At 74.9% G+C, this 57,000-nt stretch carries 53 protein-coding genes, 1 tRNA gene and 1 pseudogene (1 of these 55 only partly in view); 27 read left to right on the forward strand and 28 right to left on the reverse strand.

Annotated features, from left to right (window positions below; translation table 11 throughout):
- Positions 1-358: 358 nt before the first annotated feature.
- The gene (locus FN207_RS24385; protein WP_142461043.1) at positions 359-1,153 is read right to left on the reverse strand and encodes a PIG-L deacetylase family protein; all 795 of its coding nucleotides are present in this window, start codon (positions 1,151-1,153) and stop codon (positions 359-361) included.
- A gap of 683 nt (positions 1,154-1,836) precedes the next feature.
- On the opposite strand from FN207_RS24385, the gene FN207_RS24390 reads away from it, so the two are divergent.
- The 5 genes and pseudogenes from FN207_RS24390 to FN207_RS24410 all read left to right on the forward strand — a co-directional run bounded on the left by FN207_RS24390 (position 1,837) and on the right by FN207_RS24410 (position 6,329).
- Positions 1,837-3,519: a PP2C family protein-serine/threonine phosphatase gene (locus FN207_RS24390; RefSeq protein ID WP_246066345.1), complete on the forward strand. Its 1,683-nt coding sequence runs from the start codon at positions 1,837-1,839 to the stop codon at positions 3,517-3,519.
- A 23-nt stretch (positions 3,520-3,542) separates the two neighbouring features.
- Positions 3,543-3,830: pseudogene (locus FN207_RS27475) on the forward strand (PAS domain-containing protein); the annotation flags it as partial.
- A gap of 227 nt (positions 3,831-4,057) precedes the next feature.
- The gene (locus tag FN207_RS24400) at positions 4,058-5,074 is read left to right on the forward strand and encodes a GAF domain-containing protein (RefSeq protein ID WP_342778793.1); all 1,017 of its coding nucleotides are present in this window, start codon (positions 4,058-4,060) and stop codon (positions 5,072-5,074) included.
- Entirely contained in the window at positions 5,044-5,757 is a 714-nt protein-coding gene (locus FN207_RS24405; RefSeq protein WP_185938559.1) for a PP2C family protein-serine/threonine phosphatase, read from the forward strand. The genes FN207_RS24400 and FN207_RS24405 overlap by 31 nt, the downstream gene beginning before the upstream one ends.
- Positions 5,685-6,329 (forward strand): ATP-binding protein, encoded by a 645-nt coding sequence (locus tag FN207_RS24410; RefSeq protein WP_246066361.1) that lies wholly within the window; start codon positions 5,685-5,687, stop codon positions 6,327-6,329. Before FN207_RS24405 ends, FN207_RS24410 begins: the two co-directional genes overlap by 73 nt.
- Positions 6,330-6,483: 154 nt before the next feature.
- Here the strand turns inward: FN207_RS24410 and FN207_RS27570 are convergent, their stop codons facing one another.
- A complete protein-coding gene (locus FN207_RS27570; protein ID WP_142461049.1) occupies positions 6,484-6,783 on the reverse strand; it encodes an STAS domain-containing protein in 300 nt (99 codons plus the stop codon).
- 533 nt (positions 6,784-7,316) lie between these two features.
- Positions 7,317-10,229 carry an ATP-binding protein gene (locus FN207_RS24420; protein WP_142461050.1) on the reverse strand — a complete coding sequence of 971 codons (2,913 nt, stop codon included), beginning with the start codon at positions 10,227-10,229 and terminating at the stop codon, positions 7,317-7,319.
- 159 nt (positions 10,230-10,388) lie between these two features.
- On the opposite strand from FN207_RS24420, the gene FN207_RS24425 reads away from it, so the two are divergent.
- The 5 genes from FN207_RS24425 (at position 10,389) to FN207_RS24445 (ending at position 15,364) form a co-directional block, all read left to right on the forward strand.
- Complete coding sequence (locus tag FN207_RS24425) at positions 10,389-11,207, forward strand: alpha/beta fold hydrolase (RefSeq protein ID WP_142461051.1); 819 nt, start codon at positions 10,389-10,391, stop codon at positions 11,205-11,207.
- A gap of 29 nt (positions 11,208-11,236) precedes the next feature.
- A complete protein-coding gene (locus FN207_RS24430; protein WP_142461052.1) occupies positions 11,237-12,340 on the forward strand; it encodes a class I SAM-dependent methyltransferase in 1,104 nt (367 codons plus the stop codon).
- A 292-nt stretch (positions 12,341-12,632) separates the two neighbouring features.
- Positions 12,633-12,824 (forward strand): hypothetical protein, encoded by a 192-nt coding sequence (locus tag FN207_RS24435; RefSeq protein ID WP_142461053.1) that lies wholly within the window; start codon positions 12,633-12,635, stop codon positions 12,822-12,824.
- Positions 12,825-13,125: 301 nt separating this feature from the next.
- On the forward strand, positions 13,126-14,484 hold the full coding sequence (locus tag FN207_RS24440) for a hypothetical protein (protein ID WP_221888385.1): 1,359 nt from the start codon (positions 13,126-13,128) through the stop codon (positions 14,482-14,484).
- A 1-nt stretch (position 14,485) separates the two neighbouring features.
- Positions 14,486-15,364 carry an alpha/beta fold hydrolase gene (locus FN207_RS24445; RefSeq protein ID WP_142461054.1) on the forward strand — a complete coding sequence of 293 codons (879 nt, stop codon included), beginning with the start codon at positions 14,486-14,488 and terminating at the stop codon, positions 15,362-15,364.
- A gap of 210 nt (positions 15,365-15,574) precedes the next feature.
- Here FN207_RS24445 and FN207_RS26765 read toward each other — a convergent pair whose 3' ends face one another.
- The gene (locus FN207_RS26765) at positions 15,575-15,736 is read right to left on the reverse strand and encodes a cupin domain-containing protein (RefSeq protein WP_221888386.1); all 162 of its coding nucleotides are present in this window, start codon (positions 15,734-15,736) and stop codon (positions 15,575-15,577) included.
- Between the two features lie 39 nt (positions 15,737-15,775).
- Positions 15,776-18,610, reverse strand: coding sequence for a SpoIIE family protein phosphatase (locus FN207_RS24455; protein ID WP_185938560.1), 2,835 nt, complete (start codon positions 18,608-18,610; stop codon positions 15,776-15,778).
- Positions 18,611-19,213: 603 nt separating this feature from the next.
- Here FN207_RS24455 and FN207_RS24460 point away from each other — a divergent pair.
- From FN207_RS24460 to FN207_RS27195, 3 genes are all read left to right on the forward strand, one after another.
- Complete coding sequence (locus FN207_RS24460; RefSeq protein WP_142461056.1) at positions 19,214-21,349, forward strand: SpoIIE family protein phosphatase; 2,136 nt, start codon at positions 19,214-19,216, stop codon at positions 21,347-21,349.
- Positions 21,350-21,736: 387 nt separating this feature from the next.
- Entirely contained in the window at positions 21,737-22,069 is a 333-nt protein-coding gene (locus tag FN207_RS24465; RefSeq protein ID WP_142461057.1) for a hypothetical protein, read from the forward strand.
- 954 nt (positions 22,070-23,023) lie between these two features.
- On the forward strand, positions 23,024-23,461 hold the full coding sequence (locus FN207_RS27195; protein ID WP_281282172.1) for an acyl-CoA dehydrogenase family protein: 438 nt from the start codon (positions 23,024-23,026) through the stop codon (positions 23,459-23,461).
- 52 nt (positions 23,462-23,513) lie between these two features.
- Here FN207_RS27195 and FN207_RS24480 read toward each other — a convergent pair whose 3' ends face one another.
- The 4 genes from FN207_RS24480 to FN207_RS24495 all read right to left on the reverse strand — a co-directional run bounded on the left by FN207_RS24480 (position 23,514) and on the right by FN207_RS24495 (position 26,324).
- The gene (locus FN207_RS24480; RefSeq protein WP_142461059.1) at positions 23,514-24,428 is read right to left on the reverse strand and encodes an alpha/beta fold hydrolase; all 915 of its coding nucleotides are present in this window, start codon (positions 24,426-24,428) and stop codon (positions 23,514-23,516) included.
- A gap of 99 nt (positions 24,429-24,527) precedes the next feature.
- A complete protein-coding gene (locus FN207_RS24485; RefSeq protein ID WP_142461060.1) occupies positions 24,528-24,737 on the reverse strand; it encodes a hypothetical protein in 210 nt (69 codons plus the stop codon).
- 136 nt (positions 24,738-24,873) lie between these two features.
- A complete protein-coding gene (locus FN207_RS24490) occupies positions 24,874-25,881 on the reverse strand; it encodes an NADP-dependent oxidoreductase (protein ID WP_185938561.1) in 1,008 nt (335 codons plus the stop codon).
- Positions 25,882-26,066: 185 nt separating this feature from the next.
- A complete protein-coding gene (locus tag FN207_RS24495; protein WP_185938562.1) occupies positions 26,067-26,324 on the reverse strand; it encodes a hypothetical protein in 258 nt (85 codons plus the stop codon).
- 156 nt (positions 26,325-26,480) lie between these two features.
- Here FN207_RS24495 and FN207_RS26580 point away from each other — a divergent pair, with 156 nt between their 5' ends.
- The 3 genes from FN207_RS26580 to FN207_RS24510 all read left to right on the forward strand — a co-directional run bounded on the left by FN207_RS26580 (position 26,481) and on the right by FN207_RS24510 (position 28,207).
- Positions 26,481-26,741: a hypothetical protein gene (locus tag FN207_RS26580; protein WP_185938563.1), complete on the forward strand. Its 261-nt coding sequence runs from the start codon at positions 26,481-26,483 to the stop codon at positions 26,739-26,741.
- Positions 26,720-27,136: an SRPBCC family protein gene (locus tag FN207_RS24505; protein ID WP_142461062.1), complete on the forward strand. Its 417-nt coding sequence runs from the start codon at positions 26,720-26,722 to the stop codon at positions 27,134-27,136. The genes FN207_RS26580 and FN207_RS24505 overlap by 22 nt, the downstream gene beginning before the upstream one ends.
- A gap of 693 nt (positions 27,137-27,829) precedes the next feature.
- A complete protein-coding gene (locus tag FN207_RS24510) occupies positions 27,830-28,207 on the forward strand; it encodes a tyrosine-type recombinase/integrase (protein WP_185938564.1) in 378 nt (125 codons plus the stop codon).
- Between the two features lie 102 nt (positions 28,208-28,309).
- Here FN207_RS24510 and FN207_RS24515 read toward each other — a convergent pair.
- Positions 28,310-28,383: transfer RNA gene (locus tag FN207_RS24515), tRNA-Pro, on the reverse strand.
- 222 nt (positions 28,384-28,605) lie between these two features.
- On the opposite strand from FN207_RS24515, the gene FN207_RS24520 reads away from it, so the two are divergent.
- Genes FN207_RS24520 through FN207_RS24530 form a run of 4 tightly spaced genes read left to right on the forward strand, consistent with a single transcriptional unit; the run spans position 28,606 to position 32,952 of the window.
- Entirely contained in the window at positions 28,606-29,202 is a 597-nt protein-coding gene (locus FN207_RS24520; RefSeq protein ID WP_246066349.1) for an HdeD family acid-resistance protein, read from the forward strand.
- 44 nt (positions 29,203-29,246) lie between these two features.
- A complete protein-coding gene (locus tag FN207_RS26585; protein WP_185938565.1) occupies positions 29,247-29,417 on the forward strand; it encodes a hypothetical protein in 171 nt (56 codons plus the stop codon).
- Positions 29,414-31,141 carry an alpha/beta hydrolase gene (locus FN207_RS24525; RefSeq protein WP_221888387.1) on the forward strand — a complete coding sequence of 576 codons (1,728 nt, stop codon included), beginning with the start codon at positions 29,414-29,416 and terminating at the stop codon, positions 31,139-31,141. The genes FN207_RS26585 and FN207_RS24525 overlap by 4 nt, the downstream gene beginning before the upstream one ends.
- Positions 31,138-32,952, forward strand: a complete 1,815-nt coding sequence (locus FN207_RS24530; RefSeq protein ID WP_142461064.1) for a hypothetical protein — start codon at positions 31,138-31,140, stop codon at positions 32,950-32,952. Before FN207_RS24525 ends, FN207_RS24530 begins: the two co-directional genes overlap by 4 nt.
- Before the next feature lie 19 nt (positions 32,953-32,971).
- Here FN207_RS24530 and der read toward each other — a convergent pair whose 3' ends face one another.
- From der to aroH, 3 genes are read right to left on the reverse strand one after another with little or no spacing between them, the layout of a single operon-like run.
- Entirely contained in the window at positions 32,972-34,318 is a 1,347-nt protein-coding gene (gene der, locus FN207_RS24535) for a ribosome biogenesis GTPase Der (RefSeq protein WP_142461065.1), read from the reverse strand.
- Positions 34,315-35,007: a (d)CMP kinase gene (cmk, locus tag FN207_RS24540; RefSeq protein WP_142461066.1), complete on the reverse strand. Its 693-nt coding sequence runs from the start codon at positions 35,005-35,007 to the stop codon at positions 34,315-34,317. Before cmk ends, der begins: the two co-directional genes overlap by 4 nt.
- Positions 35,004-35,366, reverse strand: a complete 363-nt coding sequence (gene aroH / locus FN207_RS24545) for a chorismate mutase (RefSeq protein WP_110910143.1) — start codon at positions 35,364-35,366, stop codon at positions 35,004-35,006. The genes cmk and aroH overlap by 4 nt, the downstream gene beginning before the upstream one ends.
- A gap of 143 nt (positions 35,367-35,509) precedes the next feature.
- On the opposite strand from aroH, the gene FN207_RS24550 reads away from it, so the two are divergent.
- Complete coding sequence (locus FN207_RS24550; RefSeq protein ID WP_142461067.1) at positions 35,510-35,851, forward strand: hypothetical protein; 342 nt, start codon at positions 35,510-35,512, stop codon at positions 35,849-35,851.
- Positions 35,852-35,873: 22 nt separating this feature from the next.
- Positions 35,874-36,128, forward strand: a complete 255-nt coding sequence (locus tag FN207_RS24555; protein ID WP_246066350.1) for a hypothetical protein — start codon at positions 35,874-35,876, stop codon at positions 36,126-36,128.
- A 25-nt stretch (positions 36,129-36,153) separates the two neighbouring features.
- Here FN207_RS24555 and FN207_RS24560 read toward each other — a convergent pair whose 3' ends face one another.
- The 4 genes from FN207_RS24560 to xylA are packed head-to-tail and all read right to left on the reverse strand — an operon-like array spanning position 36,154 to position 40,783.
- The gene (locus tag FN207_RS24560) at positions 36,154-37,071 is read right to left on the reverse strand and encodes an aldose 1-epimerase family protein (RefSeq protein WP_142461068.1); all 918 of its coding nucleotides are present in this window, start codon (positions 37,069-37,071) and stop codon (positions 36,154-36,156) included.
- Entirely contained in the window at positions 37,068-38,141 is a 1,074-nt protein-coding gene (locus FN207_RS24565) for an ABC transporter ATP-binding protein (protein WP_142461069.1), read from the reverse strand. Before FN207_RS24565 ends, FN207_RS24560 begins: the two co-directional genes overlap by 4 nt.
- Positions 38,142-38,189: 48 nt before the next feature.
- On the reverse strand, positions 38,190-39,587 hold the full coding sequence (gene xylB, locus FN207_RS24570; RefSeq protein ID WP_142461070.1) for a xylulokinase: 1,398 nt from the start codon (positions 39,585-39,587) through the stop codon (positions 38,190-38,192).
- A gap of 11 nt (positions 39,588-39,598) precedes the next feature.
- On the reverse strand, positions 39,599-40,783 hold the full coding sequence (gene xylA / locus FN207_RS24575) for a xylose isomerase (RefSeq protein ID WP_142461071.1): 1,185 nt from the start codon (positions 40,781-40,783) through the stop codon (positions 39,599-39,601).
- 83 nt (positions 40,784-40,866) lie between these two features.
- On the opposite strand from xylA, the gene FN207_RS24580 reads away from it, so the two are divergent.
- Positions 40,867-42,081, forward strand: coding sequence for an ROK family protein (locus FN207_RS24580; RefSeq protein ID WP_246066351.1), 1,215 nt, complete (start codon positions 40,867-40,869; stop codon positions 42,079-42,081).
- Between the two features lie 6 nt (positions 42,082-42,087).
- On the opposite strand, the gene FN207_RS24585 is transcribed toward FN207_RS24580, so the two are convergent.
- The 3 genes from FN207_RS24585 to FN207_RS24595 form a co-directional block, all read right to left on the reverse strand.
- On the reverse strand, positions 42,088-42,981 hold the full coding sequence (locus tag FN207_RS24585; RefSeq protein WP_221888388.1) for a carbohydrate ABC transporter permease: 894 nt from the start codon (positions 42,979-42,981) through the stop codon (positions 42,088-42,090).
- Positions 42,978-43,916: a carbohydrate ABC transporter permease gene (locus FN207_RS24590; protein ID WP_110910136.1), complete on the reverse strand. Its 939-nt coding sequence runs from the start codon at positions 43,914-43,916 to the stop codon at positions 42,978-42,980. Before FN207_RS24590 ends, FN207_RS24585 begins: the two co-directional genes overlap by 4 nt.
- Positions 43,917-44,012: 96 nt before the next feature.
- Positions 44,013-45,323, reverse strand: coding sequence for an extracellular solute-binding protein (locus FN207_RS24595; RefSeq protein WP_142461075.1), 1,311 nt, complete (start codon positions 45,321-45,323; stop codon positions 44,013-44,015).
- A 332-nt stretch (positions 45,324-45,655) separates the two neighbouring features.
- Between FN207_RS24595 and FN207_RS24600 the strand changes: the two genes are divergently transcribed.
- A complete protein-coding gene (locus FN207_RS24600; protein ID WP_142461076.1) occupies positions 45,656-46,663 on the forward strand; it encodes a LacI family DNA-binding transcriptional regulator in 1,008 nt (335 codons plus the stop codon).
- A 77-nt stretch (positions 46,664-46,740) separates the two neighbouring features.
- On the forward strand, positions 46,741-49,113 hold the full coding sequence (locus FN207_RS24605; RefSeq protein WP_246066352.1) for a beta-xylosidase/alpha-l-arabinosidase: 2,373 nt from the start codon (positions 46,741-46,743) through the stop codon (positions 49,111-49,113).
- 44 nt (positions 49,114-49,157) lie between these two features.
- Here FN207_RS24605 and FN207_RS24610 read toward each other — a convergent pair whose 3' ends face one another.
- The 8 genes from FN207_RS24610 to ald all read right to left on the reverse strand — a co-directional run bounded on the left by FN207_RS24610 (position 49,158) and on the right by ald (position 55,901).
- Positions 49,158-50,027 carry a pseudouridine synthase gene (locus tag FN207_RS24610; RefSeq protein WP_185938566.1) on the reverse strand — a complete coding sequence of 290 codons (870 nt, stop codon included), beginning with the start codon at positions 50,025-50,027 and terminating at the stop codon, positions 49,158-49,160.
- Positions 50,028-50,078: 51 nt separating this feature from the next.
- Positions 50,079-50,483 (reverse strand): hypothetical protein, encoded by a 405-nt coding sequence (locus tag FN207_RS24615; protein WP_142461077.1) that lies wholly within the window; start codon positions 50,481-50,483, stop codon positions 50,079-50,081.
- Between the two features lie 40 nt (positions 50,484-50,523).
- On the reverse strand, positions 50,524-51,345 hold the full coding sequence (gene scpB, locus FN207_RS24620; protein WP_142461078.1) for an SMC-Scp complex subunit ScpB: 822 nt from the start codon (positions 51,343-51,345) through the stop codon (positions 50,524-50,526).
- Complete coding sequence (locus tag FN207_RS24625) at positions 51,342-52,172, reverse strand: segregation and condensation protein A (RefSeq protein WP_246066354.1); 831 nt, start codon at positions 52,170-52,172, stop codon at positions 51,342-51,344. The genes scpB and FN207_RS24625 overlap by 4 nt, the downstream gene beginning before the upstream one ends.
- A gap of 32 nt (positions 52,173-52,204) precedes the next feature.
- A complete protein-coding gene (locus tag FN207_RS24630) occupies positions 52,205-52,711 on the reverse strand; it encodes a hypothetical protein (RefSeq protein WP_142461080.1) in 507 nt (168 codons plus the stop codon).
- Positions 52,708-53,616 carry a ParA family protein gene (locus tag FN207_RS24635; protein WP_142461081.1) on the reverse strand — a complete coding sequence of 303 codons (909 nt, stop codon included), beginning with the start codon at positions 53,614-53,616 and terminating at the stop codon, positions 52,708-52,710. Before FN207_RS24635 ends, FN207_RS24630 begins: the two co-directional genes overlap by 4 nt.
- A gap of 198 nt (positions 53,617-53,814) precedes the next feature.
- Positions 53,815-54,729, reverse strand: a complete 915-nt coding sequence (locus FN207_RS24640) for a site-specific tyrosine recombinase XerD (protein WP_281282171.1) — start codon at positions 54,727-54,729, stop codon at positions 53,815-53,817.
- A 47-nt stretch (positions 54,730-54,776) separates the two neighbouring features.
- Entirely contained in the window at positions 54,777-55,901 is a 1,125-nt protein-coding gene (gene ald, locus FN207_RS24645; RefSeq protein WP_142461082.1) for an alanine dehydrogenase, read from the reverse strand.
- Positions 55,902-56,067: 166 nt separating this feature from the next.
- Between ald and FN207_RS24650 the strand changes: the two genes are divergently transcribed.
- Positions 56,068-56,721 carry a hypothetical protein gene (locus FN207_RS24650; RefSeq protein WP_142461083.1) on the forward strand — a complete coding sequence of 218 codons (654 nt, stop codon included), beginning with the start codon at positions 56,068-56,070 and terminating at the stop codon, positions 56,719-56,721.
- Positions 56,722-56,768: 47 nt separating this feature from the next.
- A protein-coding gene (locus FN207_RS24655; protein ID WP_142461084.1) for a hypothetical protein crosses the window boundary here: on the forward strand, positions 56,769-57,000 show its 5' end (the start). The gene runs 461 nt beyond the window's last position; 232 of the gene's 693 nt are visible here — the first part of the coding sequence; the start codon lies at positions 56,769-56,771; the stop codon falls past the right edge of the window.

The raw sequence follows: 57,000 nt of genomic DNA on the forward strand, positions 1-57,000 counted from the left end.
GCGCTGGCCCGGACCGTCGGCGGCGTCACCGACGTCCGCGTGCTCCTCGCCGGGGACGAGGTGCCGGACGGCGCCGAACCGGTCCGCCCGCTGCCCGCCCCGGCGCCCCGGCGCCCCGGGGTGGACCGTGAGCCGGCCGGCCCCCGGTCGAGTCATCGACGCTGACATCGACGGGTCCGATGCCTCCCGCGGGGCCGCCGCGGCCGCGGTCGAGCGGGCCGCCCGGCGCGGCTCGGCCCTGCACCTGGTCCACGCGCCGCCCTGGCCGGCCGTCGCCCGTGAGCGGCGGGAGGCACCTGCCGGCGCAGCCACAGCATCTGCGCCGGCCATGGGCGCTGACTGACCGGAGAGCAGAGGGTCAGGCGACACCGTCGAAGAGATCGGTGAACATGGGTCCTCTCGTCGCGCGCCCAGACGACGCGATCGTGTACCACTCCCGCCGCACGCGGCGCTCCCACTGCTCGGTGTTGGTCGGGTCGTCGGACATGACGTGGAGTTGGCTCTTGTGCTCGCGAAGGCCGGCGACGACCTGGCTCGCGACCTCTCGACAGTCGACGGTGATCTGGATCTGGTCATCCGGTACGCCGCGCATGTTGAACATCTGCGTCGGATCAAACGTGTAGAGACCGAGTTCAGCCCGCTGACGGTTCCACCGTTCGAAGACGGACTGCGGTACCGCACCGTGGGCGAGCCGCTGGAAGCCCGTGGTGCTCTCGGGACGCAGGCGCGCGAACGCCTCGTCGGTGGCTGCGCCGATCGCGACGTGGTCGGGGTGCCCGAAGATGCCGTCGGGACCGAAGGTCACGACAACGGCGGGTTCCTCTTCCTCGAGGACCTGCGCGATCGCGACGACGACGTCCTCCCTCGGGACGTCCGCGACCCCGCCGTCCGGCAGACCCAGCCACTCGTGACGGTCGGGAACACGGCCGAGAGCTCGCCACCCGGCCTCGTCCTCGGCCTGGCGGATGGCGCCGAGCGTCCGCCGGGTGGCGGGGAACCCGTCTCGGATGTCCCCCTGTTCGCCGCTGGTGGCGTGGATCAGGATGAACCGGAAGTCGGGCTCACCGGCGTGGAGGGCCACACTCCCGGCGGCCCCGTACGCATCGTCATCTGGGTGCGCGAAGACGCAGGCGAGGGTCCGGTTGCGCGGCATGGAAGCGCAGTATCGGCTCGCGATCCCGCTGTGACCAGGTTCCGGATCGGCTGGGGTGCAGCGGACCTTCCGTATCGCCGACGCGGAACACAGTCCGCCACCGAGGCACGCTCGACGACCATGTCGTCACATGCCTCTGGGCGCGGGGATCGGCTGGCGTCCACCCTCTGAGGGACGGGTCGACGGCGTCCATCGACAGCTGACAGATGCCGTGTCGCGTCCGGTACCGCCACCTCGTGTGTCAGAGCCGGCCGGCGGTGCGAACGGCGCAGGTCGCTCCTGCCCCGAGCTCACGCTTCGACACCACCGCCGGACCCCTTGCCTGACGACTCCGCCGCACGGTTCGTGCGGACCATCGCCCGGTGGGCGCCGCGGAGGACTCTTGCGAGCCTGGTGAGCAGGCGACGAACCCGCCTAGACTCCGGTCGCGGTCAGCAGCGGTCGTCCCGAAGGGGCACACGCCTTTCAGACTGGCCGTCGGCTGAGCGTCGGTGTCGGGCCCCGTACGCACCGCCGTACGGGCCCGGGCGCCGCCGTCCCGTAGAGGCTGCGGAGTCGTCGGCCAGGTGAGACGAGTCGACCTGGCCCCGTGGTACTGAGATCCCCGTTCCGCGGCGCGGCGCTCCGGGTCGCGTTCTGGCCGGCCTCACAGCGGTGGGACCCCGTCGAGCTCGGGAGGCATGGTGACCGGATCCATCGCCGCCCGGCTCGGGCCGGATGCGCTGGCCGCCATCCTGGACGCGCTGCCGGAGGGTCTGGCTGTCTTCGATGGCGACTGGACGATCTGCTACCTCAACCCGCCCGGCGCAGCGCTGATGGGACGACCGGCCGCCGAGCTGATCGGCCGTCAGATCTGGACCGCTCTACCGGAGCTGACCGGCAGCATCTTCCACAGTTTCCTGCTGCACGCCCGCAGCGTGGGCACACCGGTGACCTGGCAGGGGTACTACACCCCGGCAAGGCGCTGGCTGTGCGCGACCGCGGTGGTCGTCGAGGGACTGGTGCAGGTCTCGTTCCGGGACGCCGCCGGCCTGTTCCCCGAACCGCCCGCCGAGGTGTCCGAGTCCCCCGGCGGAGACCGGCTGCGGTTCCTGGCCGAGGTCTCCGAGGCCATGATCACCACCCTGGACACCGGCGAGTCGGCCACCCAGCTGGCCGAGCTGGCGGCGTCGCGGCTGTGCGACTGGGCGGTCGTGGCCCTGGCCGGTGAGGACGGCGGGCCGGGCGAGGAGGCGTGGGCCCACCGGGAGCCGGCGCGCCGCGGCGATCTGGACACCTACGTCCGCGGCCGGCTGCGCAACACCGGCGACGACGCCGCGATGGTCGACGCGCTGCTCTCCGGCGAGCCGGTGCAGGTGCCCATCGACCAGGAGCAGGTCGCCCCCTCGCTGCCCACCGACGAGGTCCGGGCGGCGTGGCGGCGGCTGGACACCACCTCGTGCACCATCGTGCCGCTGCGCGCCCGCGGGGAGACCTTCGGCGCCCTGGCGATGCTCAATACCGGACCCCGGCCTCCGCACAGCGAGACCGAGATCGCCACCGCCGTCGAGGTGGCCCGGCGCGGCGCCCTGGCGCTGGACAACGCCCGCCTCTACGGCCGGCAGCTCAAGGTCGCCGAGACCCTGCAGCGCAGCCTGCTCACCCCGCCGCCCCAGTCGCCTCACCTGCAGATCGCCGTCCGGTACCGGCCGGCCGCCATCTTCCAGCAGGTCGGCGGAGACTGGTACGACGCCTTCCAGCAGCCCGACGGCGCCACGCTGCTGGTCATCGGCGACGTGGTCGGGCACAACGTGGACGCCGCCGCGGGGATGGGGCAGATCCGCAGCATCCTGCGCGGCATCGCGTACGACCGTGCCGAGACCCCGGCGCAGGTACTCACCCGCGTCGACAGAGTGCTCACCGGCCTGCGGATCGGCACCCTGGCCACCGCCCTGGTGGCCCGCCTCGAGCAGTCGGCGACGTCGGCCGACCCGGGACTGCGCACGCTGCGCTGGTCCTCGGCCGGGCATCCCCCGCCCCTGCTCGTCCGCCCCGACGCGACGGTGGTGACGCTGGACAGCCGCCCGGACCGGCTGCTCGGCGCGGAATCGACCCGTCCTCGCACCGATCACGAGGTGCCGCTGCGGTCCGGTGACACCGTCGTCTTCTACACCGATGGGCTGATCGAGCACGACCGAACCGGCATCGACGAGGGCATCGCCCGGCTCAGCGGCGAACTCGCCAAGCTCGCTGACCTGCCACTGGAGCAGCTCTGCGACCGGCTGCTCGACCGGATCGCCCCTGGACTCGCCGACGACGACATCGCCCTCCTCACCGTGCGCAGCCATCCCGACGACGTACCCACGGCGGCGGACGCCCTCCGTTAGCAACCGGGCCCGGACGGGGCCCGGTGGCGACCAACGCCCGGGCCGAGCAGGTGCTCGGCTATCCGCACGAGCAGTGGCCGCACGACGAGGGGTTGTGGCAGCGCATCCTGCATCCCGACGACCGCGACCACGTGCTGCAGACCGTCCGCGCCACGATCGCCGCCGGCCGGGACCTGTCCCTGACCTACCGGGTGCGGGCGGCCGACCGACGGTGGGTGTGGCTGCACCACCTCGGTCACGTCGCCCGCGACGACGCCGGCACCGCGACCGCGATGCACTCGGTGCTCATCGACGTCACCGAGGCCCAGCGGCGCGAGCGGGCGGCGGCGCTGCTCGCCGCCGCCGGACGGGCGCTGTCCGGACCGGGCACGGTGACCCAGCGGCTGGCCGCGGTCGCCGAGCTCGCCGTCGGTGACCTTGGCCAGCGTGCCACCGTCTGGTTGCGCGGCGACGACGGGCGCTACCGCCCGGTGGCCGCGGCGCCGGCAGGGACCGCGCCGCAGGTGCTCAAGCTGGCGCCGGTCGCCGCGCCCCGGACCTGGAGACCGCCTACCGGGCCGGGCGCCCCTTCATCGTTCCCGAGGTCGATGACCGACTGTTGCGGATCACCGCCTCCGGTGACGAGGCCCGCTACCGGGAACTGGCCGCGATGGGCGCCCGGCACGTGCTGATCGTGCCGCTGCTGTCCGGCGGGCAGGTCGTCGGCCTGCTGACCCTGGCCGCGACCGACGCCGAACGGTGGTCCGAGGACGGCGACCTGGAGCTGGCCGGCGACCTCGGGCAGCGGGTCGTGGCGACGGTCGCCGCCGAGCGCGTGGCGACCCGTCAACGGCATCTGCACGAGGTGACCTCGGCGCTGTCGGCCGCCGGCACCGTGGCCGAGGCCGCCACCGAACTCGCCTCCGTGCTCCGCCGGGTCCTGGGTGCCTCGGTGGTGGACGTCTGCCGACTGGAGACCGACGGCCTGCTGCACCTGGTGCACAGTGCCGGCTACCCGCCGGAACGCGCCGCCCGCTTCGCCACCGTCCCGCTCGCCACACCGCTCCCGATCGCCGCCGCCGCCCGGACCGGACGGCCGGTGTGGCTGGCCGACCGGCAGGCCAGGCGAGACCGCTATCCCGAATCGCTGCCACACCTCCTCGAACAGACGCAGGCCGCGGCTGCGCTCCCGCTGCTGGTCGGCGGCCGGGTGCTGGGCACGGTGACGGCCAGCTTCCCCGAGCCGCGACTGTTCGAGCCCGATGAGCGGGCGTTCCTGCTCAGCCTCATCGACCAGGCCGCGGCGGCCTTCGAACGGGCCGCACTGGCCGACGCGCGGCGCACCATGCCGCACTGGCCGACGCGCGGCGCACCATGGCCGACGCGCTCCAACGCAGCCTGCTGCCCAGCGCCCTGCCACATCCCGACCGGCTGGCGGTCACCGCCCGCTACCTGCCGGCGGTCGCAGGGACCCAGGCCGGCGGCGACTGGTTCGACGTCCTCGAGCTCGACGGCGGCCGGATCGCCGTCGCCGTCGGAGACGTCGTGGGAGACGGCGCGCCGGCGGCTGCGGTGATGGGCCAGCTGCGCAGCTCGCTGGCCACCCTGCTGCTGGCCGGGTTCTCACCCGCGCGAGCCCTGGAGCTGCTGGACCGGTTCGCCACCCAGGTCGCCGGCGCCCGGGTCAGCACCGCCGCCTGTGTGCACCTGGACCCGGAGAGCGGCGAGCTGACCTACAGCCGCGCGGGACATCCCCCGCCGCTGCGCCTGGACGAGGGGACCGCCACCTATCTCGAGGCCGGGCACGGCCCCGCGCTGGGGGTGTCGCCGGCCGGACGCCGCCCGGAGACGGTCACCACCCTGCCGACCGGCGCGACGCTGCTGCTCTACACCGACGGGCTGGTCGAACGGCGCGGCGCCACCCTCGATGACGGCCTGGCCCGGCTGGCGACCGTGGCGACCAGCCACCGCTCGGCGCCGCTGCCCGCCCTGCTCGACGAGGTGCTCGCCGACCTGGTCGTCGGGGGCGCCGATGACGACATCGCCGTGGTCGCGCTCCGGCGGCTGCCCGAGGCCCTCCACCTGGACCTGCCGGCGCAGCCGCAGCAGCTGCGCCGGCTGCGGGCGGTGGTGCAGCACTGGGCCGAGGAGGCCGCCCTGGCCCCGCCAGCATCGAGGACCTGCAGCTGGCCCTCGGCGAGGCGGCGGCCAACGCCGTCGAGCACGCCTACCGCGACGCCGACCCACCCGGCCGCGTGACGGTCGCCCTCGATCCCGCTGCCGACGGCTCCCTGACCGTCACGGTGACCGACAGTGGCACGTGGCGCCCGAAGCCGACCGACTCCGGCTTCCGCGGCCGCGGCCGCGGCCTGCAGATGATCGGGGTCCTGGCGGCTGACACCGACCTGCGGCCCGGGCCGGCCGGCACCCTGCTGCGCTTCCGGATGCCACCCTCGCCCGTCGCGGCGCCCCGTCCCCGGCTCGGGAACGTCGCCGGCTCCCCCGGCCGCCCGGCCACCCTGACCGCTTCGGACGCCAACGGCCGCCGCTGCGTGGAGCTGGCCGGGGACCTCGACCTCGCCGGCGCCGCCGCCGTCCGCGACGCGCTGCTCGCCGAACTGGCCGACCACCCGAGAACCACGCTCGACCTCACCGGGCTCGGGTTCGTGGCCAGCGTCGGCGCCGGCCCGCTGCTCGAGGCCGCCGAGGTCGCCCGCACCGCCGGTGAGCTCGACGTCCTGCTGCCCCCCGCCGGCCCGGCGCGGCGACTGCTCGACCTCACTGGACTGACCGCAGCCCTGCGGACCACCCCTGGCAGCGTTCCCCAGTGAAGCCACCGTCGCGACTCCGGACTCGGTGGCGGAGTGCACGAGAACGCCGCACCGACCGTTGATCGAGGCGAGCACGACCAGCCGACTCCGGCTCATCCGCAGCTGCGGATGAGCCGGGTGAAGGACCGGCGCACATCAGCGATACGGCCGGTGGTCAGCCCCGCGTCTCCGCGTGGCCCGGCCTGGTGGGCGGGCGCCCGAAGGCATCCTGCAGCCCGCTGAGCTGCAGGATGCGGTCCACTGGGGGCGACGAGGCACGCAGGACCGGACGTCGGCCGGCGGCGAGGGATGCCTCGGTGCACCTGGCCAGGACGGCGAGGGCGGTGGAGCTCATGAACGACACCGCGACCGCGGTGTCGAGCTCGCCGCGGAGACAGAGCACGCGGTGATCGCCCTCGCGTTCGATCGTGATGTATCCGGGCAACGGCCCAGTGCGCTGGAAGTGGGGGTTCATCTCCGCCTCCTCACCCGCCGGCGGCGTCGACGGGACGGGCGCTGCGGGACCACTGGCTCAGTCCCGGCCCCGTGCAGGCACGTTGCCGAGGAGTATGAGCCCCGCGATCACGAGAAGGATCCCGGCCCGCTACGTCGCCCAGAACGTGCACGGGTCCGTACGCAGCGGTGACCGTCCCGGCGACCGCCCCGGCGGGCGGCGATGTCGAGGCTGGCGAGCCGCAGGCGACCGCCGGACAGGTCGGCCGTGGGCGCGCACCGACCTGGTGGCCGGCGTGGACGTGAGCCAGCGCGTCGGCTGCCGAGCCCCCGGCCAGGTGGGCGACCCGGAGGTGGCGCTACCGGCCACCACCGCGGCGGCGTTCGCACTTGCGGTGCTGTCCGCCTCCGCGCCCCGGTCGGTCAGAGGGCCTCCATGCTCCTCGTGACACCTGCTAGTCGAGCGATCGCACCGCCGACGTTCGCCTGGCCGGTCCCGGGGACGCGGTCGGCGTGTCGGGGAGCCGGACCGGATCTCGTGGCGCACCCGCGAATCTATGAGGCCGGTGCGGTGGTCACGCGGATGAGTTCCCGGGCGAACTCCCTCGCCTCGTCGATCGACAGGCGCGCGCCCTCGGCCAGCGCCGTATCCATCGTGGCCCGCCCCAAGCGGTTCTGCACCTGCGCCATGGCCTCGTCGAGGCGCCGCTGTTCCCGGACCAGAGCCGGCTGCTGGTCGCGGTGGGCGAGCACGGCGCCAGCCAGGAGCGCGGCGTCCCGGTCGTGGCCGGTGCCCGTCAGGTGGACGGCGAGGCTGAGCAGCACCCACCAGGCCGTGGCCTCGTTGCCGAGGTCCTGCCACTGGTCGAGCAGCCGGCCGAGCTCGGCCATCGCTACGGCGGGGAGCTGGTCCTCCCCGAGCACGATGGACCCGGCGCTGCGGGCGAGCATGAGGAGGAGGCGGTTGTCGGCACCGGCCGCGAGCTCCGCGGAGGCCTCGTACGAGGCCAGCGCGCCACCCGGGTCGGCTCGCAGGACCGCCTCGCCCCGGACGTAGTGCCACCAGGCCAGTGCGGTGAGATTGCCGCTGCGCCGCACGGCGTCCTCGAGTTCGGCCACGCGCGCGGCGGCTTCGTCCTCACCTCCGTCGTAGCTGAGCACCTGGCAGACGGACAGCTCGATCGTCAGGGCGGAAATGTCCTCCCCCGCCCGCCGGTAGAGGTCCGCGGCCTGCCGGTAGCGGGCGGCCGCCTCCTCGGTGCGGCCGGCGAACATGGCCAGGGTGGCGTGCTGGTCCAGCGCCCGCGCGGCAGCCGGGGCGTCCGGTCCCCCGGCCGCCGCGATGCCCCGCTCGGTCAGCTCCTCCGCCTCCCTGAGCCGGCCGGCTGCCCACGCGCCGGCCGCGGCCGTCGCGAGCGCGTCGGGCAGCCGGGGGTGGACGACGTCCCAACCGGCGACCGTGAGCCCCCACGCCAGGAGGTCCGGCCGTTGCCGGAAGTAGGCGTAGTCGTGCACGTCGCCGGCGAGGGCAACCGCGAGCGGACGGTCGTGTCCAGCGGCCCAGCCCCACGCGGCGTGCAGGTCGGGGACGAGGTCGCCCAGGGCGGCCGCCGCCTCCGGCTCCCGCGGCGTCCAGAGGTCGGCGGAGAGCGCCGCCAGCCGGCGCGCGGTGTCCGCCGCGTGGCGCGCACGGACGACCTGCCGCTCGTCGCCGTCGAGCCGCTCGTCGGCGTAGGTCCGCAGCGTCTGCAGCATCCAGAAGCGGCCCTCCCGTGCCTGGACGAGGGACTGCTCGCACAGCCGCACCAGCAGGGGGGCGATCGACGCTGACGGCAGTCCTCCGCCGGCACACACCGCCTCGGCCCGTTCCGCGGTGAACGCTGCGGGGAAGACGGCGAGCCGGGCGAACAGGCATGCCTCCTCCGTCGTGAGCAGCCCGTGGGACCAGTCGACGACGGCGCGGACCGATCGGTGCCGGGCCGCTGCGCTCCGCCGGCCACCCTTGAGCAGGTCGAGCCCCTGCTCGAGCCGCACCGCGAACCCGCGGAGACCGACGGTCGGAGCGCGCGCCGCGCCGATCTCGATGGCCAGTGGCAGGCCGTCGAGCCGGCGGCAGGTCGCGACGATGATCTCGATCTCGTCATCGGACACGGCGGCGGGCTCCATGCCTGGGGCCCGTTCGATGAACAGCTGGACGGCGGGGTTGTCGCGGCCGGAGCCGGCCGGCACCGGGAGCGGGGCCAACAGGTGCACGTGTTCGAGCGCCGCCTGCAGCCGCTCGCGGCTGGTGACGAGCACGGTGAGCCGCGGTACCGCCGCCAGCAGGGTCTCCACGAGCGGCGCCAGTTCGGCGAGCACGGTCTCGGCGTTGTCCAGGCACAGGACGCCCGCGAGCGCGCTCATGCCCGCCCCCAGGGCGGCGACCGGGTCGGGGCCCGGGGCGCGGTCGGTCCCTGTGACGTCGCCGAGCGTGTCGGCCAGCCGGTCCGGCGGACTCGTCGACAGGTCCACCCACCAGACGTCGGTGCCCGCGCCGGCGAGGAGGTGCGCCGCCTCCAGGACGAGCCGTGTCTTGCCCACCCCGCCGGGCCCTGCCACCGTGACCAGCCGCTGCTCGGCCAGGCAGCCGGTGAGGAGCTCGAGGTCCGCGGCACGGCCCCGGAGGGGGCCGGCCCGCCAGGGCAGCGTCCTCGCGGGCATCGGCGCCCGCCGCTCGGAGCCCGCTGCCGGTCGCGGCGGCGGGACGGCGTCGCGCAGGATCTGCTGGTGCAGCGCCTGCAGTGGTGCCGGCGGGTCCAGGCCGAGCTCGTCGGCGAGTACCTCCCGGTGGCGGCGGTAGACGTCGAGGGCCTCCGCCGCGCGCCCGTCGGCGGACAGGGCGCGCATGAGCAGCTCCACCGGCCGCGGGCGCAGCGGCGCGGTCTCCGCCAGCTCCCGGGCGGCCGCGAGCGCGTCGGAGGCGGCGCCGGTGGCGTGCAGCAGTGCCGTCCGCTCTTCCAGCGCGGTGACGCGCAGCTCCTCCAGCCGCTGGGACGGTGCCCGCGCGAACGTCTCGGCGAATGCCCCGTAGGCCGGTCCCCGCCAGAGGGCCAGCGCGTGCTCCAGCTGCTCCAGGGCGGCGGCCGGGTCGTCGGCCCCGGTCGCGCGTGCGTCCCGGCAGGCGCGTTCGAAGGCGTCGGCGTCGACGGAGTCGCGGCCGACGGCGAGGCGGTAGCCCGGCGGCCGGGTCTCGACCGCGGACCCCAGCGGGCCCAGCGCAGCGCGCAACCGTCGGACGACCTGGTGCAGGGCGTTGGCGGGATCGGCCGGCGGCTCCTCGTCCCACAGCAGGTCGACCAGCCGGTGCGCCGGGACCGTGGTGTTGGGCTGCAGGAGGAGCGCGACCAGCAGGGCGGGCAGCCTGGTCCCCGGCAGCGTGAGGCGCTCGCCGTCGACGTCGACCTCGAGCGGGCCGAGGACTCGGAACATGGTGTGCCCCTCCGGGAGACCCCGAGCCTGTCACAGCGGGACCCGTGCGCGGGTGGGTCGTGTCACCGCGCTGTCAGCGCGGTGACACCGCGGGCGGCCACCGTTCCGGGCGTCGGGCCATCCCGGTCCGGCCCCCCGAACGGAACGGACGTCGAGACCATGTCCTCCTTCACCGGCTCCACCGGTCGCATCCACCACTCCAGCTGGCTGCCCCAGGGCGACCCCGTCGCCACGGTCGTGTTCCTGCACGGCTACGGCGAGCACCTCGGCCTCTACGACACCTTCGCCGGCCGCCTCGTGGCCGACGGGATCGCCGTGCACGCGATGGACGCCGTCGGCCACGGCCGCAGCGACGGCGAGCGCGGGGTCATCCCGTCGTGGGACGTCTGGGTGGACGACGCCCGGCAGCTGGCGGCCCTGGCGCAGGACGCCCACCCGGGACGTCCACTCGTCCTCGCCGGCCACTCCGGCGGAGGGCTGGCCGCCTACCTGCTCGCGCTGCGCTCACCCGGGATGGCGACGGCGCTCGTCCTGTCCGGCGCGCCGCTGCGCGCTGTCGGGTGGGTCCCCGAGCTCCTGGCGGCCGACGACTCGGCCGAGCCGGTCGCCGTCGATCCGGGCGAGATGTTCAGCACCCGTCCCGAGTACGTGCACGCGCTGCTGCACGATCCCCTGACCTACCACGGCGGGTTCCGGCGAGAGATGCTGCAGGCGATCGTGCGGGCGTGGCCCGAGGCGAGGGCCGGGCTGGATGCGGGCCTGCCGGACCTCCCGGTGCTGTTCGTCCACGGTGAGGCCGACCCGGTCGTCCCCTTCCCCGACGCGCAGGCCAACGCCGCCGCGCTGCCGGGCGCCACCATCGTGAGCTTCCCCGGGGACCTGCACGACGTCCTCAACGAGTCCGACCGCGACCAGGTGCACGACGCCGTGGCCGCGTTCGTCACCACCGCTGTCGGCCTGACCGCCGCCCGCCGATGACCGCGCACGGCGTGACAGGAGAGCTCGCCATGACAACTCTGGACGGCACGACGCCGGTCCGTGCCGCGACGGTCGACGACGTCGCCGACCGGGTCTTCGCCTCGGCCCTGGGCGCCTTCGACACCCTCGCCATCCACCTCGGCGACAGGGTCGGCTGGTACCGGGCGCTCGCCGGGGCGGGAGCCCTGACCCCGGGCCAGCTGGCCGCCCGCACCGGCACCGACGAGCGCTACGCCCGCGAGTGGCTGGAGCAGCAGGCGGCCGGCGGGTGGCTGGCCGCCGTGGAGCCCGCCGAGCCGGACCAACCGCGGCGCTTCGAGCTGCCGGCGGCAGCCGCCGAGGTGTTCACCGACCGGACGAGCCTGGTCTACCTCACTCCTCTGGCCCGGTTCGTGGCCGCCGCCGCCGGGCAGCTGCCGGCGCTGGCGGCCGCCTACCGCGACGGCGGCGGGGTCAGCTGGGCCCAGTTCGGGGACGATGCGCGGACCGCACAGGCCGACATGAACCGGCCCTGGTACGAGCGCGAGCTCGCCCCGGCGCTGCACGGGGTGCCGGACCTGGAGGCGTCGCTCGCGCGGCCCGGTGCCCGGATCGCCGACGTCGGATGCGGCGAGGGCTGGTCGACGATCGCGCTGGCCCGCGCCTATCCCGACGCGACGGTCCACGGCGTGGACGCCGACGTCCCGTCGGTCGCCGCGGCCCGGGACCACGCCGCGGCCGCCGGCCTCGGCGACCGCGTGACGTTCACGGTGGGCGACGCGGCGACCGAGCTGCCCGACCGGGACGTCGACGCCCTCTTCGCCTTCGAGTGCCTGCACGACCTACCGCACCCCGTGGCGGTCCTGCAGGCGGCCCGCCGGGCACTCCGCCCGGGCGGCGTGGTGGTCGTCATGGACGAGGCCGCCCAGGACCGGTTCACCGCCCCGGCGTCGGACGTGGAACGGCTGCTCTACGGCTTCAGCACACTGCTCAGCCTACCGGACGCGCGGTCTCACACACCGTCCGCGGCCACGGGCACCGTCATCCGGGCGTCCACGGTGCGCACCCTCGCGGTCGAGGCCGGGTTCACCGCCGTCGACGTCCTCCCCATCGAGGACTTCGACTTCTGGCGGTTCTACCGCCTGCAACCCTGACCGCTGCCGCCGAGAGCTCGCGGTTGCCCTGAGCCGGCCGTACCCATGGGCGCGAAGTTCCTGCTCAGGTGCGGTCCAGGTGCTCGTGTCCGCGATCACGCGGCGCTGCGCCCTCCGCGGTGAAGTCGCCGTCGTCGGCGAGGACGGGGCGGCCGGCACTGTGCTCGGCCCGCTGGGGCGTCGCTGGTACTGCTCGCAGCTACGCGACCGCGCCACCCCGACGGAGACCTAGCTCTGTGGACAGACGGCGGGTGAGGGTGGAACAGTTCCAAGTAGACGAAAAGGTGTCCCCATGACCGTTAGACAGCTGAGCATCGGGGCCACCGTGCTCGGCGTCGTCGCCGTGATCCTGTTCATCCTCGGACAGTCAACCCTCGGCGTGGTGTTCATCTTGCTGTCGGGCGGAGCGTGGGCGCTCACGCAGTACGGCAGAGGTCCCAGCGGACTTGGCCGACGTCCCAGCGGCCGCGACGACGAGCCCTAGTTCCAGGGTCGCTTCATAGGGGACCCGCTGCGCCTGCTGCTCTCCTGCCCCATCGTCGGTGGGGAACTGCGGGAGACCACCCAGCGGGCAGGCGCGCTGGGCGCCGTCGCCTTCGCATGGGCGCTCACCGGCGAGGCGGCCCTCAGCCCAGCCATCACACGTCCTGTCCGGGACGTCAGTTCCGATCCACGGAGCCGTCGATGCGTCGGACGAAGCCGAGCGCGGGCGGTCGTTGACACCGGATGGACATCGGGGGAAGCGTGTACCGGGCGCGGGGGACGACACCTCCTGGGACGGCGCGATGAGCACCACGCAGCAGCCGACGTCCACCTCGCTCCCCGGCATTCCCACCGCCCGGGCACCCGAGGGAGCAGCGCGGACGCAGTCGGACCCGCTGGCCGACCTGGCCGCGTTCCCGTTCGTCGAGGCCCTCTTCGGCCGGCGTTCGAGGCGGTTCGCGCTCGGCGACGAGATCCCCGACGGCCCGCTCGCCTACCGCTCCCGGCACGCGCCGGTACCGCTCACGGAACTCGAGCGGATGCTCGTGCTGAGCGCCATGGGCGGGACGACCGGCTGGCACTACTCGATCACCCGGAACGCCCGGTACGCGCCGCACGCGGCCAACTACGCCGGCGCGGCGGCGGGCCGCACGTTCCCGTCGGCGGCCGGCTTCCACACCGCGGAACTGTTCTTCACCGACGACTCCGGGGTCTACTTCTTCCCCACCCGCGACGCCGGCGCCCTGGTCGACCCGTCCGTCGAGGACGTCACACCGGAGCTGATGGTGGAGCGGCATCGCGGACGGGCGCGGCAGCTGTCGGACCGGCGGCTGCACCTGCCCCCGGAGGAGCCCTACCTGGAGGGGCACAACACCTGGTGCGTGAACGTGCCCGGCTCCCTGCTGGTGATCCCCGTCGCCGACATCGCGCAGCACATGCTGGCGATCCTGTGCTTCCTGGCGCAGAACGGCTACTGCATCTACGACGACGTCAACCGGCGGACGATCCCCGGGATCGAACGCTTCCACGGGCTGGTCGACGTCGACGAGCCGCTCCCGCTGACCTTCGTCGAGCAGTACGGCCTCACCGAGGCCACGGCAGAGCTCGTGACCAGCTGCTACGCCGGTGCCCTGATGCTGCAGGCGATGGGCCTCGGCGGCTGGATGTTCGACGGCATCGACCGGTTCACGGTGCTCGGGGCGTCGGGCAACCCGGACGTCCCCGGACTCGGTTTCCGGTACGACCAGGACGAGCGGTGGTCCACGCCGAACCCGACGGGGCTGGCGGGCGTCTTCGAGGCGTTCTGCCCGCCGCACCACGCCGACATGGCCGCCGCCGTCGAGGCCTTCGCTGCGAGGAAGTTCGGTCCTGGCGGCCCGTTCAACGCGGCGACGCCGGGGCCGTGGACAGACAGCCCCGGCGTCCGCGGCAGCGCCCAGGTGCACAGCGACGAGTTCAAGGCCCTGATCAGCCTGCAGGCGCAGTACGTCCTCGACACCTTCGGCAAGTTCCCGGGCACGGTGCCGACGCTGTTCGTCCTGAACTACGTCCAGGCCCACCACCTGGACCTCGAGTTCTACGGCCGGTTCTTCACCCCCGGGGCCTACCTGGACTCGCACGCCGAGCACATGGGCCGGTGGCACGCGACGAAAGAGGAGTGACGTGGGGAGGCACCTCGCAGGGAACGGCCTCGACATCTGGACCGAGCAGGTGGGCGAAGGACCCGATGTCCTGCTGATCGGTGGAGCCGGTGACACCGTGGAGTCGTGGCAGTACCAGCTCGACGGCCTGGCCGACCGCTATCGCGTGACCGCGTTCGACAATCGCGGTGCGGGACGGACGTCGATGCCGGCCGAGCTGCCCACGGTGGCCGCGATGGCCGACGACGCGGCAGCCGTCCTGGAGGGTCTGGGCATCGGGTCCGCACACGTGGCCGGGTTCTCCGGCGGCAGCATCATCAGCCAGGAACTGGCGCTCCGCCGTCCGGAGCTGGTCCGCAGCCTGGTGCTGCAGGGAACCTGGGCCCGGCCGGACGGGTACCTGCGCACGTGGTTGCGCTTCGTGAGCCGGCTCGGGATCACCGCGACCGACGAGCGCGAGTTCCTGGAGAGCTTCTTCCTGGACGTCTACACGCCGCGCGCCCACGGCGACGGCACGGTCGCCGCGTTCATCGACGAGGTGCTCGCCTTCCCGTACAAGCAGGCCGCGGAGGACCTGGCGCACTACCTCGACGCGTTAGCCGACCACGACACCACCGGCCGGTTGCCCCAGGTGACCGCACCGGCGCTGGTCCTGGCCGGGAGCCTGGACCTGGTGGGGCGTCCCGACCTGGCGCGGATGGTGGCCGAACTCATCCCGGGCGCCGCGTTCGAGGTGCAGGAGGGCGAGGCACACCAGCCGTTCCAAGAGGTTCCCGACGTGTGGAACGCCCGCGTCGACGCCTTCTGGCAGGACGTCGAGGCCCGTCCGGCCACGCCGCCACGCCCCCGGACTGCACACGAGGCAGAGCGGTCCATGAGCGCCGATCGACGGATGTCCTGAGACGGCGGCGTCGAGGGACTTCCTCCTCTGACCGAGGATGGCGAGAGTGCAGTTGATCTCGCTCGGCATGGTGCGGCAGTCGACCATCTTGCGGGCCATGTAGGTGCGTTCCGTTCGGGCCGGGGCTCTGCTCGGCGCCCGGCTGGGGTGGTCACCAGGGCGGAGACCCGAGACGAGGTGGAGCGCGCCGGATGGGCGCCTCCGCGGCCCTCAGCGGGCGTGGTTGCTCGCGCCGAACCAGTCGACGACGACGGCCGGCTCGTCCCCGACCACCCAGGCGTCGTGCCCCTGGGGCAGTGAGGTGACGTCGCCGGGGCCGGCCTCGAACCGGCCGACCGGAGGACCTCGCGCTACGAGGCAGCGTGACGCCAAGCCGTCCCTGCATGACTGCAACAGTCATCCCGGCCGCGCTCAGTTGGGCAGGCCGTCCGCTTCGGGTTGGAGGGCCGACGTGAGTCCGGTGAGGTCCAGCATGCGGCGGGCCGGTCCGGTCGCGGGGAGCAGGATGTCGAGGTCGCCGTGGCTCCTGGCGCATTCGGCGATCTCGAGCAGCAGCCCGGCGCCGACGCTGGTGAGGTAGCCGAGCCGGGTGAGGTCGACGGTGATCGGCCGGGGGTCGGCCAGCTCGGCCAAGACGAGCTCGCGGATCGCGGTGGTTCCGGCGAGGTCCAGGGCCCCGATCAGCGCCAGGCAACGGCGGCCCTGTGCGTCGGTCACGTCCAGGGTGGCCGGCTGCCCGTCGGCACGCTGGGCCACGGAGACCGCATCCACGGCGGCCCGGCGGCGCGGTGCCGCCGGTGGCGGAGCCGCGGGGGTGAACACGAACCGCAGGGCGGTGCCGGAGGGCCCGGGTGAGAGATCGACGTCGCGGGCGAGGGCGGAGATGATCTGCAGTCCGCGGCCGCGGAAGCCGGGGTCGGCCGGCGGCGGGCGCCAGGAGCCGGTGTCGGTGACCGAGACGACGACGTCGCCGGCGCCATCCAGGCGCAGCTCGACGATGACCCGGCCGGGGCCGTCCGCGTCTCGGTAGGCATGCTCGACGGCATTACCGGTCGCCTCGCCGAGCGCCAGCAGGAGGTCCTCGACCGCGTCGGGATGCAGTCCCGCCCCAGACGCCCACCCCCGCGCGGCCCGGCGGACGGCCGCCAGCCGCGCGGGCTCGGCGGGCAGGTCCAGCCGCAGCGGGGCGGGCAGCAGCCGCACGGCGACCAGCGCGACGTCATCGGTGGCCCCGTCCACGTCGACGAGGTCGTCCAGAACGCCGTCGAGGAGTGCCGGCAACGGAGCCGAGCGGCGAGCGGTGACCGAGGCGGTCAACCGCTCGAGGCCGTCGTCGAGGGTGGCGCCGCGGCGCTCGACCAGCCCGTCCGTGTAGAGCACGAGCGTCGCACCCGGAGACAGCTTGGTGGTCGCTTCTGGACGGGATCCGGCGTGCAGGCCCAGAGCCGGGCCGAGACCGCCGTCGAGGTAGCCGTTGGGCCCCGTGCCATCGGTGCCCGTCAGGAGCGGCGGCGGATGCCCGGCGTGGCTGTAGGTCAGCCGGCCGGTATCCGGCTCCAGCCGCGAGCAGGAGACGGTGCTCAGCCGGGCTCCGGGCACGTGCGCGGCGAAGCGGTCCAGGACCTCCAGCGCCTGTGCGGGTGAGAAGTCGGCGAGCAGCAGGCCGGCCAGCGCGCTGCGCAGCTGGCCCATCACCGCGGCGGCGGGCGCACCGTCGCCGACGACGTCGCCGACGGCGACCGCCACGGCGCCGCCGGTGAGCGGCAGGACGTCGTACCAGTCGCCTCCGGCAGACGTGCCCTGCATCGCCGGCAGGTAGCGGGCGGTGACCGCCAGCCGGTCCACGGCCGGGATGTCACCGGGCAACAGGCTGCGCTGCAGGGTCTCGGCCATCTCCCGGCGGACGTCGGCCAGCGCGGCGCGTTCGAAGGCCACCGCGACCTGATCGGCGACGGTGAGCAGCAGCGCGCGCTCGTCGGCGTCGAAGGGCCGCGGGGTCCGGAAGGTCAGGGCCAGCGCGCCGACCGGCCGGTCACCGACGAGCAGCGGCAGCGCGGCGACACCCTGCGTCTGCTCGGACAGGCTCTCCTCCACGGCGGGGTACCGCGCCACGACGGCCGCCCGATCGGGCAGCCAGACGGGGCGGCGCGTGAGCACGGCGTCGGGCAGGGGCACCGAGGACGTCAGCGGCATCGTGGTGTACCGGTCCCAGCGCCCGGGCGGGGCACCGACGACGTCGACGGTGTGCAGCAGCCCGTCCTCGCCCAGTCCGCACACGGCCACCACCGAGGCGCCGAGCACGTCGCGCAGGCCTGTGGTGAGGGCGGCGGCGGCCTCGGCCGCCGTGCCGGCTGCCGACAGCGCCACGGTGATCTCGTGCAGCTGCCGCCGCTGGGCGGCCAGCCGCTCGGCGGCCACCATCGTCGCCAGGCGCTGACCGAGATCGGCGGCGAGTGCGATGTCGGCGTCGTCGTACCGGTCCGGCGCCTGAGCGGTGCAGGTCAGCAATCCGACCACGGCGCCGCCGATGGTCAGCGGCGCGGCCAGCCCGCTGACGCCGCCGATCTCGGTGAGCGCGGCGAACTGGGCCTCGTCGGTGGTGGCGGCCCGGAACAGCTGCTCGGTGACCTCGGGGACGGCGAACGCGCGTCCGGCCCGCAGCTCCACGGCGAACTCGTCAGGCACCCGCATCGACCCCAGCGCCCGCACCCGGTCGGCCAGGCCTGCCGGGGCCACGGCCACCGGCCGGTACCGCTCGTCGTCCCCGCGCAGCCACACCGCGGCCCAGTCACACAGGTCAGGTACGAGCAGCCCGGTGACCGATGTGAGTCGTTCCTCCACGCTGCCGGGACCGGTGAGCACCCGGCCGGCCGCGGCCAGCAGCGCCGCGGCCAGCTCACGCCGCTTCGAGTCGCTGACGTCGACGAGGACCGAGTGCATGGCGCTGGCCGTCCCGGTCTCGTCGCGAGCCACGTGGGCCAGGTGCTGCAGCCACACCCAGCGGCCGTCGGCCGCCCGGACCCGGTAGGTGAGGGACACGTCGTCGCCGTCGACGATCGTGGCGCGCACGGTGGACAGCACCTCATCGGCGTCGTCCGGGTGGAGGATCCGCTGCCACAAGCCGGGATCGTCCAGCCACTGCCGGACCGGATAGCCCAGCACCTCCTCGGCACGGGCATTGACGAAGCGGAAGCGCCAGGTCGACGGGTCGCGCTCCCACACGATCGCGTTCAGCCCGGCGACCATCGCCTGCATCCGGGCCGCGCTCGCCTCGGCCGCCCGGCGGGCCGCCTGCGCGGCATCGGCGTCCCGGCTCGCCCGTTCCGCTTCCTCACGGACGCCGACGAGTTCGGCCCGGGCATCGGAGCCGACCGGCTCCCGTGGAGCGACTGGGCCGGTCCTGCGCGCTCGGGGATCGTGCTGTGGTGCCACCGCTGGACCCCTTGCCTGACGACCCCGCGGAGCGGGCCGGGCGACCGCCCGACGCCCGCCGCGGAGAGCTTCCGTGAACCTGGTAGGCACGCGACCAGCGCGCCTAGACTGCGCTGGCGGTCAGCAGTGGTCGCCCTGGGCGGGCACCGTGCACTCCCCGACCTGCCGGTCGGCCGTGCGACGGTGGTGGTCTTCGTGGGTGGCGCCGCGGACATACCCGGGCCCAGCGGTCGAAAACGCGGGCCGCTGGGCCGCCCGGCCAGGACGTGGCCGCCCCGCTCCGGAGCTGGAGCGGCGGAAGCCGGTCGTCCATCGCGGCGCGTCGCACGGCGTTGCGGCCGCCGGCGACGGGCGGGGCGGCCTCGAACGGATCTCGTCGAACAGGTGCGCGGGAGCCACATCAGGGCGGAGGCCGGGATGACGCGCCTGTCCGTGCCCGGGCGGCTGTTGCTCCTGGTCGCCGCCGGATACGCCGCCGGTTCCATCACCTCCTTCGTGCTCTTCGAGTCCTCGAGCACGGGCGCCGTCCTCTTCCTGCCCGCCGGCGTGACCCTCTCGGCCCTCGTGCTCACCGAGCGTCGGCGGTGGCCGTGGATCCTGGCGACAGCCGCACTGGTCGAGGTGGCCATCGACCGGACACAGGGAATCGGCCCGATCGCAGCCTGGGGGTTCGCCCTCGCCAACACCGCCGAGCCCCTCGTCGGGGCCACTCTCCTGCGCCGCTTCGCGCCCGATCTCGATCTCGGACGCCGCCGCGACCTCGGGATCTTCCTGCTCTGCGGAGTGCTGGCCGGCCCGTTCGTGGGCGGGCTGATCGGCTCGCTGACCATCCACTGGTCGCAGGGGCCGCCCGTGCTCGACGGCCTCCTCCCGTTCTGGGCCGGAGACGGGCTCGGCGTGCTGACCGTGGCCGGGGCCGTGCTGACCTGGCGGCTGGACCGGGGCCACCCCGACACCCCGAGCCAGGTCCGACGGACGGTGCTCCTGCTGGCGACCGTCGGGGTGACGGTGGCCGTGTTCTGGCCGGTCGTCGTCCCGCTGGCGTACCTGACCATTCCCTGGTTGTTCTGGCTGGCCGTCCGGTACGGGGTCGCGGTCGTCACCGAGGCCGGTCTGGTGGTCGCGGTGACCGCGAACGTCATGACCGTCGTCGGGCGCGGCCCGTGGGCCCCGCTCCACGACTCGCCACGGATGGAGGCCGCCCTCCTGCAACTGTTCATCGCCGTGGCGGTCCTGGGGGCCTGGCTGCTGGCCGTGGAGATCGCCGAGCGCGAGCGCGCCCGGGCGATGTCCCGGCAGGAGGCCGCGACCCGGCGCCGGGTGGAGGCACTCCAGCAGGTGACCGCCGGGCTGGCGACCGCGGCGACCACCGAGGCGATCGCCGAGGTGCTCGTCCGTTCCGGCATCGGCCTGCTCGCGGACTCCGGTGCCGTGGGGGTGATCGTCGGGGACAGCGCCCGGTTGCGGGTCTGGACGACGTCCGGGCCTGCCCTGACCGACCTGTCGCTGGACGACCGGTCGCCCCTGGCAACCGCCGCCCGGCGCCATGCCCCCGTCCGGGCATGGTCGCCCGCCGCTCTGGCAGTTCCGGCCCGGGCAGCGGGCACGACGTTCGGGGCACTGGAGTTCCGCTTCGCCGACGACGGCGCCATCGACAGCGACGTCATCACGATGTCCCGCACCCTGGCCGAGCTGATGGCCCCGGCGTTGCACCGAGCGAGGCTGTACGAGGAGGAACGAGAGGCCGCCCACCAGTTGCAGCGCTCCTTCCTCCCCGTCGTGCCGGATGAGTTGCCCGGGGCGCAGTTCGCCGGCTGCTACCGCCCGGCCGACCAGCACCACGACATCGGCGGCGACTGGTATGGCGCCTTCCCGCTGCCCGGCGACCGGGTGGGGTTCGCCGTGGGCGACGTGGTCGGCCACGACCTGCGCGCCGCGGCCGCGATGGGGCGGCTGCACTCGGCGCTGAGCGTCCTGGCCGCCACGCCGCACGACGGCCCGGCCGCCGTCCTCGACGCGCTCGACCGGGCGTCGTCGACCATCCCGGGCGCAGGGCTCACCACCATCGGCTACGCCGAGTACGACCCGGCCACCGGTCGGCTGTGCTACGCCAGCGCGGGCCACCCACCCCCGTTGCTGGTGACCGACCACCGGCCACGATGGCTCGACGACGGCCGCTCCCGTCCGCTCGGCGCCGCGTCGGGGCCGCGCTCGGAGGCCCTCGCCGTCGTCCCGCCCGGGTCGATGCTGCTCTGGTACTCCGACGGGCTCGTCGAACGCCGCGATGCCGACCTCGACGACGGTCTCCTGCGCCTGTCCTCGGTCGCCTCCCGGCTCGATGGCGAGGACCCACAGACCTGGTGCGACGCCGTGATGCACGAACTGACCGGCGGTCAGCGGCTGCACGACGACGTCGTGCTCATCTGCCTCCGGCTGCGAGCTCCGGCCTCCGACAGGACCGTTCCGCCGACCGTCGTGTCCCCGGACGGCGACGGAGCACGATCCGCACGACTCCGGCTGCCCGATCTGGCCCCGCGCAGCAGCCGGCGCTGAATGCCCTCCGGTAGGTCACGCGGGTGGTGGCGACGGGCAGCCGGCGACGCGGGCGTCCTGCATGGGAGCTTCGCAGCACCGAGCCGCGGAGCCGCTTCGCCGGCTGGTGCAGCCGGTGGCCGCTACGCCGGACGGCGCCGTCGCGGCGATCGGCGCCTGGTGGTTGCGGCCGACGTCCCTGGTCGCGGGGCCGCGGGCCGAGCGCCGTCGCGACTGACGCACCGGGCCCTCGGCCACGCCGCCGGGGCACAGATCACGTCACGGCGCGGGAAGGGTGACCGTGATGGTCGGCCGCGTACGGTCACCGGCGCGGAGTCCGGGCTCGAAGCCTGCGGACCCGGGGCTCCTTCTCCCGCCGACCGCCGCCGGTGGGGCCTGGAGGCTGGCATGGCCCCGCATGCGAGGCGTCTTCGTCCCTTTCCCGGGTCGATCACGATCGAGCACGAGGCGGGCGGGCGGCGGGTGCTCTGCCTGTCCGGTGACGTGGACTCCACGGCGGTGGCCGAGTACGAGAGCCGGCAGCGTGGCCTACCGGTGGTGGCCGACGTGATCGACGCCGGCACCGTGTCCTTCCTCGCATCCGCCGGGCTCGCCGTGATGGTGCGGTCCGCCGGGCCCGTCGGCGCCGTCGACGGGCTCGCGGGCCTCCGTGAGCACCGCGCCGGTGAGATGCGCAGACGGACCACTCGGATCGGGCAGCGGCGACCTGCGGACGAGTAGCGGCCTGAGGGGAGACGGCGGAGCGATCAGGCGGCCGGGTGGGCACTCTCCGCGCAGGCCACCTTCCCGTTCCCCAGTTTTCCTCCGGTGGCGCGCCAGTTGTCCTCCAACCAGCGGAGCGAGCCGTTCCGCGGAGGGATGGGCCACCGCTCCAACGCCTCCGACGCCGTCACCCATCGCGGCCCATTCGGGAGTTGCTCGCCGAAAAGCTCCCAGGCGTCCGCTCCCGGGTGTATCAGTCCCAGGAGCGGACTGATGCGGCAGACGCGAGGTAACGACGTGGTCGCCACTCCCCCACACGCACGGCATGACGTGGTCGACGTGAGCGCTCCGGCCGCGGCCGTCAGCGGGCGTTTCGCTGCACCGCTGCCCTGGCCACCGGTAGCCATCAACCGGTCGAACGCGACAGCCGGACACGGCCATGGCCCACCACCCAGTCAGCAGCGGTGTCCGACAACCAGGACGCCCATCTCCTGCCCATCCCCGCGCCGCTCGCCGCCGGCTCACCGATCACCTGCCCGAGAGCGTCGCCACGGCCGCCTACGAGTTCACTGTCGGCCCGCTGCTGGACAACCCCCACCGCGTCGGAAACCCGGCTGCGCCCACCGTTACATGACTGGCACAGCGCCCGCCGCGGCACCTGCCGGGTCGTCCACCGCACTGACGACGACACCCACACCGTCACCGTCCTCGACCTCGCCCACCGCCGCGACGCCTACCGAACCGGCCGCTGACCACGCTGCCCGTCTGGCTCATCGACCAGCTCACCTGCGACCGCGGCCGCCGCTCGGGGAACTCCGACCTGCCCGGCAGCGGTAGCCACGACCACAGCGTGCAGGGCTTGGTCGTGCCGGCCGAGCAGACGTTCACGTTCCGCGCCGCGCCGCGCCGGCCAGGACCGGTGTAAGCGTTCCCCGGGGCCTTCCTCGCCAACTGTCCAGCGTCTCGCTGGGCCTGACCGCCGGGCCATCGACGTCGCGCTCGCCGTCGTGGAGAACAAGGTGTACCTGCCCCGCGGGGACCGGATGCGGGAGTTGCCGCGGGCGCGCCTCCGCGGTCGCCCGCGCGGGGACCGGGCCCGGTGCGGCGCGGGCGAACGTGTACGACGCCCCGGACCGCATGTGGGACGAGCTGGAGAGCGACGGCGCCATGACCGCGCCGCACCGGGTGATCCTTGCCCTCTCCCGGGTGAACGCCTGCCGGAGAGCCCGCGACGTCGCCCAGGCGATGGTGGACACGATCGGCACCCAGGCGGTCGACACCTCCTCACCGCTGGACCGGCTGCTGCGGGACGCGGTTGCGATGCAGCAGCACCTGGTGGCCCCGGACCGGATGCTGGAGCTGGTGGGAGGCCTGGTCCTGGGCGAGGAGCCACCCGTCCCGTTCCTCTGACACGGTCCGGTCACGAGGCGGCCGACCGCGCGTGGCGGGACGCCTGATGCGGTCATCCGGGGGGTCGTCCGCGGGTGACGAAGCCGACGATCGCGTCGGTGACGAAGGCGGGGTCGTCCTCGTGCATCAGGTGGGACGCGCCGGGCACTGCCAGCTGCTCGGCGTCGGGCAGCAGGTCGGCGAGCCAGTCGCTGAGCGCGCCCTCGATGGTGGGGCTGTGCTCGCCGGTCAGCAGCAGCGCCGGGGCACGCACGGCGCGGATGTCCGGCTCGGTCAGCGGCGGGAACCCGGCGCGGAACTCGGCTCGCAGCGTGTCCGCGCTCTCTCGCATCTGCTGCCGGCGCTCGGGGGTCAGCCGGGCCAGGGCCTGACGGCCCAGCACGCCGCGGGCGAAGAGCTGCAGCGCCCGCTCGTCATCGCCGCGTCGGTAGGCCCAGGCCATCGGGGCGGAGGTGCGCAGCCCGAACCCGAGCACCGCCAGCGTCGCGCGCGGCCGGCGGCGCAGGCTGCGCATCAGGACGGCCGGCTGCGGGCGGGGTCCGGAGCCGAGCACCAGCGGCAGCAGCGGCGGCTCCTCGAGCACCAGGCTGCGGACCACCTCGGGGTGCTCGATCGCGGTGAGCAGGCAGATGAACGCTCCCCACGAGCTGCCGACCAGGTGCGCCGGCGCGGCTCCCAGGGTGTGCAGGAGCGTGACGAGGTCCGCGACGTGTACCGGCATCGGATCCACCGCACCGGGGGCGATGGGCTCGTTGGGCCGGGCGTAGCGGCGGCTGTAGGCGATCACGCGGCACCGCGCACCGAGCGGTTCCAGCTGGGCGGCCCAGGTGCGCAGGTCACCGAGACCGCCGTGCACGAGAACCACCGGCTCCCCGCGGCCGACCTCACGGTAGGCCAGCGACACGCCGTTGAGTGCCACGTGCTGCAGCGCCTCGAACCCGCCTCCCGCCGCCTCGGTGACCGTCATGCCGCGTCCCTCGGCCTCTGCGCGGCACATCCTCCCCGCGGACCGACCGTCGGCCCGATGGCGACCGGCCGGGAGGCGACGCCGCGCCGGTCGCAGTGGCTAGCGCTGCTGCTCGGCGTCGATGGTCCACATCCGGACCAGCTCTCGATACGCCTCATCGGTCAGCCTCCGCACGTCGTCCTCGCAGCGCTGCAACTCCCGACGGAGTTCCGCGACGTGGGCGTGTGCGCGATCGAGCCGATCCCGGGTCGCAGCCAGCCGGGCCGCCTGGATCGACAGGTCGGGGGGTGTAGGGGTCGTGGTGGTCACGGGGACCTCCCGAGGATGGTGCGGCGCAGAGAGGAGCGCAGGAACGAACGTCCTCGCTCGCGCCGACCGGGTCAAGACCGTTGCGAGCCCCTCGGTGCGGGCGGCGACGCACACCGTCATTCCCCGGGCCAGGGGTTCAGTGATCGAGGGCCAACACGAGCTTGCCGGTGTTGGCGCCGGTGAACAGCCGGCGCAGCACCGGAACGAAGTCCTCGACGGTGCCGTGCACGACCTCCTCACGGGCGACGAGCTCGCCCGCGTGCAGCCAGCTGGCGAGCCGGCCGATGGCCTCGGGATAGCGGTCGACGTAGTCGAGCACCAGCATCCCGGTCATCGAGGCCCGCGCCACCAGCAGCATCAGGTAGTTCCTCGGCCCCTGGACTCGCTCGGCGTTGTACTGGGAGATGGCGCCGCAGATGACGACGCGCGCGCCGCGGGCGAGCCGGGTCAGGACGGCGTCGAGGACGTCGCCGCCGACGTTGTCGAAGTACACGTCCATCCCGCCCGGAGCCAACCGCCGGAGCTCGGCTGCGACGTCCTGGTTCTGATAGTCGATCGCCGCGTCGAAGCGCAGCTCCTCGACCAGCCGGCGGCACTTGTCCGGACCGCCGGCGATGCCGATCACCCGGCAGCCGTGGATCCGGGCGAGCTGACCGGCGACGCTGCCGACCGCGCCCGCCGCACCGGACACGACGACGGTGTCCCCCGGCCCGGGGCGTCCGACGTCGAACAACCCGAAGTAGGCGGTGAGCCCAGTGCCTCCGAGCGCGCCCAGATGCGTGGGCAGCGGCGCGACGGACCGATCCACCCGGCGGACCCCGTGGCCGTCGGAGACGGCGTACTCCTGCACCCCGAAGAACCCGGACACCCAGTCGCCGACCGCGAAGCCGGGGTGCGCGGACGCGGCGACCCGCCCGATAGCGCCGGCCCGCATGACCTCACCGATGCCCACCGGGGGCAGGTAGGAGCGCACGTCGTTCATCCAGCCGCGCATCGCCGGATCGATCGACACGTGCGTGACCTCGACGACGAACTCGCCGTTCCCCGGCTCCGGTACCGGCTCGCGGGTCACCGTGAAGTCCGTCGGCTCCGGCAGGCCGGATGGCCGGGACGCCAGACGCAGTTGCCGGTTGCTCACGGTCATGGGGCCTCCCCGCCCGTCCCGAGCCGGTGTGCGTCCAGTGTCCGGCGCGGGCAGCGCCGTGTCACCGGTCCCCAGGACGCCGTCCTGCGGTGCAGCCGCGTCCGGCGCCGATGAAGGAGATCCAACCGGCCGGCATGGACATCCCCACCCGGCAGCGCTAGGGCGCATCGGTGCTTGCGGTCGGCTCACAGCTCCGCGGCTACATCGGCGCAGGCATCGTCGATTCGCCGGTTGAGCTCCACCACCGCGGCCAAGGCCATGCTCGAGCGCGCCTGCCTGTCGGTACCGCCGACGGCCTTCCACAACGCCGCCTCCGCGCACTTGCCGGCGTCCGGACGCGGATCATGGGTGCAGGAGTCACGCTGCGGCGAGGCAATCGAGGTCACCGAGGCCAGGCAGTCCCCGCACAGGTCCACGTGGTCGTCGCCGGCGCCGGTCACCACGTACAGACCGAGCCCATCCCGCTGACACCGCGGGCACACATCCCGCGGCCGGGCGGCGGCAGCATCGTCGGATGCGGGCCGTGCGCGTCCCCGCGACCGTCACCCGGCAGCTTCGCCGTCCGGATCGCGGCCGCGCCGGGTGCGGAGGTCACCGGCGTGTTCAACACCCGCGACGTCGAACTCGTCCGCGCGATCGGCACCGCCCACGTCATCGACTACACCGCAGCCGTCTCAAGGTCCCTGGTCCCGGTGAACGCCCGGCAGCGGTCGTTCCAGCCGGCGATGAACCGCTCGATGGCGGCGAATGAAGGGTGGGACGGCACGAGCCTCCAACACCGCGAACCGCTCTGGCACCGTGAGGTCACCCGTGCTACCCCCCGGCCACGGAGGCCCGCATGTACACCGTCGATGTCGTGACCGTGGTGCCCGCCACCCTCGAGCGCACCTGGGCGGCACTCTGCGACATCGAGCACTGGCCGGACTGGCAGCCGATCCGCAGCGTCACCGTCGACGGCGATGGTGCGCTCGGCCCGCGGGTCGAGTACACCGTGCACGGCCGCGGCATCCGGGACCGCTACCGCGTGACCGAGTTCGACCCGCTGCACCGCCTGACCTACGAGATGGTCTCGGGCAACCTGCCGCTGCGGCACTACCGGTCCGAGCAGACGCTGCTCGCAGCGGGTGACGCGAGCGTGGTCCGCTCTCGCACCACCTTCGAGCCGGTGGTGCCCGGCACCGGCTGGCTGTTCGAGCGGATCATCGCCGTCGTCTTCGGAAGGATGGGCCGCGGGCTCGCCAGAACGCTCGGCTGAGGCATCGGCGCCACCATGCTGCCGGACGGGAGCCTCGAGACCCGCACGCGAGCGAAGGCGTTGGGCGCGGACACGAGCATCTCCACGTTGGAGCCAGGCGGATCCTCGCCAACCGCGACACCGAGGTCGCCGTCTTCGCGCCATGCGTGCGCTGCTGTGGTCCGGCGGCCGGAGGCGACGGCCGCGCGAAGCAGGCACGCTGCCCCGGTGAGCAGCGCGGCAGCCGGCGACGCGGTCCGGGCCGCTGAAGGGACTGTCGCGCGAACCCAGTTCGCGACTCCCTCAGGTCGTCTCCGGCTCCCAGGGTTCGATCATTGCAGGCTGTTGGTGCCTGTTGCCCGCAGCGGGGATCCTGTCCGTGAGGAAGGCCGGAGCGCGGGTCTCCGGAACGGCCGAGGACCTGCGGGCCAACCCAGGAGGCGTCACCACGATGAGAGGTGACAGGTCATGACAGCAGCGGATGGTTCCCGCAAACGCTGGCTTGACGGCAGTAGTCCCGGCTACCAGGTCCTGCCCGAGCCGATAGCGCTTGAGGAGACGATCGCCGTTCACCCGGCGGAGCCGGCATTGCCCCCGGCCGATTGGCACGTTGGACCCGATGCCTTCGGCGACGGGGGCGACGGGGGCGACTGACTTCTCTGAAGCCGGGGGCTGCAGCTCGACGAGCCCAAGCCCGACAAGTCCCGCCGGACCGTGCCACTCCCCCGGTCGACGGTCCAAGCGCTGCAGGCCCACCGGACCCGGCAGCTGGAGGAGCAGCGCGCGGCCGCAGGGGTGTGGCAGGAGAACGGCCTGGTCTTCACCACCGAGATCGGCACGCCGCTCGAGCCGCGCAACGTGCTGCGGCGCTTCGAGGTCCTCGCGGCGCGAGCCGGTCTCCGCGGCGTCACCCTGCACACCCTCCGACACTCCGCGGCCAGCTTTCTCCTCGCCGCCGGCACACACACCAAGGTCGTCCAGGAGCACCTGGGCCACTCGTCCTATGCCATCACCGCGGACATCTACAGCCACGTCGGTCCGGCGCAGCAGCGTGAGGCTGCCGACCGTCTCGACCAGGCGCTCCGCTGGTGAGGGTTGCTGTCCGCGCCCCGCGTTGCTGTACGCGTTGCTGTATTCACGCGAGAGGCGGGCCACCCTCGTCGGGTGACCCGCCTCTGACCTGCGGTTTCACTGTCGGGCTGACAGGATTTGAACCTGCGACCCCTTGACCCCCAGTCAAGTGCGCTACCAAGCTGCGCTACAGCCCGAGCGCCGGGCGGCTCGCACCGCCCGATCGCTGCGTGGAGCAGGTTACCGCACCCGCTCCCCCGACCTGCCCGGTGGTCGACCGCGCGCCGCACGACCGGGCTCCCCGGTGGACGACGGCACCGTCCGGGCCGCGACGACGGCGGAAGTCACCTCCCGCGGGTGAGCCGGAGACCCCCGGGCCGCGCCAGGCTGCCGTCGCTGACCACCGTGGAGGAGCGATCGTGACGACGACCCCGGAACGCCCGACCCGGCAACGGACGACCCTGGAACGACGGCGCACGGGCGGCGACGTCGCCGTCGGGGTGCTGCTCGTCATCGCCGGCGTCGTGCTGCTCGGCAACGTCGTCTTCGCGACGGTGGCCTCCGTCCTCCTGATCGGCTGGACGGCGCTGATCTCCGGCCTCGTGCTGGTCGTGGGCTCGCTGCTGCGGATCCGCTCCGGCGGGTCGTGGGCGGTGGCCCTCGGCGGCGTCGTCCTCGCGGTGCTGGGCCTGTTCATCCTCCGCAACACCGCGATCGGCGCGCTCACCCTGACGCTGCTCGCCGGGTGCGTGTTCCTGAGCACCGGGCTGGTGCGGATCGTCGGCGGGGTCGTGGTGCCGGAGGCGCGCGTCGTGCTCGTCGTCAGCGGGGCGATCTCCGTGGTCCTCGGGCTGTGGATCCTGCTCGACCTCACCACCGCCACGCTCACCCTGCTCGGGACCCTGCTGGCGATCCAGACCCTGCTCGAGGGCATCACGCTCGTCGCGGTGGGCCGGGTCCGCCCGGCGCCGGCCGGGGCCGCCCCGCCGGCGGGGACCACCGGCGCCCCGGGCTGAGCCGGACTCCGGGCCCCGTGGCGCGGCGGAGGCCGGGAGGACCGATGTCGACGATCCCCACCGTCGATCCCCCGGTCCCGGCCGCCCGGGAGGAGGGCGACGACGACTTCAGCCTGGCGTTCGCCGCCGGGGCGCTGCTGGTGACCGCGGTCGTGCTCACCGTCCTCGTCCTCGCGGTGTGGCTGCTCGTGACGTCGGTGCGAGGGGGAGCGTGAGCGCCACACCGGGGACCGTGGACCCGCCGCCCGCGGCACCCCCGGCCGACCCGGGCGGCGGTGCGGCACGACGGGGCGGCGCCCTCCCGCGCACCGGCTCCGCCCGGCGGCGCGGTGCGTTGTCGCTGCCCGGCTCGTGGGGCGCGCTGCTGCTGGCCTGCGTCTCCTTCACGCCGTCCCTCCTCCCCCGCAGCGGACTCGCCCAGGGCGTGGTGGCCGGGATCAGCGCCGCCCTGGGGTACGGCCTGGGCGTCCTCCTGGCGGCGGTCTGGCGCGGGCTGGCCGACCGGGGTGCGCGCGTCCCGCGTCCGCGGTCGTGGCGCGTGTTCGGCGTCGCCGCCGCGCTGCTGGGGACGGCGGCCCTCGTGCTCGGCCGGCGCTGGCAGGACGAGCTGCGCGCCCTCATGGGCGCCGATGGCGAGGACCTGTGGCGGTACCTGCTGGCGGTCCCCGTCGGACTGCTGGTGTTCGCCGTCCTGCTCGGGGTCGCGCGGCTCGTGCGGGGAGCCGCGCGCGCCGTCGCCCGGCTGCTCGCCCGGTGGATCGGCGCCCGCGCCGCCCGGACCCTCGGCGGCCTCGCGGTCGCCGGCCTGGTCGTGCTCCTGATCACCGGCTCGGGGGCCGACGCCCTGCGCGCCGCCGTGGACCGCTCCTTCGCGCTCGCCGACGGGACCACCGCCGACGGCGTGCGGCGCCCGGACAGCGGGCTGCGCTCGGGCGGACCCGGCTCGTTGATCGCCTGGGACACCCTCGGCCGGGAGGGACGGACCATCGTGGCCGGCGGCCCGTCCGCGGAGGAGATCGCCGCCTTCACCGGGACCGCCGCCACCGAGCCGATCCGGGTCTACGCGGGCCTCGCCTCCGCCGGGGACACTCCCGCCCGCGCGCAGCTCGCCGTCGACGACCTGGAGCGGGCCGGCGGGTTCACCCGGGCGCGGCTGGCGGTGGCCACGACCACGGGCCGCGGCTGGCTGGACGCCGGCTCCCTGTCGGCCTTCGAGTACATCGCCGGCGGCGACTCCGCGCTCGTCTCGATGCAGTACTCCCACGTGCCCTCGGGGATCTCCTACCTCGTCGACCAGTCACGCGCCCGCGCCGCCGGGCGGGAGCTGTTCGACGCCGTCTACCAGCGCTGGACCGCCCTGCCCCCGGAGGCCCGGCCGGAGCTGTTCGTGCTCGGCGAGAGCCTGGGGTCCTTCGGCGCCGAGGCCGCGTTCAGCGGCGAGTCCGACCTGCGCAACCGGGTCACCGGCGCCCTGTTCGTCGGCGCGCCCAACTTCAACGCGCTGCACACCGAGTTCCGCGACGACCGGGACGCCGGCAGCCGCGAGGTCGAGCCGGTCTACCGCGGCGGGCGGACGGTGCGCTTCAGCACCGACGTCACCACGGGGGCTCCCCCGGCCGGCGTCCCGTGGGACGGCGCCCGCGTGCTGTACCTGCAGCACCCGTCGGACCCGATCGTGTGGTGGAGCCCCTCGCTGCTGCTCACCCGGCCCGACTGGCTGGAGGAGGAGCGCGGGCGCGACGTGCTGCCCGCGACGACCTGGCTCCCGCTCGTCACCTTCTGGCAGGTCACCCTGGACATGCCGTTCTCCCTCGACGTGCCCGAGGGACACGGGCACCGCTACACCCGGGAGTCGGTGGACGCCTGGGCCCTGCTCCTGCGCCCCGCGGACTGGACGCCGGAGCAGGCCGACCGGCTGCGCGACCTGATCCGGCGGTGAGCGCGTCCGATGTCGGGACGTCGGCGCCCCCCGTTCACACCCCCGCGCCGTCCGACGAGGCGCTGCTGCGCGCCCACGAGCCGGTGCTGCGCTTCACCGCCGGTGAGCTGTTCCTGCCCACCGCGGTCGGGCCCTACGTGGCACGGTGCAGCCTCCGGGCGGACGGGCCGGACGGGCCGGACGAGGTCCTCGTCCCTGCGGGCGCGCTCGACCTGCAGGAGCTGGCCGCGGCCGGGACCCGGCACCGTGACCGGCCGCTGCACCTGCGCTTCGTCGACCCGCCCCTGACGAGGACGGAGCTGCGCGCCTGGCGGCGGGAGGACCGGCCGCGACTGCGCTCGGCGTCCCGCTTCGCCGCCGTCGGCGTGCTCGCCCGCCTGGTCGACGTCCTGTTCCGGCTGTCGCTGCTCGTGCGCGGCAGCGTCCCCGGCGGAACGGTCGCCGCCGCGGAGCGCACGGCCCGCGCGCACCTCGACGCCGGGGGCTGCACCTACTACGGCCGGGTCGTCCGCGACGCCGGGTACACGGTCTGCCAGTACTGGTACTTCTACGCGTTCAACGACTGGCGCTCGACCTTCCACGGCGTCAACGACCACGAGGCCGACTGGGAGACCGTCGCCGTCTACCTCGTCCCCGAGCGAGGGCGGTGGCGCCCGGCCTGGGTGGCGGCGTCCTCCCACGACCACTCCGGCGAGGCGCTCCGGCGACGGTGGGACGACCCCGGGCTGCGCCGTGAGGGCGACCACCCCGTGGTCTTCCCCGGCGCCGGGTCGCACTCCGGCGCGTTCACCCCCGGCGACCACGTCGTCGCCGTCGAGCTGCCGCCGCTGCGACGGCTGCGGGACCGCCTCGGCCGGCGGAGCGCGGCGGGGTTCGCCATCCCGTTCGTCGACTACGCCCGCGGCGACGGTCCGGCCGTCGGCCCGGGGCACGACCGGACCTGGCAGCCGGAGGTCGTCGGCGAGGACACGCCCTGGGTCCGGGACTTCCGCGGCCTCTGGGGACTGGACACCCGCGACGCCCTGGGCGGGGAGCGCGCGCCGGCCGGGCCCCGCTACGAGCGCGACGGCGCCGTCCGCCGCTCCTGGGCCGACCCGCTCGGCTGGGCCGGTCTGGCGACGGTCCCGGCGACGCCCGAGGAGGAGCGGGCGCTGCTGTGCAGCCGGCGGGACGAGGTCACCGCGCGGCTGCAGGTCCTGGGCGCGCGCATCGCCGGCGAGCGCGAGGAGGTGCGTGGTCTGCGTGCGCAGGCGCGGGCCCTCGCCGCCTACGCCGACACCGACCGGTGGGCCCGGCCCCGCCGGGAGGAGCTCGGGCGCCGGGAGGCCGGGCTGGCGGCGACGGTCGCCGAGCGGACGGAGCTGGCCGAGGAGCGCGCGGCCCTCACCGAGGCCCTGTCCGGGCCGCTGCGGCACGAGGCGCCCGACGCCCACCTGCGCCGGGTGCACCTGCCGGACGTCATCGACACGCACCGGCACCCGGCCTTCCTGCGCGGCTGGGCCGCGGTGAGCACCCCGCTGCTCGTGCTGGGCATCGGTGTGCTGCTCACCCGGCCGACCGCGGCGTCCCTGACGGGGTTCGCCACGTTCCTGCTGGTGTTCGCCGGCGTGGAGGCCGTCGCGCGCCGGCGGGTGCGCCTGCTGCTCACCGTGCTGGCCGTCGCGGCCCTGTGGGTGTCCGCGGTCGCGAGCCTGGTGCTCGCCGTCCTCGGCGCCTGGCGGACCGTCCTCGCCGTCGCGCTCGTGCTCGCCGCGGTCGTCCTGCTGGTCGTGAACCTGCGCGAGCTGCTCGTCCGCCGGCCGCGCCGCTGAGCGCACGGCCGGCGAGGACTCAGCTCTTCCTGTCGTTCCCCCGGCCCTCGCGGACCTTCACCGAGATGTCCAGCGGCGTGCCGGTGAAGCCCCAGCGCTCGCGCAGCTTGCGCTCGAGGAAGCGCCGGTAGCCGGCCTCGAGGAAGCCGGTGGAGAAGACGACGAACCGCGGCGGCCGGACGTCGGCCTGCGTCACGTACTTGATCTTCGGCGCTCGCCCGCCGCGGGCCGGCGGCGGCGTCTCCTGCACCAGCTGGCGGACGTAGGCGTTGAGCTCCGCCGTCGGCACGCGCGTCTCCCAGGAGGCGAGCGCGGTGCGCAGGTGGTCGGCGAGCTTGCCGACGCCGCGGCCGCTGGCGGCCGAGATGTTGACCCGCGTCGCCCACTTGACCCGGGCGAGGTCGCGCTCGATCTCGCGCTCGAGCTGGGCGTGCCGGTCCTCGTCGATGGCGTCCCACTTGTTGAACGCGATGACCAGCGCGCGGCCGGCCTCGATGACCTGGGTGATCACCCGCTGGTCCTGCTCGCTGATCACCTCGTCGGCGGCCAGCAGCACGACGGCGACCTCGGCGGCCTGGATGGCGGCCTCGGTGCGCAGGCTGGCGTAGTACTCGGTGCCGCTGGCGGTGTTCACCTTGCGGCGCAGCCCCGCGGTGTCGACGAACCGCCAGTCCTCGCCGCCCAGGCTGATGATCGAGTCCACCGGGTCCACGGTGGTGCCGGCGACGGAGTCGACGACCGAGCGCTCCTCCTTGGCCAGCCGGTTGAGCAGGCTGGACTTGCCGACGTTCGGCCGGCCCACCAGCGCCACCCGGCGCGGGCCGCCCTCCTCGGGCTGCTCGCGCGGCGCCTCGGGCAGCGCGTCGAGCACCAGGTCGAGCAGGTCGCCCGAGCCGCGCCCGTGCAGCGCGCTCACCGGCTGCGGCTCCCCCAATCCCAGCGACCACAGCTCGGCGGCGTTGGACTCACTGCGCTCGTCGTCGACCTTGTTGGCGACGACGATCACCGGCCGGTCGCTGCGGCGCAGGATGCGCGCGGCGGCCAGGTCGGTGTCGGTGGCGCCCACGGAGCTGTCGACGACGAGGACGATCACGTCGGCGGTGCGCATCGCGAACTCCGCCTGCCGGCTGATCGAGGCCCCCAGCCCCTCGGCCTTGGGGTCCCAGCCGCCGGTGTCGGTGACGGTGAACCGCCGCCCGTTCCACAGCCCCTCGTAGGAGATGCGGTCGCGGGTCACCCCCGGGATGTCCTGCACCACCGCGGCGCGCCGCCCCAGGATCCGGTTGACCAGCGTCGACTTGCCCACGTTGGGCCGGCCCACGATCGCCACCACCGGCAGCGGACCGCCCGTGCCCTCCTCGCTCATGCCCTCTCCCCTGCCCCGACCGCCGAGAGCGCCAGGTCGACGACGCGGTCGACGACGGCCTCCCGGTCCAGGTCGGTGCTGTCCACGACCACCGCGTCGGCGGCCGGCCGCAGCGGGCTGTCCGCGCGGCTGCTGTCGTACTCGTCCCGGCGGCGCAGGTCGGCCGCGATGGCGGCCACCTCCGCCGGGTCGCTGATCCCGAGCTGCCCGGCCCGCCGCTCCGCGCGGACCTCCGGCGCCGCGGTCAGGTAGACCTTGAGCGTCGCGTCGGGCAGCACCACGGTGCCGATGTCGCGCCCCTCGACGACGACGGCGTCGGCCGAGGCGACGAGCGCGCGCTGCTGGTCGACCAGCTGCCGGCGCACCGCGGGCACGGCCGAGACCGCCGAGACGTTGCGGGTCACCTCGGCGCCGCGGATCCGCTCGGCGACGTCGGTGCCGTCGACCTCCACCTGCTCCACGCCGGCCGTCGTCCCCACCTCGATGCGGGCGGCCGCGACCACGCGGGCCACCGCCTCGGCGTCGTCGGGGTCGACGCCGGCGTCGATGACGGCCACGGTCGCGGCGCGGTACATGGCGCCGGTGTCGAGGTAGGCGGCCCCGAGCCGGGCGGCCACCGACCGCGCCACGCTGGACTTGCCCGTGCCCGACGGCCCGTCGAGGGTCACCTGGCCCCGGAACGCGCTCACTGTGCGATGTCCCGTCGCAGCGCCACGGCACCCCGCAGGTACACGTGCTGGATCTCCGCGCGCGGCCGGTCGGTCTCCACGTGCGCCATCAGCCGCAGCACCCGCGGCAGCGCGTGCGGGACGCCGATCTCCGTGGCGCACATCAGCGGCACGTCGCCCATCCCGAGCTCCCGGGCGGCCAGCGCCGGGAACTCCGAGGTGAGGTCCGGGGTGGCCGTGAACAGGATGCTGATGATGGCGTCGTGGTCGAGGCCGTTGCGCTCGACCACGGTGCTCACCAGCTCGCGGGTGGCCTCGAGGACCTCCTCGCGGTCGTCGGCGTCCACCTGTGTCGCGCCGCGGATGGCCCGTACGGCCACGTGCACCCTCCTCGATCGGTCCCGGCTCCCGGATCTGGGGTGCCCGGTCGAGTCTAGGTACCCCGCGCCACCGCCCCGCCGGACCGGGACCCCAGGGACCTATGGCCCTGGGGAGTTCCGGACGGATTCGTCACGGTCGGGGGGTGAGTCGAGAAGAGGCCCACCGCCGCACCGATGCCCGCCGCCGACGCACCGGCCAGGGACCGCCCGGGGCCGGGCGACCGCCCGACGAGGGCCCGGCCCGCTCCCGGCCGCCGCTGTGCACCCTGCGGACCGACCGGGCCGCGGGCACCGTCTGCGTCCGTGGTCACCTCGACGGGCTGGGCGCCGAGTTCCTGGGCCGGATCGTGGCCGCCCTCCGGGAGTCCGGTCACCGGCAGGTCGTCGTCCTGCTCGGGTCGGCGACCGTCGCCGAGGAGGCGCGGGCGCTCCTGGCCGGCCTGGCCCGGGGCCTGCCCGCCGGCCACTCCCTCGAGCTCCGATGACCGCCGGCCGGGACGGGCTGCCGTGACCCCGGAGGCCCGCCGCCGCGGGCGCTGGACGGTCGGGGCGGACGGCGTGCGCCCGGTGGACCGCGCCGCCGGGTCGCCGGACCTGCCCGTGGGCCGCCTGCACGCCGTGGGCGGTGAGGGGCTGCTCGTCGGCCGCGCGGTGTGCCTGGCGTCGGTGACGCTGCTCGACCCGGCCGCGTGGTCGTGGCCCGACGACCGGGACGACGCCGGGGACCCGCTGTGCTGGATCTGCCTCGCGCTGACCGCCTGACCGCACCGCCGGGACCCGGCGCGGGTCAGAGCGGGCGGATGCCCCAGGTGCCGGTCGTGGACTCCCCCGGCGCCAGCCGCACGAGCGCCTCGCCGGAGCGGAACGCGTCCGGCGGGCAGGTCATCGGCTCCACGGCCAGCCCCTGCCGGCGGCGCGACGGCGGCTCGACGACGTCGCCGGTGAACACCTGCAGATAGCCGTAGGAGGCGTCCATCCAGACGGCGGCGCCGCTGCCGTCGGGGCGCACGAGGCGGACCTCGGCGGTGCCGTCGGCGTCGCGGGCGAGGTCGGTGAAGCAGTCGTCGACGACGAGGTCGCCGACCGGCCGGCCCCCGCGCAGGTCGAACGGCGTCCCCTCCACCGGCTCGGTCCCGGTGGGCAGCAGCCGGTCGTCGGTCAGCAGCCGGGTGGCCGCGGGCAGGGTGAGCGTGCAGTCGTCGACCCGCAGGCCCGGGCCGGCGGCGAGGTAGGGGTGGTGGCCCTCGCCGTAGGGCAGGTCGGAGTCGCCCGCGTTGGTGGCGGTGGTGGTCACCCGCAGTCCGTCCGCGGACAGCTCGTAGCCCACCTGCAGCCGCAGCGCGAAGGGATAGCCCGGCTGCGGGTGGAGCAGGTGCTCGAGCACCACGGAGTCCGCCGAGCGGGCCAGCAGCCGCCAGGCCACGTGCCGCACCAGCCCGTGGATCGCCGTCCCGCGCTCCGGCTCGGTCACCGGGGTGTGCAGCGGCGTGCCCTCCCAGGACCACTCGCCGTCGCGCAGCCGGTTGGGCCACGGCGCGAGGACGTGGCCCCGCACGTCGGGGGCCATCTCGCCGGCGCCGAACCCGTCGACGACGTCACGGCCGCCGGCGCGGTAGGTGCGCAGCCCGCCGCCCACCTCGACGACGACGGCCTCGGCGTCCCCGGCGCGGAGGACGTGCTGCTCCCCGGTGGGCGGGAGGCTCACCCGAGCCGCTCGCCGTCGAGGGCGGAGAACAGGTGCACCTGGCCGGGACGCGGGCTCACGTGCAGCAGGTCGCCCTTCATCGGCGGGCGGCGGCCGTCGACCCGCACGGTGACGGTGTGCCGCTGCCCGTCGAGGTCGGCGTGCCCGTAGACGTAGGCGTCGGCGCCGAGCTCCTCGACGACGTCGACCTCGACGGGGAGGCCCTGCGCGGAGACCTCGAGGTCCTCGGGCCGCACGCCCAGCACCACCCGGTCGGCGTCGGCGCGGCCGAGCACCTCGCGCTCGACCGGGTGCACGGCGTCGCCGAAGCGGACGCCGCCGTCGGCCACCGGCAGCTCGACGAGGTTCATGGCCGGCGAGCCGATGAAGCCGGCGACGAACACGTTGCGCGGCCGGTCGTAGAGCTCGCGGGGCCGGCCGGCCTGCATGAGCAGGCCGTCCTTGAGCACCGCCACGCGGTCGCCCATCGTCATGGCCTCGGTCTGGTCGTGGGTGACGTAGACCGTGGTGATGCCCAGGCGGCGCTGCAGTTGGGCGATCTGGGTGCGGGTCTGCACGCGCAGCTTGGCGTCGAGGTTGGACAGCGGCTCGTCCATGAGGAAGACCTGCGGCTTGCGGACGATCGCCCGGCCCATCGCCACCCGCTGCCGCTGGCCGCCCGAGAGCGCCCGCGGCCTGCGGTCGAGGTACTGCTCGAGGTCCAGCAGCCGCGCGGCCTCCCGGACCCGCTCGCCGATCTCGGCCTTGCCGATCTTGGCCATCTTGAGCGCGAAGCCCATGTTGTCGGCCACGGTCATGTGCGGGTACAGCGCGTAGTTCTGGAACACCATCGCGATGTCGCGCGCCTTGGCGGGCAGGTCGGTGACGTCGCGCTCGCCGATGAGGATCCGGCCGCCGTCGACGTCCTCGAGGCCGGCGAGCATCCGCAGCGACGTGGACTTGCCGCAGCCGGAGGGGCCGACGAGGACGAGGAACTCGCCGTCCTCGACCTGCAGGTCGAGCGCGTCGACGGCGGGGCGGTCGGCCCCGGGGTACAGGCGGGTCGCGGACTCGTAGGTGACGGTGGCCATGGGGTGCTCCTCGGGGTACGGCGACGGTGCCGGTCGTGCGGGGGTGGGTCAGATCCGCTGCGCGGTGAGGTCGCGGACCTCGGCGTAGCGCTCGCGGACGGCGGGGGTCGGGTCGGCCTCGTGCACCTCGGTGCCCGGCCGCTGCCACTCCGGCGGCCCGGCCGCCCCGGACAGCACCCAGGCGGCCTGGCGCGCGGCGCCGTCGGCGACGTACTCCCCCGGCGGCGGCACGAGCACCGGCACGCCGAGGACGGCGGGGGCGATCCGGCGGACCGCCTCGGAGCGGGCACCGCCGCCGACGAGCAGCACGCGGCGGACCTCGGCGCCGGTGGCGCGGACGGCGTCGAGGCCGTCGGCCAGGCCGCACAGCAGCCCCTCGACGGCGGCGCGGGCCAGGTGCGCCGGCGTCGAGGTGGCCAGGGTCAGCCCGTGCACCGCCCCGGTCGACGTCGGCCGGTCCGGCGTCCGCTCGCCCTCCAGGTAGGGGACGACGGTCAGGCCGCCGGCGCCGGCCGGGGCCGACAGCGCCAGCCGGGACAGCTCCTCGTGGTCGACGCCGAGCAGCCGCGCGGTGGCGTCGAGGACGCGGGCGGCGTTGAGCGTGGCCACCAGCGGCAGGAACCGCCCGGTGGCGTCGGCGAACCCGGCCACCGCGCCGCTGGGGTCGGCGGCCGGGGTCTCCGACACGATCGACACGACGCCGGAGGTGCCGATCGACAGGACGACGTCGCCGGGCTCGGCGGCCAGGCCGAGGGCGGCCGCGGCGTTGTCGCCGGTGCCCGGGCCCAGCACCGCGCCGGTGGTGGACGTGCCGGCGGTCTCGTCCGGGCCGAGGACCCGCGGCAGGTGCGGGGTGGCGCCGAACGCCCGCTCGAGCAGGTCGGGGCGGTACTTCCCCGTGGCGGCCGACCAGTAGCCGGTGCCGCTGGCGTCACCGCGGTCGGTGACCAGCGCGTCGAGCCCCGGACGGCCGGCCAGCACCCAGGTCAGCCAGTCGTGCGGGAGGCACACGGCCGCGGTGCGGGCGGCGTTCTCCGGCTCGGCCTGGGCCAGCCACCGCAGCTTGGTGACGGTGAAGGAGGCGACCGGCACCAGCCCGACGGCGTCGGCCCAGGCCTGCCCGCCGCCGAGCTCACGGGTGAGGTCGGCGGCGGCACCGGCCGAACGGGTGTCGTTCCAGAGCAGCGCGTCGCGGACGACCCGGCCGTCCTCGTCGAGGCAGACCATGCCGTGCTGCTGGCCGCCGACGGCGACCGCGGCGACGTCGTCGAGGCCGCCGGCCTGGGCCACCGCCTGCTCGAGGGCGGCGGCCCAGACCGCGGGGGCGACCTCCGTGCCGTCGGGATGCGACGCCCGGCCCTCGCGCACGAGGGTCCCGGACGCCGCGTCCCGCACGACGACCTTGCAGGCCTGGGTGGAGGTGTCGACCCCCGCGACGAGCGTCATCGGCCGGTCGGTCAGCCGCGGGCGCCGAGCAGGTGCTCGACGGCGAGCTGGGAGATGCGGACCTGACCACCGCGGCGCGCGCCGGCGGCCTCGGCGTCGAAGTCCTCGAACGCCGCGCGGTCGGCCAGCAGCTCCTCGTAGGAGCCGCCCTCGAGGGTCGGCGTCGCGAGCTCGGGCACCGCGGCGTCGGCGAGGGCCTCCTGGACCTCGGGGTCGGCGCGGAAGGCGGCGGCCCGCTCCTTGAGCAGCAGGTAGGTCCGCATGTTCGCCGCGGCCGACTCCCACACGCCCGTGAGGTCCTCGGTGCGCAGCGGCTTGTAGTCGAAGTGGCGCGGGCCGTCGTAGGCCGGGCCGCCGTTGGGGCCGCCGTGCTCGAGCAGGTCGACGGTGGCGAAGGCGCTCAGCACGTCGCCGTGGCCGAAGACGAGGTCCTGGTCGTACTTGATCCCGTGCTGGCCGTTGAGGTCGATGTGGAAGAGCTTGCCCTGCCACAGCGCCTGGGCGATGCCGTGCGTGTAGTTCAGCCCGGCCATCTGCTCGTGGCCGACCTCGGGGTTCACGCCCACCAGGTCGGCGTGCTGCAGCGTGCTGATGAAGGCGATCGCGTGCCCGATGGTGGGCAGGAAGATGTCGCCGCGCGGCTCGTTGGGCTTGGGCTCGAGGGCGAAGCGCAGGCCGTAGCCGCGGTCCTCGGAGTACTGCGCGAGGGTGTCGATGCTCTCGCGGAAGCGGTCCAGCGCCGCCGTCAGGTCCTTGGCGCCGTCGACCTCCGCGCCCTCGCGGCCGCCCCACAGGACGTAGGTCTTCGCGCCGAGCTCGGCGGCGAGGTCCATGTTGCGCATGACCTTGCGCATGGCGAACCGGCGGACGCCGCGGTCGTTGGCGGTGAGCGCGCCCTCCTTGAACACCGGGTGGGTGAACAGGTTGGTGGTGGCCATGGGCACGACCAGGCCGGTGTCCTGGAGGGCACCCTTGAAGCGCTCGATGATCTTGTCGCGCTCGCCGCTCTCGGTGCCGAACGGGATGAGGTCGTCGTCGTGGAACGTGACGCCGTAGGCGCCGAGCTCGGCGAGGCGGTGCACGCTCTCCACCGGGTCGATCGGCGGGCGGGTGGCCTCGCCGAACGGGTCGCGGGCGTTCCAGCCCACGGTCCACAGTCCGAAGGAGAAGCGGTCCTCGCGGGTGGGCTGAGTCATGGTGTTCCTCCCGGGAACGGGGTGCGGGCCGTGATTTTGTTTCGGACTAGAACATAATGCACGTCACAGCTAACCTCAACCCCGTGTCCGTGCCCGCGCCGAGCCCCGAGGGAACCCGCGCGCGCCCGGCCACCCCCCGCCCGGCCAACCTCGCCCTGGTGCTGCGGACGGTGTGCACCGCCGGCGCCCCGCCGTCGCGGGCCGACGTCGCGGCGGCCACCGGGATGACCCGCGCCACCGCCGCCCGCCTGGCCGACGACCTCGTCGCCGGCGGCCTGCTCGACGAGGTCGAGGCGACGCCGTCGGGCCGCCGCGGCCGGCCGGCGACCCCGCTCGCGCCGGGTTCTCGGGTCGTCGCGCTGGGCCTGCAGGCCGACGCGGGCCTGCTCGCCGGCCGGGTGCTCGACCTGCGCGGCCGGGTGGTGAGCGAGCGGGTCGAGCCCGGCGACCTGCGCGGCAGCGACCCCGCGCCCACGCTGGCCCGCCTCGGCGACCTGGCCGCGGACCTGCTGGGCGAACTGCCCGACGGCACCCGGGTGGCCGGCGCCGGCCTCGCCCTGCCGGGCATCGTCGACGGCGCCACCGGCGTGCTGCTGCGCGCGCCGAACCTCGGCTGGTCCGACGTCCGCCCGGCCGACCTGCTCGCGCCCCGGCTGCCCGGCGGGCTGGACCCGGTGCCCGGCAACGAGGCCGACCTCGCCGCGCGCACCGTGGCCGAGACCGCGCCCGGCCGCCCCGGCCCGCACCGCGACTTCGTCTACCTCTCGGGACAGATCGGCATCGGCGGCGCCACCGTGCTCGACGGCCGGGTCATGTGCGGCAGCTCGGGCTGGGCCGGCGAGATGGGGCACGTGTGCGTCGACCCCGACGGGCCGGCCTGCCGGTGCGGCTCCACCGGCTGCCTCGAGCAGTACGCCGGTCGCGACGCCGTGCTCGCCACGGCCGGCCTGCCCCGCGGCACCGCGCCCGGCGAGCTGGCCCGCCGCGCGGCCGGCGGCGACCCGGCCGCGCGGGCGGCGGTCGACGGCGCGGCGCGCGCGCTGGGCGTCGCGCTGGCCGGCGTCCTCAACGTGCTCGACGTGCCGGTGGTGGTCCTCGGCGGCCACCTCGGCGAGCTCGCCGGCCTGCTGCGCCCGGCGCTGGAGGAGCACCTGGGCCGGCGCGTGCTGTCGGCCCGCTGGCGCCGGCCCCGCGTCGAGGCCGCGCCCGGCGCGCCGGCGGCCGGCGCGACGGGGGCGGCGCTGCGCGCACTCGCCGACGTCGTCGACGACCCCGCCCGGTGGCTGGGAACGCACTGACGCCGGCTACTTGCCGAAGCCGGCCGTCAGGCCGCTGAGCAGGTACCGCCGGCCGATCAGGTAGAGCACGAAGATCGGCACCACCGACAGCGTCACGGCGGCGAGCAGGCCGGGCACGTTGGTGCCGAACTGCCCCTGGAAGTCCCACAGCCCGAGGGTGAGCACGCGGGTGTCCTCCGACTGCGTGAGCACCAGGGGGAAGAGGAAGCCGTTCCAGGCCGTGAGGGAGGTGAAGACCGACACCGTGGTGATCGCCGGCTTGGCCAGCGGCAGCACCAGGTGGCGCAGCACCGCGAAGGGCCCCGCGCCGTCGAGGGTCTGCGCCTCGTACAGCTCGCCCGGGATGTCGCGCAGGCTGTTGACCATGACCAGCAGCGCCACCGGCATCGCGAAGGCGGCTGTGGGCAGGATGACGGCGAGCAGGGTGTCGTACATCCGCAGCTGCGTGATCATCAGGTAGACGGGGATGATCGCCGCCTGCGCGGGGATGGCCAGGCCGACCAGCATGAGCGAGAAGCCGCGCTGCACGAACCGGCCGGTGTTGCGGGCGATGGCGTAGGCCGCCGGCAACGTGAGCCCGACGACGATCGCCACGGTCGCCAGCGTGACGACGACGGTGTTGAGCAGGTAGGTCGGGAAGCCGCCCTCGAAGACGGTCCGGTAGTTCTCCAGCGTCGGGTCCGACGGCGGGACGAGCGGGTTGGTCGACAGGTAGTCCTGCCGGGTCCGCAGGCTCCCCGACACCAGGTAGTACAGCGGGACGGCGACCAGCACGAACCAGGCCAGCGACAGCACGCCGGCCAGGACGTTGGGCCGCTCGCGGCGGCGGCGCCGGCGGCGGGGACGCGGCGGCGCGGGGGCCGCGGTCGCGCCTCGGGTGGGCAGCGCGGTGGCGGTCACGAACCCTCCTGCTGGCTCTGCATGGCCCGGAAGCCGGTGATGCGGGTGACGAAGAGGGACAGCCCGGCGCCGAGGACCAGCAGCAGGACGGCGATCGCGCTGGCGTAGCCGAACTCGAAGCCGCTGAAGCCGGTGATGTACATGTACAGCGGCGCGATGCGGGTCGTCGTCCCCGGGCCGCCCCCGGTGAGGATGAGGATTGTGTCGAAGGTGGTGAACGAGCCCACCAGCATCAGCACGCTCGAGGTGATCACCGTGTACTTGAGCAGCGGCAGCGTGATCGTGAAGAACTGGCGGTAGCGGCCGGCGCCGTCGATGGTCGCCGCCTCGTAGAGGCTGTGCGGGATCTGCCGGGCCGCGCCTTGGTAGAGCAGCGTGTGGAACGGGACGTACTGCCAGGAGACGACCCACACCACCGTGTAGATGACGATGTCGGTGTCGCCGAGGAAGTTGAACCGGTCGAGGAACGGCAGCGCCTGGGTGACCCCGAAGTTGGGGTCGAGCACCGAGGCCCACAGCAGCGCGATCGCCGCCGTCGACAGGAGCAGGGGCAGGAAGAACAGCGAGCTGAGGACGGCGCGGTTGCGCTGCCGCCCGGCCGCCCAGACCCCGATCAGCAGTGCGATCGGGGTCTGGACGGCCCAGGTGACCACCATGAACAGCAGGGTGAGCAGCAGGGCGTCGCGCGCCTCGCCGTCGGCGACCAGGCGCTCCCAGTTCGCCGCCCCGGACGGCTGCGGGAACCCGAAGCCGTTCCAGTCGGTGAAGCTGAGGTAGACGACCAGGCCCATCGGCAGCACCGCGAAGAAGCCGAAGAAGGCCAGCGCGGGCGCCAGGTACCACCCCGAGGGACGCTCGCGCGTCCCCCGGGGCCGGCCCCGGGGCGCCGGCGCCGTCGGCGTCGGCGCGGTGGTGACGAGGGTGGTGCCTGCCATGCCGGGTCCCCTGCCGTGGAGTGGTGCGGTGGTACTGGGTGCGGTGGTACTGGGTGCGGTGGTGCGGTGGTGCGGTGATCAGGTGGTGCGGGTGCCTCAGGCCGCGGACATCGTGGCGATGAAGCCCTCGGGCGTCTGCTCGCCGAGGAAGAGCCGCTGCAGCTCGGTCAGCATCTGCGTGGCCTGGTCGGCGGGCAGGTCCTGGTCCCAGGACAGCTGGAAGTTCGGCGCACCCTCGACCAGGTCGTAGATCCAGGTCGTGTAGTCGGCGTTCTCGCCCTGCTCCAGCTGGTCGCGGACACCGGCCACCGCGGGCACGTCGCCGGCGGCCACCAGGTCCTCGACGTACTGCTCGTCGTCGAGCGCCGTCGTCACGTACTCCAGGGCCGCGTCCTTGTGCTGGCTGTCCGCGGCGACCGAGTAGAAGTTCGTCGGGTTGCCGACGACGTTGGCCGGGTCACCGGCACCGCCCTCGACCGCCGGGAACGGCGCCCAGCCGAGGTCGCCGGCCTCCACGAACTCCGGGCTCTGCCCGAGCTGGTTGACGTACTCCCACGAGCCCATGAGGTGGAAGCCGGCGTCGCCCTGGGCGAGGATCGTCGACGCGCCGCCGACGTCGTAGCCCACCGAGGCGAAGTCCTCGCCGAAGGCACCGCGGTCGACCAGGTCGGTCACCAGCTGCAGCGACTGCAGGACGGCCGGGTTCTCCCACGCGCCGGGCTCCCCGTCGCGGATGGCCTGGAAGACCTCCGGGCCGCCGACGCGGTCGAGCAGGTACTCGATCCACATGAGCTCGGTCCACGACTGCGAGCCGGCCAGGGCGATCGGGGTGACGCCGTTGGCCTTGAGCGCGTCGACCGCCGACAGCAGCTGCTCCCAGGTCTGCGGGACCTCGACGCCGGCCGCCTCGAGCACCGACTCGTTGTAGAACAGCGCGACCGGCTGCACGCCGCGCATGGGGATCCCGTAGTACTTCCCGTCGAGCTGGGCGGCCTCGAGCACGCTCGGGATGAACGAGTCGCGCAGCTCCGGGTCCTCCTCCAGCAGCGGGGTGAGGTCCTCCACCGCGCCGGCGTCGACGTACTCCTTGAGGTTGCCGCCGCCCCAGTTGAAGAAGACGTCGGGCGCCTCGGGCGAGCTCAGGGCCACGCGCAGCCGCTGCTTGTAGGGGTCGTTGCCGAAGGTCGCGAGCTCGGCGTCGCCGGCCTCGCTGGCCTCGTTGAACCGCGAGATCGAGGACTCCTCGATCGGGTTGAGCACGGTGTCCTGCAGGGCCCACACCTGGGCGGCGTCGCCGCCACCGCCGCCGGCCCCACCGGGACCGGAGGAGCCGCAGGCGACCAGGCTCGCTGCGAGGAGGAGCGCGCCGGCGGATGCGGCACCGCGGGTCAGACGCCGGGATGACATCCCATCGCCGCCTTTCTGTTTCGACGTTGAAAACCGAAAGTTTCGGGGTGGTGCGAGAACGTAAGCCACGTCACGGGACCTGTCAACGCGCCGCTGGGACGCCCGCGTGGCGCCGTCCCGCGCGTCGTCGGGGCTCGCAGAGGACGCGCCATCCTGACCTGGCCGGATGCAGGGGGCTGGTGGTTTCGAAGATGTTTCGATAGCGTCGCCGATCACATCCGTCCGGCACCGTCGCCGGAGCCCGCTGTACTCCGCCCCCGGGGACGCCAGGCTGGACGGACCCGGCGTCCCCTCCCGGCCGCCGGCGACCGGCGACCTCCGGAGGAGCGACAGTGCACGAGCAGACGGCCGGCCGTCCCACCCTCGCCAGCATCGCCGCCGCGGCCGGCGTCTCGCTGCCCACCGTGTCCAAGGTCGTCAACGGCAAGACCGACGTCGCCCCCGCCACCCGCGAGCGCGTCCTGGCCCTGCTCGACCAGTACGACTACGTGCCCCTCGCCCGGCGGCCCGTGCCCGAGCCGGACAGCCCGCTGGTCGACGTCGTGTTCACCGCGCTGGACAGCCCCTGGGCGGTCGAGCTGCTGCGCGGCATCACCGAGAGCGGCCTGGAGATCGTCGTCGACTCCCTCGCCGCCCGCCCGCAGGACGGCGACTGGGTGCGCTCGCTGATCGCCGGGGGCCGCCGCGGCGCCATCGTGGTCACCTCGCGCATCACCGCCGCCGACCAGCGCCGGCTGGGCCGCTCGCACCTGCCCGTCGTCGTCATCGACCCGGTCGACATGCCCGGTCCCGACGTGCCCAGCGTCGGCGCCACGAACTGGTCCGGCGGCATGGCCGCCACCGAGCACCTGGTCGAGCTGGGCCACCGGCGGATCGCGGTCATCGGCGGCCCCGAGGACTACCTGTGCAGCCGCGCCCGCATCGACGGCTACCGCGCCGCGCTCGACCGCGCCGGCATCCCCGCCGACCCGGCGCTGGTGCGCCACGGCAACTTCCACCACGACGGCGGCTACGAGCGCGCCCGCGAGCTGCTGGAGCTGCCCGACCGGCCGACGGCGGTCTTCGCCGGCAGCGACGAGCAGGCCTTCGGCGTCCTCGAGGCCGCCCGCCAGGCGGGGCTGTCGGTGCCCGGCGACCTGTCCGTCGTCGGCTTCGACGACCTGCCGATGGCCCGCTGGTCCTCCCCTCCCCTCACCACCGTGCGCCAGCCGCTGGCCGACATGGGCCGGATGGCCGGGCGCATGCTGCTCGACCTGGTCAGCGGCCGGGAGCTCGCCAGCCAGCGCGTCGAGCTGGCCACCTCGCTGGTGCCGCGCGCCTCCACGGCCCGCCGTCCCTGACCCGTCCCCTCCTCCGCACCCGCCGGCGGGCGCGTTCCCTCGCGCCGCCGGTCTCCCCTGCACGTCTGGAGCACCCCGTGACCGACCAGCCCCTCGTCGCCGACCGTCCCGCCGCCGACCGCTCTCCCGACCCGGTGGCCGGCACCTGGCGCGACCCGTCCCGCCCCCTGGGCGAGCGGGTGCGCGAGCTCGTCGCGGAGATGACGCTCGAGGAGAAGGTCGCGCAGCTCTACGGCGTCTGGACGACGATCGGCGAGGGTGAGGACGTCGCGCCCAACCAGCACGAGTTCTCCGAGCCGCTGCCGCCGTGGGAGGAGCTGACCCGCCCGGGCCTGGGCCACCTGACCCGCGTGTTCGGCACCGTGCCGGTCGAGCCGCTCACCGGCGCGCGCGTCCTGGCCGCCACCCAGCGCGGCATCGTGGAGGGCTCCCGGCTGGGCATCCCGGCGATCGCGCACGAGGAGTGCCTGACCGGGCTGGCCGCCTGGCAGGCGACCGTCTTCCCGACGCCGCTGGCCTGGGGCGCCACCTTCGACCCGGCGATCGTGCGGGACATGGCCGCGGGCATCGGCGAGCTCATGCGTCGCATCGGCGTGCACCAGGGCCTGGCGCCGGTCCTCGACGTCACCGTCGACGCCCGCTGGGGCCGCACCGAGGAGACGATCGGCGAGGACCCGTACCTGGTCGCCGCGCTGGGCACCGCCTACGTCCGCGGCTTGGAGGACACCGGCGTCGTCGCCACCCTCAAGCACTTCACCGGCTACTCCGCCTCCGGCGCCGGGCGCAACCACGCCCCGGTGCGCCTGGGCCCGCGCGAGCTCGCCGACCTGCTGCTGCCGCCGTTCGAGGCCGCGCTGCGCGAGGGCGGCGCCCGCTCGGTCATGCACTCCTACGCCGCCGTCGACGGCGTCCCGCCCGCGGCCGACCCCGGGCTGCTCACCGACCTGCTGCGCGGGACCCTCGGCTTCGACGGCGTGGTCGTCGCCGACTACTTCGGCGTCTCCTTCCTCGAGACCACCCAGCACGTGGCCGGCTCGCCCGGCGAGGCCGCCGCGCTGGCGCTGACCGCCGGGGTCGACGTCGAGCTGCCGACCGTCCGCTGCTACGGCGAGCCGCTGCTGGAGCGGATCCGCTCCGGCGAGGTCCCCGAGGCGCTGGTCGACCGCGCCCTGGAGCGGGTGCTGCGGCAGAAGGGCGAGCTCGGCCTGCTCGACGCCGGCTGGGACCCCGACCCGGAGGCGCTGCGCAGCGGCGAGCCCCTGGCCTTCGACCCGCCGCACCTGCGGGACCTCGCCCGCGTGCTCGCCGAGCGCTCGGTGGTGCTCCTGGACAACCCGCGCGAGGTCCTGCCGCTGGCCGCGCCGCGGCGGATCGCCGTCGTCGGCCCGTGCGCCGACGAGGTGCTGTCCCTCATGGGCTGCTACGCCTTCCCCAACCACGTCGGCGTGCAGCACCCCGACGTGCCGCTCGGCCTGGAGGTGCCGACGCTGCTCGACGCCGTGCGGGCGGAGTTCCCCGGCGCCGAGGTGACCACCGCCCCCGGCTGCCCGGTGCAGGAGGCCGACCGCAGCGGCTTCGACGCCGCCGTGGCCGCGGCCCGGGACGCCGACGTGTGCGTGGCCGTCGTCGGCGACAGCTCCGGGCTGTTCGGCCGCGGCACCTCCGGCGAGGGCTGCGACGCCGCCGACCTGCGGCTGCCCGGCGTGCAGGAGGAGCTGCTGGACGCGCTGCTGGCCGGCGACACCCCCGTCGTCGTCGTGCTGCTCACCGGGCGGCCCTACGCGCTCGGCGGGGTCGTCGGCCGCGCGGCCGCCGTCGTGCAGGCCTTCTTCCCCGGCGAGGAGGGCGCCGGCGCGGTCGCGGGTGTGCTCAGCGGCCGGGTCGGCCCGTCCGGCCGGCTGCCGGTGTCGGTGCCGCAGGGGCCCGGCGGGTCGCCGGCCACCTACCTGGCGCCGACCCTCGGCCGGGCCGGCGGGATCAGCTCGGCCGACCCGACGCCGGCCTTCCCGTTCGGCCACGGCCTGACCTACACGACCGTCGAGTACTCCGGCCTGGAGGTCTCCGGGCAGCGGTGGCCGACCGACGGCGAGCTGACCGTCTCCTGCACGGTGCGCAACACCGGCGGCCGCGACGGCGCCGAGGTGGTGCAGCTCTACCTGTCCGACCCGGTGGCCAGCGTCGTGCAGCCGCTGCGCCGGCTCGTGGGCTTCGCCCGGGTGGAGCTGGCCGCCGGCGCCGGGGCGCGGGTGTCGTTCCGGCTGCACGCGGACCGGGCGTCCTTCACCGGCCGGGACCTGCGGCGCGTGGTGGAGGCCGGCGAGGTGCAGCTGGCCGTCGGCGCGTCCAGCGAGGACCTGCGGCTGCGGGCGACCGTGCAGCTGACCGGCCCCGACCGGGTCGTCGGCGCCGACCGGGTGCTGTCCACCCCGGTCGAGGTCGCGCCGCTGTAGACCGCTCGCGGCCCGTCCCCGGCCGGGGACGGGCCGCCCGTGGTCTAGAGCCCGACGAGCTCCTCCAGCGCACCGACCTCCTGGCGGGTGAGCCGGCGGATCGAGCCGCTGCGCATCCGCTGCAGGGAGACCGGGCCGATCGCGGTGCGGGTCAGCCGCGTCACCGGCAGGCCCACCTCGGCCAGCAGCCGCCGGACGATGTGCTTGCGCCCCTCGTGCAGCACGACCTCGACCACCGACTGCCCGGCGTGGGTGTCGACGACGCGGAAGGAGTCGACCTTCACCGGGCCGTCCTCGAGCTCGATCCCGGCGCGCAACCGGCGGTGCAGCTCGCGGGAGACCGATCCGGAGACCTGCGCGAGGTAGGTCTTCTTCACCTCGTAGGACGGGTGGGCCAGCCGGTGGGCCAGGTCGCCGTCGTTGGTGACCAGCAGCAGGCCCTCGGTGTCCTGGTCGAGCCGGCCGACGTGCACCAGCCCGGGCGCGAGGTCGCCGATCATGTCGCCGACGGTCGGGCGGTCGCGGTCGTCGCTCATCGCGGTGATGACGCCCGGCGGCTTGTTCAGGGCGTAGGTGACCCGGTCGTCGCGCAGCTCGAGCCGGCGGCCGTCGACGGAGATCTTGTCGGTGGCGGGGTCGACGCGCATGCCCTGCACGGTGACGACCGCGCCGTTCACGCTGATCCGGCCGGCGTCGATCATGTCCTCGCAGACGCGGCGGGAGCCGACGCCGGCGCGGGCGAGGACCTTCTGCAGGCGCTCCCCCTGCCGCTCGTTGGACGCGGGGGCGGGCTCGCGGTCGCCGGGGTGGACCGGCGCGAGCTCCATGTCCTCCGACCAGCCCTCACCGCCGGGGCTGCCGGGCTGCAGCGCGGAGGGGTCGGGGAGCTCGTCGGGATGCGGTGCGGTGTCCATCGCCGTCCAGTCTCCCACCCCCGCGGCGGGGACCGGCCGTCGCGGCAGCGCTCAGCAGTTCTCCTCGCCGTAGGCGTCCACGGCCTCGCCCGAGGAGACCAGGTCGCCCTGCAGCTCCTGCAGCTGCGGAGCGAGGTCGGCGTTGGCCGCGGGATCGGACAGGTCGGCCTGGTCGAGCAGGTCGGACAGGGCGCGCCAGGAGGTGACCAGGTCGTCCCACTCGTCCGCGACGGCCTCGGGCGGGTCGACGTCCTCCAACTGCTGCACCGCCTCGTCGAGCACCTGCGGCGCCGACTGCGGGTCGGACTGGATCGCGTTGACGTCGTCGGTGATGTCCGAGAGCAGGTCGGGCACCTCCGCGCAGAACGCCTCCTGGCGCTCGGCCTCCTCCGACGAGCAGCCGGCCAGCAGCAGCGCGGTGAGGGCGAACGGGACGGCGAGCGCGCGGGGGGTCACGCCGGTCAACGTATCGGCGCCGCACCCGACCGACGGGCGCTCAGCCCTCGGCGGCCTGCTCGCGGGCCAGCGCGACGGGATCGGGCAGCAGCGGCGCCAGGGGCGGCAGCTCGTCGAGGCCGGTGAGCCCGAGCCGCTCGAGGAACAGCGGCGTCGTGCCGTAGAGCCCACCGCCGCTGTCGGGGTCGGTGCCGACCTCGGTGACCAGGCCGCGGGACAGCAGGGTGCGCATGACGCCGTCGACGCCGACCCCGCGGATCGCCGACACCCGCGCGCGGGTCACCGGCTGGCGGTAGGCGATGACGGCGAGGGTCTCCAGCGCGGCCTGCGTGAGCTTCGTCCGCTGCCCCTCGGAGAGGTGGCGCTCGACGACCGGCGCGAACTCCTCGCGGGTGTAGAAGCGCCAGCCCTCCCCCACCCGGCGCAGCGTGATCCCGGAGCGGCGGGCGTCGTGGTCGGCGGCGAGCTCGGCCAGCGCGGTGCGCACCCGCGCCACCGGGCAGCGCAGCGCGGCGGCCAGCGTCCCCTCGTCGACGGGGCCCTCGGCGACGAACAGCAGCGCCTCGAGACCGCCGCGCAGCTCGACCGGGTCGAGGACGACCTCCGGCTCGGGCTCGGGCGGGGGTGCCGGCAGCTCCAGCCCGGGCAGCGGCAGCGGCTCGGGCTCGGCGGGGACGGGCGGGACGTCGTCGGCGGCCGGGGCCGGGCGCTCGGCCACCCGGGCGGCCAGCTCGGCGGCGACGGCGTCCCAGACCGCGGGGTCGGCGGCGTCGGGACGGCCGGCCTCCTCCTCGCGGGTCGCCTCCAGCTCGGCGGCCAGCGCCTCCCACGAGAACGGCGCGCGCTCGTCCGGGCCGGTCACGGCAGGTCCTCGGTGGCGACGTCGGGCTCGTCGTCGGCGGGTCGCACGTCCGCGGGGCCGGTCCAGCGGACGTGCAGCTCGCCGAGCGGCGTGAGCTGGGTGAAGGTGACCCGCTGCTGGCGGTAGAGCTCGAGCAGCGCGAGGAAGCGCGCCACGACCTCCATCGTCGTCGCGCAGTCCCCGGTCAGGGACGCGAAGGTGAGCGTGCCGGCGCCGACCAGGGCGGCGCGGACGGCCAGCAGCTGCTCGGCGACGCTGACCGGCGGCGCGTGCAGGTGCCCGACGCCGACGGTGGGCGGCTCCTTCGGCGTGAGCGCCTTCGCGGCGAGCGCGGCGAACCGCTCGGGAGTGATGCCGAGGAGCACCTCGGGCAGCAGCTCGGCGAAGCGCGGCTCCAGCGGCGCCTCGCGGGCGTAGCGGCCGGCGGCGACCGTCTCGCGCTCACGCAGGAACGCCGCGGCCTCCTTGTAGGCGCGGTACTGCAGGAGCCGGGCGAAGAGCAGGTCGCGGGCCTCGAGCAGCTCGAGGTCGTCCTCGTCCTCGATCTCGGCGGCCGGCAGCAGCCGGGCGGCCTTGAGGTCGAGCAGGGTGGAGGCGACGACCAGGAACTCGCTGGCCTGGTCGAGGTCGAGCTCGTCGCCGAGCGCCCGCAGGTGGGCGATGAACTCGTCGGTGACCACCGACAGGGCGATCTCGGTGACGTCGAGCTGGTGCCGGCCGATCAGCTGCAGCAGCAGGTCGAACGGGCCCTCGAAGTTGGTGAGCCGGACGGTGAAGCGCGCAGGATCGACCCCGCGCTCCGCCACCGCCTGCGTGCTCGCACTCACGGAACGCAAGGGTAGGCGGTGCTACCGACGGTTCAGCCCCGGAGACGCCGGACGAGCACCGAGTCCTCGCCCTGCTCGGCGAGGTCGGCGAGCAGCACCGAGATCGCCTCGCGCACGATGCGGCCGCGGTCGGCGGCCACGCCGTGCTGGGCGCGCAGCGTCAGGCGGGCACTCTCCAGCGCGAGCAGGTCGTCGGCGGAGATGTAGACGGTGATCTTCTCGTCGTGCCTGGTCCGGGCGTTGCCGGCCGCGCGGGCGGCCTTGCCGCGGGTACGCGCACCCGGCGCCGGCAGCGGCGCGGGGGCCGGGGCAGCGGTGCGGTAGGCGGCCAGCGGGTCGGCCGGGGCGCCACCGGGCACGAGGGTGAGCGGCGCGGGCGCGTCGTCGGCCGGCGCCGGGTCGGCGGCCCGGCGGCCGCCGCGCAGCGCCGGGGAGCTCACCGCCGAGGCCAGGTTCGGCAGCTCGGTCACCTCCGCCTGCGGGGTGTCGGTGCGCCGGAACAGCTCCGCAGCACCGGGGAGCACGGGACGACGGGTCACAGTGCGATGACCTCCTTGGCCAGGTCGCGGTAGGCGGCCGCACCCGAGGAGGTCGGGGCCCAGGTGGTGATGGGCTGGCCGGCGACGGTGGTCTCCGGGAAGCGCACCGTGCGCTGGATGACCGTCTGGAACACGGTGTCGCCGAAGGCCTCGACCACCCGGCTGAACACCTCCCGGCAGTGCACGGTCCGGGTGTCGTACATCGTCGCGAGGATCCCGGAGATCTCCAGCTCGGGGTTGAGCCGCTCCTTGACCTTGTCGATCGTGTCGACCAGCAGCGCCACGCCGCGCAGCGAGAAGAACTCGCACTCCAGCGGGATCATCACGCCGTGCGCCGCGGTCAGGGCGTTGACCGTGAGCAGGCCCAGCGAGGGCTGGCAGTCGATGAGGATGTAGTCGTACTCGTCGCGCACGGAGTCCAGGGCGCGCAGCAGGGTCTGCTCGCGGGCGACCTCGCTGACCAGCTGCACCTCGGCGGCCGACAGGTCGATGTTGCTGGGCACCAGGTCCAGGCCTGGCACGTCGGTGGCCACGCGGACGTCGGCCAGCGTGGTCCGGTGCTCCATGAGGGCGTTGTAGACGGTGCGCTCGAGCTGCTGGGCGGGCACGCCCAGGCCGACCGACAGCGCGCCCTGCGGGTCGAGGTCGACCAGCAGCACGCGGCGGCCGTACTCGACCAGCGCGGCACCCAGGTTGATGGTCGACGTCGTCTTGCCGACGCCGCCCTTCTGGTTGCACATCGCGATGACGCGCGCCGGGCCGTGCTCCGTCACCGGCGGCGGCTCCGGCAGCTTGCGCTGCCGCGCGCGGGCCGGGTCCAGCCGTGAGGCGGCCGCACCCATCTCCCCGCCGTCGGCCGGGAGTGCGAGAGCCTGCCGGGCCGCCACGTCCCCTCGGATCGCCATGAGTCGCCACTCCTCCGTGCTCCCCGGCGGTGCCGGCCGCGGTCGGCCGGCCCGGTCCGCTCGGGTCCTGGGAAACGGTAAGGAGATCACCAGCCCCGATCCACGGGACACGCCGTCGATGGCGGATGTTGCCGTGGTGCTGTGGCTACTCGTCGGTATCCGTGGGCAGAAGCTGACAGAGCAAGTCCCGCTGCGTCGTCAGGACAGTGCCCGCGGGTGGCTGCTGGCGTACACCTCGCGCAGCTTGTCCACGGTCACGAGCGTGTAGACCTGGGTGGTCGTCACCGACGCGTGCCCGAGCAGCTCCTGCACCACGCGCACGTCGGCGCCGCCGTCGAGCAGGTGGGTGGCGAAGGAGTGCCGCAGCGTGTGCGGCGAGACGTGCTGCACCGACAGGCCCGCGCGCTCGGCCGCCGCCTGCAGGATCGCCCAGGCGCTCTGCCGCGACAGCGGCCCGCCGCGGGCGTTGAGGAACAACCGCCCGCCGCGCACGCCGCTGCGCCCCGCCGCCGCCAGCGCCGGCCGGGCGCGCACCAGGTAGTCCTCGACGGCGCGCAGCGCGAAGCTGCCCACCGGGACGATCCGCTCCTTGCCGCCCTTGCCGGCCAGCCGCACGACGGCCTGCCCGCGGTCGAGGTCGTCGACGGCGAGGCCGACGGCCTCGGAGATGCGGGCGCCGGTGCCGTAGAGCACCTCGAGCAGCGCCCGGTCGCGCAGCCCGCGCGGGCCCTCGAGCGAGCCCGCGGCCTCGATGAGCGCGACGACGGACTCGACCGGGATGGCCTTGGGCAGCCGCCGGGCCGGTGCGGGCGGGCGCACCTCGGCGGCGACGTCGCCGGGGACCAGGCCGTCGAGCAGCGCGAAGCGGTGCAGCCCGCGCACGGCGACCACGGCGCGCGCCGCCGACGTCGCCGACAGCGGCGGGTGCGCGTCGTCGCCCTGCCGGAGCGCGGCGAGGAAGCCGGAGACGTCACTCTCGGCCACCTCACCGAGCCCGCGGACGCCGGCGGCGGCGAGGAACTGCGTGTACCGGCGCAGGTCGCGCCGGTAGGAGGCGATGGTGTTGGCGGCCAGGCCCCGCTCGACGGCGAGGTGGTCGAGGTAGCCGCCCACCACCCGCTCGACGTCGGGGCCGGCGGCGCTCGCGGGCAGCGTGGCGGTCAGGGCAGGTCCCCCTCCAGCTTCTCCAGGCCGACGGCGGCCATCCCGTGCGCCTCGGCCACCTCCGGCAGCACGACCTGCCCGGCGACGACGTTGACGCCGTGCGCCAGGGCCGGGTCGGCGGCGACCGCGGCGCGCGTCCCCTTCTCGGCCAGGGCCATGACGTAGGGCAGCGTCACGTTGGTCAGCGCGTGCGTGGAGGTGTTCGGGACCGCGCCGGGCATGTTCGCCACGCAGTAGAACACCGACTGGTGCACGCGGAAGGTCGGCTCGTCGTGTGTCGTGGGCCGGCTGTCCTCGAAGCACCCGCCCTGGTCGACGGCGATGTCGACGAGCACCGAGCCGGGCTTCATCCGCGACACCAGCTCGTTGCTCACCAGCGTGGGCGCCTTGGCGCCGGGCACGAGCACCGCGCCGATGACCAGGTCGGCGTCGAGGACGGCCCGCTCGACCTCGTAGGCGTTGGACGCCACGGTCTGCAGGTGCCCGCGGTAGATGTTGTCGGCGGCGCGCAGCTTGTCGACGTCGCGGTCGAGGACGACGACCTCGGCCTGCATGCCCAGGGCGATCGTGGCCGCGTTCATCCCCGACACCCCGGCGCCGATGACGACGACCTTGGCCGCGTAGACGCCCGACACCCCGCCGAGCAGCACGCCGCGGCCGCCGTGGGCGCGCTCGAGGCTGTGCGCCCCGACCTGCGGCGCCATCCGCCCGGCCACCTCGCTCATCGGGGCCAGCAGCGGCAGCGCGCCGGTCGCGGTCTGCACGGTCTCGTAGGCGATCGCGGTGGTGCCGGAGGCGACGAGCGCCTCGGTGCAGGCCCGCGAGGCGGCCAGGTGCAGGTAGGTGAACAGGGTCTGCCCGGCGCGCAGCCGGCCGTACTCCTCCTCGACCGGCTCCTTGACCTTGAGCAGCAGGTCGGCGTCGGCCCAGACGTCGTCGGCGGACCCGACGATCCGGGCGCCGGCGGCGGTGAAGTCGGCGTCGGGGATCGAGCTGCCCTCCCCCGCGCCCCGCTCGACCAGCACCGTGTGCCCCGCCCGGGTCAGCTCCGTGACCCCGGCCGGGGTCAGCGCCACCCGGTACTCCCTGTTCTTGACCTCGCGGGGCACACCGACCTGCATGACCACTCCTGATCCCGGCCGGGCCGAGGTCGTCGGTCCGCGCCTGTTCTCGTCGCTCCCGGGTGAGGGAGCCCACACCCGGCGACCCTAACGACCGCCCGCGCTGCCGCGACCGGGCGCAGCGCCGACGATGGCCGGGTCGTCCCCCAGGAGGAGGAACCCCGCGATGCGCCTGTACGCCAGCCGCCCCGACCGCCGCCTCGGCCAGGTGCTGGCCGACGTCGGCCTGCTGGCGTGGATCGTGCTGTGGGTAGTCGTGGCGCGGGTCGTGCACGGCGCGGTGCTCGTGCTGGCCGAGCCGGGGCAGGCGGTGGAGGACCTCGGCTCGTCGGTGGCCGACAGCATGGGCTCGGCGGCGTCGGCGGCCGAGGACGTGCCGGTGGTCGGCGACGAGCTGTCCGCGCCGTTCGACGCGCTGGGGAACGCCGCGGGGTCGGTGAGCGGCGCCGGCCAGGCCGCGCAGGACGCCGTCGGCACGCTGGCGACGGTGCTCGCCGTCGTCCTGGTCGTGCTGCCGGTGGGCTGGCTGCTCGCCCGCTGGCTGCCCTGGCGGGTGGGGTGGGTGCGCGAGGCGAGCGCGGCGGCCCGGCTGGCCGGGCGCGCCGAGCCGGACCTCGAGCTGCTGGCCGCGCGGGCCGTCGCCACCGCCCCGCTGTCCCGGCTCGCCGCACTGCCGCCCGGGACCGGCGCGGCCTGGCGGGCCGGGGACCCCGCGGCGGTCCGGGCGCTGGCCGCACTGGAGGCCGGCCGGCTCGGCCTGCGGCTGCCCGCGCCCGACGCCGCGGGCTCCGGAGCCAGCGCGCCGCCGCGCTCGGGTTGAGTCCGACCTCGCCGGTGCCGATGCCCTCCCTGATCCGGGAGGTGGGCGTGGGACGGACGGGACGCACGCGGTCGCGCCGGCGGGGCCGTCGCGGTCCGTCGGCCGGCGGGGTCGCCACGCGGGTGGCCGCGGTGGCGGCGGTCGGGCTGGTGGCGCTGTCGGCGCCGGCCACGGACCTCGCCGCGCAGGTGACCGCCTCCTGGGCGCCGTTCCGCAACGCCGGCACCGCCGACGGGCCCGAGCCCGCCCGCGTCGTCGACGCCCCGCAGCCGGTCACCG

This window comes from Geodermatophilus aquaeductus (genome assembly GCF_900182545.1).
GTDB classification, from domain to species: Bacteria; Actinomycetota; Actinomycetes; order Mycobacteriales; family Geodermatophilaceae; genus Geodermatophilus; species Geodermatophilus aquaeductus.

Coding starts and splice junctions, on each gene's coding strand:
- FN207_RS24455 (WP_185938560.1), bottom strand. CDS start 18,610: ATGGTCGCCGGGCTGAACGCGATCGTGTGGGAGCGCGACCCGTCGACC.
- FN207_RS24385 (WP_142461043.1), bottom strand. CDS start 1,153: ATGCCGCGCAACCGGACCCTCGCCTGCGTCTTCGCGCACCCAGATGAC.
- FN207_RS24480 (WP_142461059.1), bottom strand. CDS start 24,428: ATGACGGTCACCGAGGCGGCGGGAGGCGGGTTCGAGGCGCTGCAGCAC.
- FN207_RS24595 (WP_142461075.1), bottom strand. CDS start 45,323: ATGTCATCCCGGCGTCTGACCCGCGGTGCCGCATCCGCCGGCGCGCTC.
- FN207_RS24565 (WP_142461069.1), bottom strand. CDS start 38,141: ATGGCCACCGTCACCTACGAGTCCGCGACCCGCCTGTACCCCGGGGCC.
- xylA (WP_142461071.1), bottom strand. CDS start 40,783: ATGACTCAGCCCACCCGCGAGGACCGCTTCTCCTTCGGACTGTGGACC.
- xylB (WP_142461070.1), bottom strand. CDS start 39,587: ATGACGCTCGTCGCGGGGGTCGACACCTCCACCCAGGCCTGCAAGGTC.
- FN207_RS24420 (WP_142461050.1), bottom strand. CDS start 10,229: ATGTTCCGAGTCCTCGGCCCGCTCGAGGTCGACGTCGACGGCGAGCGC.
- FN207_RS24435 (WP_142461053.1), top strand. CDS start 12,633: ATGACCGTTAGACAGCTGAGCATCGGGGCCACCGTGCTCGGCGTCGTC.
- ald (WP_142461082.1), bottom strand. CDS start 55,901: ATGCAGGTCGGTGTGCCCCGCGAGGTCAAGAACAGGGAGTACCGGGTG.
- FN207_RS24610 (WP_185938566.1), bottom strand. CDS start 50,027: ATGGACACCGCACCGCATCCCGACGAGCTCCCCGACCCCTCCGCGCTG.
- FN207_RS24465 (WP_142461057.1), top strand. CDS start 21,737: ATGGCCCCGCATGCGAGGCGTCTTCGTCCCTTTCCCGGGTCGATCACG.
- FN207_RS24460 (WP_142461056.1), top strand. CDS start 19,214: ATGACGCGCCTGTCCGTGCCCGGGCGGCTGTTGCTCCTGGTCGCCGCC.
- FN207_RS24650 (WP_142461083.1), top strand. CDS start 56,068: ATGCGCCTGTACGCCAGCCGCCCCGACCGCCGCCTCGGCCAGGTGCTG.
- FN207_RS24505 (WP_142461062.1), top strand. CDS start 26,720: ATGTACACCGTCGATGTCGTGACCGTGGTGCCCGCCACCCTCGAGCGC.
- FN207_RS24635 (WP_142461081.1), bottom strand. CDS start 53,616: ATGGCGATCCGAGGGGACGTGGCGGCCCGGCAGGCTCTCGCACTCCCG.
- FN207_RS24490 (WP_185938561.1), bottom strand. CDS start 25,881: ATGACCGTGAGCAACCGGCAACTGCGTCTGGCGTCCCGGCCATCCGGC.
- FN207_RS24425 (WP_142461051.1), top strand. CDS start 10,389: ATGTCCTCCTTCACCGGCTCCACCGGTCGCATCCACCACTCCAGCTGG.
- FN207_RS24590 (WP_110910136.1), bottom strand. CDS start 43,916: ATGGCAGGCACCACCCTCGTCACCACCGCGCCGACGCCGACGGCGCCG.
- FN207_RS24430 (WP_142461052.1), top strand. CDS start 11,237: ATGACAACTCTGGACGGCACGACGCCGGTCCGTGCCGCGACGGTCGAC.
- FN207_RS27570 (WP_142461049.1), bottom strand. CDS start 6,783: ATGAACCCCCACTTCCAGCGCACTGGGCCGTTGCCCGGATACATCACG.
- FN207_RS24440 (WP_221888385.1), top strand. CDS start 13,126: ATGAGCACCACGCAGCAGCCGACGTCCACCTCGCTCCCCGGCATTCCC.
- der (WP_142461065.1), bottom strand. CDS start 34,318: ATGAGCGAGGAGGGCACGGGCGGTCCGCTGCCGGTGGTGGCGATCGTG.
- FN207_RS26585 (WP_185938565.1), top strand. CDS start 29,247: ATGTCGACGATCCCCACCGTCGATCCCCCGGTCCCGGCCGCCCGGGAG.